Here is a 57,671-nt window from a genome sequence, read left to right on the forward strand (position 1 = left end):
TACTTTCTATGTTATCCTTAAAATTCGGAGCAATAATAGCAACTATTACCGCTTTAATTTTTGTTATAACATACCATTTCTTAAGCAAAAAAAAGTTACGGATTTTTCAATCTGTTTTTATTTTAACAGCAGCAATTGCCATTTCATTTGGTGTCAAATTCTTTTACCAAAGTATTTTACAACCACACCAGCAGGACCGAATAAGTCTATGGTTACGCTTAGAAAAAGACCCAAAAAAGCTAGAACAAATGAAACGCACCTTTGCCTATAACCTTAACGAGTCTGAAAAAGCAATTAGCTCTGGAGGTCTTACCGGAAGAGGTTTTATGGAAGGCACACGAACCACTGGTAAATTTGTACCCGAACAACATACCGATTATATTTTTAGTACAGTAGGCGAAGAATGGGGATTTCTTGGCAGTGCTATGGTTGTAATTTTATTTGTTTTACTCCTACTCCGTATTTTACATTTAGCAGAGTTACAAAAATCGCAATTTAGTAGAGTTTATGGTTACGGTGTAGCCTCTATCATATTTATACATTTCTTTATTAATATTGGTATGGTTATGGGTCTAATCCCTACCATTGGAATTCCATTACCTATGTTTAGCTATGGTGGTTCTGGACTATGGGCATTTACAATTCTTATTTTTATATTCGTAAAACTAGATTCCAACAAAATAAACGAATGGTAGTCGATAATCGGCATTTAATTATTTTACTCCGATGGTAAAAACCAGTTATTTAATAATATCTTGATTTCATGTTAAAAATAGTCAGAACTCTTATTGTATGCTTAGTTATAGCTAGCTGTTCTAGCTCAAAAAACACTTTGAGAAAATCGTTTTCTTTGGATGAAACCACATTAATCATGAACGCTGATAGTATAAAACCTATGCGCGTTTTCAAGATAAATAATACCAAAGATTCTTTACTATTAAGAATGAAAAGCGCCTATATAAAACCAAATCCTAAGAACCCGGTTTTAAGAACTTTTGTTAATCGTCTTTATGCTACCGTAAGGGACAGCTTATCTTTAGGCGTAGGTATTGCCGCACCACAAGTTGGTATTTTAAAAAATATAATTTGGGTTCAACGTTTTGATAAAGAAAATTTCCCTTTTGAGGTATATTTAAACCCACAAATTATATCATATTCCGAAAAAAAACAAACAGTAAAAGAAGGCTGTTTATCCATTCCGAATAGATCAGAAACTCTTGACAGTCGTTCGTTTTCTATAACTATAGAGTACGATACCATGAATTCGGAACATAAAACAGAAAACGTAAGTGGTTTTACATCGGTTGTTTTTCAACATGAAATAGATCATTTAAATGGCATCTTATATCTCGATCATTTAAAAAAGGACCTAAAAAATACTAAACCTTAACCTTCAATAGCAAATCCGTTTTTTTATTAAACCATCAACGAAAAAATTATTCAATATATTTGTTATTGAAAGTAATAGAAACCCAAATTTAACCTAATCCTTTTAAAATGAAAAAATACTTAATAATTTTAGTAATTACTTTAACCTGTGCCTCCTTTGTTAATGCTCAAAAAATTGATACTGAAAAAGTTTTTGGAGGTTACAAATACACCTATAATAATGAACTTATATCTATTGGTGATTTAGCATCTATAATTGAATCTAATACAGATGCCTATAAATTAATAAAAACGGGAAGAACTAATCGCAGCATATCTGGTGTATTAGGTTTTGTTGGCGGTGGCTTAATTGGATGGCCTTTAGGAAATGCTTTAGGTGGTGGTGAAGTAAACTGGACATTGGCAGGTATTGGCGCTGGACTAGTAATAGTAGCGATACCAATTTCCTCAAGTTCAAATAAAAAAATTAACCAAGCGGTAGAACTTTACAATGCTTCAATAAACACAACATCCTACACAACTTTTAAACCTGAGTTTAAAATTATATCAAATGGTAGGGGCTTTGGCTTAGCTATGAATTTTTAAAAACGCGTATTACTTTTTTAATTCCAGCTTTTCGGCAAAATAGTCGCAAAAATCTTTCATTGTAGCGCTCATCTTATCATCTTGAGTTGCTCTATAAAAAGTATCACTCATAGCTACTAAAGTTTGATGAAAGAACACCTTCATCTCATCAACAGGCATATCTTTAGTCCATAAATCTATACGCATAGCCTCCTTAGCTTTAGCATCCCAAACGGCAAGCATCATAGCCTTAGCCTCGGCATTAGACACACCGCCATCTTGGGCTGTCCAATGTAATTTTTCAGGCACCCTGTTTTCATCTAATTCAACATTTAATTCTATTTTCGAGGTAGTTGTATTTGCCATTACTTACGTGGTTTAAACTTTGAGTTATTAAAAATATCTTCGGTACTTTTTATTAACATGTCTTTTAAAGACACATTGTTTTGTTTCATATATGCCCTAACAATTTGCCAGCCTATATACTGCCCTAAACGTCCAGGGGAATCCCCATCAATTTCTTCCAAATAAAACTTAGAAAATGGCGCAGGGTTAATAAATCTTCTAGGTAGTTTGGCATCTGTACTAAATAATAATTCGCGACTTACAAAAAACCTCCAAATATAACTTTCATTAGCTATAGCCCAATCTATATCTTCTTGGGTATAACCAATACGTTGGGCCTCTGTTTTAAAGGGCAACATAACATCTTTGAAATATAAAAGTTTACCAAAGTATATCATTTCGTCCAATAAAGTTTTTCGTTTTGGGTGGTATGTATATTTTTCGGCATAGGCATTTGCAAGATCTACTACCAGATGACTTTTATTAAAATTAGCTTTTAAATAATTAGCTATACCGCCATAAAATTCATGGTTACTACCTAGGTATGTATCTAACGCGATAACAGCAATCGTATCTGTAACAATTACGGGAGTTCTATAATCTACGTCATTTGTTATTGTAATTATTCTAGGTGGATTAAATTCTGGATAGTAATATTTTAAATGATTAAAAAAGGATTCAATTTCTAATTCTGTACTCTCAAAATCAGCAAAGGCTTTATCAACTTCATTAAATAACTGCACTTGCAATGTATCTGATTTTTTTGCCAACCAAAACGAATCTGTATACTTTTCAGAAAACATAAAAGGGTAAGCCGCTTTTAAACTAGATAACTTGCCTGAATTTACCTGAGCAAATAATCTATCGAACCGTTCAATTTTAACATCGGTATCTATCTTAGCAATCTCAGTTTCAAGGGCATTTTCTTTTTTACAAGAAACAACCATCAAGATTACAGATAAAAATAAAATTATAGATCTCATAGAAAACTTAAACGCCTTAAATTTTTATAAATTGAACGTTTGGGCTATTTTTGTTTGCAAAGGTACTGTTATACCTATTAAGTTTCAAAATAACACATGTAATTATGCTTCTTTTTTACGCGTATTTCAATTTAAAAAAGAATTGTAATTAATACTTTGCCAATATTTTCTTATTCTACTTAAGAAAAAATAAGTCAAATTAATAGTAGGTTATTTTAAAATTTAATTGCTATTATTACATTTAAATTCATTTAATATGCAAACAGAAAAAGTTGAAAATCATATTGTAAATTGGTTAAAAGATTATGCCACTAAAGCTGGTGTAAATGGTTTTGTAGTTGGAGTTTCTGGTGGAATTGATTCTGCTGTAACCTCAACGTTATGTGCAAAAACTGGACTTAATGTTTTATGTGTGGAAATGCCTATACACCAAGCAGAAAGCCATGTAAGTCGTGCTAATGAGCACATTGCACATCTTAAAAACCGATTTGACAATGTTGATGCCACTCGTGCCGACTTAACGCCTGTTTTTGAAGAGTTTAAAACCGAAGTATTTATGGAAGGCAAACAAGCCACCATCGACATGGCTTTAGCCAATACACGTGCTAGATTACGAATGACGACATTGTATTACTACGCTGGTCTTTACGGATTACTCGTTGCCGGAACAGGTAACAAAGTAGAAGATTTTGGTGTTGGTTTTTACACAAAATATGGGGATGGTGGAGTCGATTTAAGCCCTATTGCCGATTTAATGAAATCTGAAGTTTACAAGTTAGGTGAATATTTAGACGTGCCAGAATCAATTATGAAAGCCTCTCCTAGCGATGGTTTATTTGGCGATGCTAGAAGTGATGAAGACCAAATAGGCGCATCTTACCCAGAGCTAGAATGGGCTATGAAAATGGATAACGATGGCAAAACAGCTAATGATTTTAATGGTCGAGAACAAGAGGTATTTAATATTTATAAACGATATAATAACAACAATAAACATAAGATGGTTCCTATTCCAATATGCGAAATTCCCCATAAATTGTTGTAATTTTTGCAGATTATTTAAAAAAGTATTACATTTACGACAGCTTATATCTCTCAACATAACTTTCTCTCAATTAGTTAATTAAAAAATAAGCTGTACAATTATGATAAAATTATTAATAGCAGACAACCACCCAATTACGAGAAAGGGACTTGAAGTCCTATTCTCTGCGTCCTCCAACATAAAAATTGTTGGCAGTGTAGATGATGGCGAAGCCATCTTAGACTTTGTAAAGAAAAATCCAGTAGACATTATTTTAACCGAAACAGATTTTCCGAAATTAAACGGATTAACAGTATTACGTTATTTAAAAAATGATTTCCCGGATATTAAAACCATTATTCTTAGTTCACAACCAGAAGAAGTTTATGCCATAAACGCCGTTAAAGCAGGCGCTGCAGGTTACATAAACAAATCTGAAAATGTGATTACTATTAATGAAGCCATTTTAAAAGTTCATGAAGGTGGCATTCATTTAAGTAACGATTTAACGCAACAACTTGCGTTTGGAACTCGAGTTAATAAAGGCGGTAATTTTTACAAAAAACTTTCTACAAGAGAATCAGAAGTATTAAAGCTTCTTACCATAGGAAGAAAGAATAAAGAAATTTCTAAGGAGTTAGATATTAACGAAAAAACAGTTAGTACTTACAAAGCTAGGTTAATGAGAAAACTTAAAGTTACTAATTTAGTTGATTTAGTAAATCAAGCTAAACTTAGTCAACAAGTATAGTAAGTATTTATTACAAAACTCTGTTTAGTTTTCTAGACAGTAACATTTTTAGACCCGAATAGTCTTTTACTTCTTCAAGTATATTTCTATTCGAGTCTATTTTGTTATGTAGTGTTTCTTGTTGAAACTCCTTTACTTTTAAATCTATTAAAAAGCATCGTAAACTCAATATGGTTTCGCTAACCAATTGGGCAACACTATTCATTTTTTGTTTTGGAAAAATATTCATCCTATTCCAGTCATCCAAAGCATAACGCTCGTCATCCATTAAAATAGTTGTAATTTCATTCGCCATATTTTGGTCTACAGAATTTACAAATGTTTTTAATTCAAAATTTTTATCTTGATTTAAACGGTCTATAATAGTATAGTAAAGCGTCTTAAAATGAGCGTTGGTAAACTGCATTTCATCTTCTTGAAGATCTAGAAATATTTTCTCGAAAACTTTAGCCTGTTGAATTATAGGTTCTAAAATCAATTCGCCCTTTTCATTTTCCTTTAATACTAAATCTTCAAAATCTTCGGTTTTATTTCCATAGAGCAATAATATTTCTATTATTTTTCGTTCTAATAGATATTGCACATCAACCTTTTCAACTGGTTGTTGTTGATGCTTAATAACCTCAAAAGCTTGGTGATCTGGAGCTCCTTTTTTATGTTCTTCTTGGGCCTCCTTTTTATCCATCTGGGCCAACGTACTAAAAAGCACCTCTTCGCTCAAATCCATAATTCTAGCACATTCCTGAATATAAATTTCTTTTTTTATACGATCTGGAATCTTAGCAATACTATTAACAATATCTCTTACGGTATCGGCTTTTTTAATAGGGTCGTTTTTTGAATCTTCAAACAAAATCGAGGCCTTAAATTGAATAAAATCTTTAGCATTTTCATTTAAATACAATGAAAGCTCCTCTAAGGTATTTTGTTTTGCAAAACTATCTGGATCTTCACCTTCTGGAAATGTACAAACCTTAACATTCATACCTTGTTCCAGAATTAAGTCTATACCTCTTAGTGAAGCTCGCATTCCTGCCGCATCACCATCAAAAAGGACAGTTATATTTTTTGTAAGCCTGTTTATTAACCTTATTTGTTCGGAAGTTAATGCAGTACCAGATGAAGACACCACATTGTGAATTCCGGTTTGATGAAATTGAATGACATCGGTATAACCCTCAACCAAATAACAATTATCTTCTTTAGCAATACTTTGTTTAGCATGGTAAATACCATAAAGCACTTTACTTTTATGGTAAATATCACTCTCAGGAGAGTTCACATATTTTGCAGCCTTTTTATCGGCAATTAAAATACGGCCACCATAACCTAAAACACGACCACTCATACTTTTAATAGGAAACATAACTCGGCCCTTAAACCTATCGAAACGCTTATCCTCCTTTACAATAGTAAGTCCCGTTTTTGCTAAATAATCTATGTTATAACCCTGCTTTAAGGCTTCGTCTGTAAAAGCTTGCCATTCGTTAAGGGAATACCCTAAATCGAATTTTTTTATGGTTTCTTCAGTAAAACCACGTTCTTTAAAATAACTTAAACCTATAGATCGCCCTTGATCGGTTTTATGTAATACTTTTTGAAAATAAGTATTTGCAAATTCACTTACTAGATAAAGACTTTCTCGTTCGTTTGCTTTTTCCTTCTGCTCATTTGATTGTTCGGTTTCTTCTAGTTCAATATTGTACTTTTTAGCTAGATACCGAATAGCTTCAGGATAAGTAAAATGCTCGTGTTCCATTAAAAAAGACACGGAAGTCCCGCCTTTACCGGTAGAGAAATCTTTCCAAATTTGCTTTACCGGCGACACCATAAAACTTGGTGAACGCTCATCGCTAAAAGGACTTAATCCTTTAAAATTACTACCCGCTTTTTTTAGCTGAACAAAATCACCAATAACCTCCTCTACTCGGGCGGTTTCAAATACTTGGTCGATGGAAGATGGTGATATCAAAAGATTGTGTTTTTAGTGCATACAAAAGTAACACAAAATAATGCATTTTTGAAGTTATGCTTCTTAAGTAATTATTAAAAAGGTCTTTTAAATACTTTTATTCTCAACGAGAATATTCTTTTAAATAGTATTATAAAAGTCAATAAGAACAAACAAAGATTTAAAATATAAAAATAATTAAAGCACCTATTATTATTAAGGTTTCAGCTCATTACTATATTGTTAAAAAACACTTCACTTAACATATTAATAATAAATAAATCATAATTTCTTCACCCGAAAAAAGCATAATTGAAATTATTTTCAACAATAATTATAAATCACCAATTTATTTTCAAACAACCTCATAATTTTTTAAATATTATATAAAATATTATTACATTTAAGAAAACGTAAAACTATGGCCAAAACCGATTTATTTTCTTCATACGACTTACTTCCTAAAACATGGGATGAAATGTATAACAATAGCTCTGTGTTTAGAACGCAATACGAAGAATTTATAAGGTACCTAGAAAATACCTCATCTGAAAAACTCACAAAGAAGGAAGACCTTTCCAAACAACTTTTTATGAGTCAAGGTGTTACCTTTACAGTCTACAATGATAATGAAGGTATAGAAAAAATATTTCCTTTTGATATTGTTCCCAGAATTATAACCTCTAGCGAATGGAAAAAAATTGAATCTGGTATAAAGCAGCGCCTTAAAGCCTTAAATTTATTTATAAAAGACATTTATAATGAGCAATTTATTATAAAGGACGGCATTATACCTGGGGAGTTAATTTACTCTTGCCCTAATTTTTTACGTGAAATGAAAGGCGTAAAAGTGCCTCACGATATTTATGTGCATATATCTGGAGTAGATTTAATTAGAAATAACGATGGAGAATTTTACGTTCTTGAAGACAATTTAAGAACACCATCGGGCGTAAGTTATATGTTAGAAAACAGAGAAATATCTAAACGCTTGTTCCCTGGAATTTTACCTAAAAGTAATGTAAGATCTGTTTCTAACTACCCTAATTTATTATATAAAAAGCTTAAAGAACTTTCTAACAAATCAGAGCCTAACATTGTATTGTTAACTCCAGGGATTTATAATTCGGCTTATTATGAGCATACTACTTTAGCTAGATTAATGGGAATTGAATTGGTTGAAGGTAGCGACTTGGTTGTAAAAGATCATTTTGTTTACATGAAAACCACTAATGGACTTAAACAAGTGGATGTTATTTATAGACGTGTTGATGATGACTTTTTAGACCCATTAGAATTTAACGAAAAAAGTGTTTTAGGAGTTGCAGGCATTATGGCTGCTTACAGAAAAGGTCATGTAAATATTGTTAATGCACCAGGAACAGGTATTGCCGATGATAAAGCGATTTACATATATGTGCCCGACATGATAAAATACTATCTAGGAGAAGAACCTATCTTGAAAAATATAGAAACCTACCAATTAGGCAGACCAGATGAGCTTGACTATGTAACAAAAAACATAAAAGAAATGGTTATTAAAAAGACTGATGGTAGCGGAGGTTACGGTATGCTTATGGGACATGAAGCTTCTAAAGATGAAATAGAAGACTATCTAGAAAACGTAAAGAAAAAACCTGAAAATTTTATTGCACAACCTATTTTACGACTATCAACAGCGCCTTGCTATATTGATGGTAAATTATCACCACGCTGCATCGATTTAAGACCATTTGCCTTAACTGGAAGAGATGGCATTGATATTTGCCCTGGCGGACTAACTAGAGTAGCCCTTAAGAAGGGATCCTTAGTAGTTAATAGCTCGCAAGGCGGGGGAAGTAAAGACACATGGGTAATAGAATAATTCTTATTAAAAAAACTAATATATGTTAAGTAGAGTAGCAAATAATCTTATTTGGTTAGACAGATACATGGAACGAGGAAACGGTATTTTAAGTTTACTAAAAGTAAACTATTACGCCAACCAGGACTCTCCAGAGTTATTTTCTTGGACTCCAATAATGGAAACATTTACAAATTATGACAATGACTTTTACACAGAAGACTCTTTGGAGTGCATTAAATTTATGGTGCTAAACACAGAAAATTCTAATTCTATTTTAAATATTGTAACCAAAGCTAGAGAAAATGCAAGAAGTGTCCAAGAGCATATATCTAGAGAACTTTGGTTATGTATAAATAACTATTACCTCTATCTTACCAAAAGCGATTTACCAAAAAAACTAGAAGAAGATCCTGTTCAGTTTTTAGAAGATTTAAGAAATTATCACCTTGTATATTATGGCACCTGCGATATTACTCAAGAGCGTGGTTCTTCATATTATTTTATGAATGTTGGCAAATATTTAGAGCGCGTAATCCTTATATCGGATTTTACATCGCTTAAACTTATGGATATTAGTAACACAACAGATAATCTAGAAAAAAGTTTCTACTGGAAAAACCTACTCCTTTCCATAGGAGGATATCAATTGTACCTAAAAACACATAAATCAACCTTTAATGAAGAACACGTTATAAGTATGGTTTTTCAGGACAAGTTATTCCCTAGATCGGTGTACTATTGCATAAACAAACTTAATAAACACATCAACCAATTAATTGAATGCAAAGAGCTAGAAAAAAACAAAATAGAATTTTTACTAGGAAAACTTGAAAGCACAATTAAATATACTACTATTGAAAACATTAATAATCAAGGATTAACTAATTTCATAAGTGATATTAAAGAAGATATTAGAAATATTTCTTTAAATATTAATGCTGTTTATTTTTCTCACAATAATTGATCCCTTTACCTTATGGCCACATTTTATATTAAACATATTACTAAATACAAGTATAGCAGCCCTGTAATTGATGGTGCTACACTTTTACGATTACACCCAATAAATGATGAATACCAAAAGGTTGAATCACATTTAATATCTGTTACTCACAACCCGTACATTGAAACCTTTATTGATTTCTTTAATAATCGCGTTGGAACTTTTATGGTTACTAAACCGCATAGAGAATTAAGTATCATATCGGATATTGAAGTTCATACAACCGAAAGAATTTTTCCTGAGGATAGCGCAGATATCGCATCACAATGGAAAGAATTAAACCGTATAAAAAACACGATCGAATTTATTGATTACACAAAATGCAAAGCTTTTAGTGGGAGTCAAGATATTAAAGATATCATTTTAGACAAAATGCTTAAAACAAAATCGCCATTTAAAGCGGTACTTGAGTTATGCGAATATGTACATGATAATTTTGAATACAAACCTGGCATAACCAATGTAAACACTCCTTTAGAAGAAGCGTGGAAACTACAAGCTGGTGTATGTCAAGATTTTACCAATGTACTCTTAAAAATGGTAAAAATGTTAGGTATACCTGCACGCTATGTAAGCGGTTATATTTGTCCTAACAATACAATGACTAGAGGAGCAGGTGCTACCCATGCCTGGGTTGAAGTTTACATACCGTTTTATGGATGGTTAGGCATAGACCCTACAAATAACGCCATAGCCAACCAAAACCACGTAAGGATTGCTGTAGGTAGGTATTATAGTGATTGTTCTCCTGTAAAAGGGGTTTATAAAGGTAATGTTGAAGCAGAATTGGAAGTAAGCGTAGAGGTTAAAACTAATAAGGATGCCATTATAGACATTCCTGTTTTTAACACTTCGACAACCAATAATAGTTACCAACGAAATTTAGAAGTCATGCAACAAGGACAGCAGCAGCAATAGATTACTTTTTTCTATCAATAACATAATTCACCATAAGTTTAAGTGAACTTTTATAATCGGAATCAGGAAAACCTTCAAGTAATTGAAGTGCGTCTACTTGAAAAGACTTCATTTTAGTTATGGCATAATCTAGACCACCATTTTCTTTTACAAAAGCGATAATTTCTTTAACGCGTTTGGCATCTTTATTATGGTTTTTAACTGAATTGATTAGCCACTTTTTGTCTTTTTTCGAGGCCTTATTTAAAACATAAATTAAAGGCAATGTCATTTTTTGCTCTTTAATATCGATTCCTGTTGGTTTTCCTATTTGCGTATCACCATAATCAAACAAATCATCTTTTATTTGAAAGGCCATACCAATTAATTCGCCAAACTTCCGCATGCGTTCTACATAATCAGACTCCGGCTTTACAGAAGCAGCACCCAAACTACAACAGGCCGCTATTAAGGTTGCCGTTTTTTGACGAATAATTTCGTAATATATAGCTTCGGTTATATCTAATTTTCTGGCTTTTTCTATTTGAAGTAATTCGCCTTCACTCATTTCTCGCACAGCTATAGAGATGATTTTAAGTAAATCAAAATCGTTATTATCAATTGACAACAACAAGCCTTTAGAAAGAAGGAAATCACCTATTAAAACAGCTATTTTATTTTTCCAAAGCGCATTTACTGAGAAAAATCCACGCCTACGATTACTATCATCAACCACATCATCATGCACTAAAGTAGCCGTATGTATTAACTCGATAACCGATGCGCCCCTATAAGTACGCTCACTAACCTCACCATTAGACACCATTTTAGCCACCAAAAACACAAACATTGGTCGCATTTGTTTTCCTTTACGGTTAACAATATAGTGTGTAATTCTATTTAACAAAGCCACCTTACTAGACATAGAAAGCTGAAACTTTTGCTCGAAAAGATCCATTTCATAGGCTATAGGCTGCTTAATCTGTTCTACTACTTTCAAATATAATTATGGTTTTAGCAAATCTAATAATAATGCTATAATCTTGAAATACCTCAATGCAACAAAAATAAATGTTATTAATTGATAACCCGGTTAAAAGTTACTTTTTAACATAGCAATTTAAACAACTGAATTTTAAGATTTATTGGCTAATTGCCCACAAGCTGCATCAATATCTTTACCTCGGCTTCGTCGTACTGTTACCGTTATGTGGTTACTTTCCAAAACCTCGACATACATATCTATAGCTTTTGATTGTGCTTGTTGAAACTCGCCATCATCAATAGGGTTATATTCGATAATATTTACTTTACTAGGTGCGAATTTGCAAAATTCAACTAAAGCATCAACATCTTTTCTTTTGTCGTTTATACCATCCCAAACCACGTACTCGTAAGTAATTCTGTTTTTGGTTTTAGCATACCAATATTGCAATGCTTCCCTTAAATCGTTAAGCGGAAAAGTAGCATTGAATGGCATAATAGACGTTCTAACCTCATCTATAGCAGAATGAAGCGATACGGCTAGTTTAAACTTAACGTCATCATCGGCCATTTTTTTAATCATTTTTGGCACACCCGATGTTGACACTACTATTCGCTTTGGTGACATCCCTAAACCTTCTGGCGAGGTTATTTTATCGATTGCTTTTATAACATTATTATAATTCATGAGCGGCTCACCCATACCCATAAACACAATATTACTTAAAGGCCGATTATGATATAAACGACTCTCGTTATCGATGGCTACCACTTGGTCGTAAATCTCGTCTGGATTAAGATTACGCATGCGTTTTAAACGTGCAGTTGCACAAAACTTACAATCTAAACTACAACCTACCTGACTTGATACACAGGCTGTTGTTCTTGTTTTTGTTGGAATTAAAACAGACTCCACTATTAAATCGTCATGCAGGCGAACAGCATTTTTTATGGTACCATCAGAGCTACGCTGCATCTGGTCCACTTTAATGTGGTTTATTACAAAATTATCTTCAAGCATTTGACGGGTTTCTTTCGAAACATTCGTCATATCTTCAAATTGGTGTGCGCCTTTTTGCCACAACCACTCGTACACCTGATTGCCTCTAAAGGCTTTATCGCCATTTTTCACAAAAAAATCTCTAAGTTGCTCTTTTGTTAATGCGCGTATGTCTTTTTTCTTGATTTCCATTTGAATGCAAAAATAAGGAAAAAACCCCTCTGCCTGTCGGCATCTCCTCTTAAAAAAAGGAAGGCGTTGTTTAAATTGATATTATGTGCTTAAATTAAAGTTCTACTTTGGATTAAGGGTTGAGGCATTTGTTAAAGCTCTTTTATGGTGTTACACTCCTGTACGTCAACAGGCAGGTATGCAACCCAAAAAAGCGAGTGCTGAAATATTTATATTCCTGAATTATTTAATTTACATTAAAAATCAACGAATAAAGCCTGACCCTTGGGTAATGCCAAAATTATTTTTAAAAGTAAAAGCCCCTTAGAAAAGAGGCTTTTTGGTATATTTTTATATGCTAAAATTAAATGATTAACATAGCATCTCCGTAGCTATAGAAGTTGTATCCTTCTTTTATTGCCTCATCGTACGCACGTTTAACGAAATCATGACCTGCAAATGCTGAAACCATCATTAACAAGGTTGATTTTGGCGTATGGAAGTTCGTTATCATAGCATTTGGTATACTAAAATCGTATGGAGGAAAAATAAATTTATTTGTCCAACCATCAAATTCGTTTAGCTCGCCATTTGTAGATACGGCACTTTCTACCGCGCGAACTGCTGTAGTACCTACGGCACATATACGGCGTTTTTCCTTTAAACCTCTATTTACGGTTTTTACCGCTTCTGCTCCAATTTTAAGCTCTTCGCTATCCATTTTATGCTTAGATAAATCTTCTACTTCAACCGGATTAAAGGTTCCTAAACCAACGTGTAATGTTACTTCGGCAAAATTAACACCTTTAATTTCTAGACGTTTTAATAGGTGTCTTGAAAAGTGAAGACCAGCTGTTGGTGCTGCTACTGCACCTTCGTTTTTAGCAAAAATGGTTTGGTAACGTGCCTCATCTTCTGGTTCTACATCTCTTTTTATGTACTTAGGAAGTGGTGTCTCGCCTAATTCGTTTAATTTAATACGGAATTCTCTATAAGACCCATCGTATAGGAAACGTAATGTACGTCCTCTTGATGTTGTATTATCTATAACCTCTGCTACTAAAGTATCGTCATCACCAAAATAAAGTTTGTTACCAATTCTTATTTTACGTGCCGGGTCAACTAAAACATCCCAAAGGCGTTGCTCTTCGTTTAATTCTCTTAATAAAAACACCTCTATTCTTGCTCCTGTTTTTTCTTTGTTACCAAAAAGTCTTGCAGGAAACACTTTAGTGTTGTTTAAAATTAAGACATCGTCTTCATCAAAATAGTCAATAACATCTTTAAACATTTTATGTTCAATAGTCTGTTCTTTTCTATTTAGTACCATTAAACGTGATTCGTCTCTGTTTTCTGCAGGATACTCAGCTAGTCGTTCTTCTGGTAATTCGAAACCGAAGTGTGATAATTTCATGTTTTAGTTTTTATTAATTTTTAGAAAGCGCAAATATACAATCTGAACATAGGGGTTGTCAAGTAAATGACTGTTTATTATTTAGATAAATTAAATCCTATGGATTCTAAATCGTTCCAAAAGCTTGGATATGATTTTGAAACCACCATAGCATCTTCTATTATTATTGGTGTTTTTAGTGCTAAAGGCGCAAATGCCATTGCCATTCTGTGATCGTTATATGTAGCAATAGCTACCATAGAATTTATAGTGTTGGATGCCGACAGATGTAATGACTTATCTGTAATGCTTACTTCGCCGCCTAATTTTTCAATTTCGGTTTTTAATGCTACTAGCCTATCTGTTTCTTTAATTTTAAGGGTATGCAGACCTATTAAATCGCATGGCATACCTAAAGCGAAACAGGTAACCGCTATAGTTTGGGCGATATCTGGTGCATTTTTTAAATCTAAAGTAAGTGGTTCTATATTTGAACTTTCTTTTTTTAGTGTTACTGAATTTCCTTTAAACACGGTTGATACTCCAAAGTGTTTATAAATTTCCACTAAAGCCGAATCGCCTTGTAAAGAATTTGATTTATACGATGATAGTGTAATTTCTGTACCCACATCGCTTAAAGCAGCAATACTAAAATAATATGACGCTGATGACCAATCGGACTCTACGGTAAGCGTTTTAGGTGCTAACTTTTTAGTGTTTGGTTTTACGGTTATAATATTCCCTGTAAATGATGACTCTACGCCTATCTCGTCTAACAGGCTTAAAGTCATGTTAATATATGGAATGGATGTGATTTCGCCTTCTAAAGTTAATTCTAATCCGTTTTCTAGCTTTGAAGCTATAAGTAGTAATGCTGAAATATACTGACTACTTACATTGGCTTTTAAGGACACTTTGTTTTTTGTAAGCTTAGATCCTTTAATTTTTATTGGCGGATAGCCTTCATTTTCTTCATAACTAATTTCGGCTCCCAATTCTTGTAAGGCTTCAACCAATATTTTTATTGGGCGTTCCTTCATCCTTTTTGATCCGGTTAAAACCGTTCCCCGTCCCTCTTGAATAGAAAAATAAGCAGTTAAAAAGCGCATTGCTGTTCCTGCATGATGAATATCTACAACTTCTGATTGTGAACTTAATGCATTGGTCATTAAATTACTATCATCAGAGTTCGAAACATTTTCAAGTTTAAACTCAGGATATAAAGCTTGAAGTAACAATAACCTGTTAGATTCACTTTTTGAACCTGTTATTTGAACAGAAGATTGTTTAGCTATTTTAGATTTTTGAAGTGTAAAGTGCATATTCTTAAAATTCAAATTTAAAAGAAGTCGCAAATTTACTCCATAATGGAGATTAATGCTAGGTAAATTAGTCTTTTTTTCTAGGATTCGCCTAAAGTTTAAGCACCTAACATTCTAAAATAGTTATTTTAATTTTTCGTTATTATGGTGTCTGTCGTGGTCGCGTTTTCCTTTCATATCCATTCTTTTATCAAAAGCACTTTGTAAATCGACTCCAGTTTGATTAGCTAAACATAACACGACAAACATAACATCGGCAAGTTCTTCCCCTAAATCCTTGTCTTTATCGCTTTCTTTTTCGCTTTGTTCGCCATAGCGTCTAGCAATAATTCGTGCCACCTCACCTACTTCTTCTGTAAGTTGCGCCATATTTGTAAGTTCATTGAAATAGCGAACGCCATGTTCCTTTATCCAATCATCTACTTCTTTTTGTGCGTTTTGTATGTTCATTATACTTTTTTTTAAGGTTTAAAGTTATTAAAATTATCAAGCATGGTGCAGCAATATATTTAAATTCACTAGAAAGAACCGCCAACCCCCTCGAAGAAATAAAATTTTCAATGCCAAGTGGAGACACTAGTATGTCTCTAAACTGAAAAAAGTACCTGTCATTATTAAAAGGAATAAAAAAACCTACACCTTTTCCGCCCGACGTCATAGCATCGAAAATACCGTGAGATAATGTGGAAAGAAAAATAACAAAAAACCAAATGAACTTATGTTTTCTGCCTAAAGTTAACATTAATAATATGGCCCAAAGTATAGCAAACAAAATGGAATGTGTAAATCCGCGATGCCCTAAAGGGTGTTGATAAACGATACCTAGTTTAAAAGTAACAACATCAAAATCTGGTAAAATGGTAGAAAATATAGCCGCTAAAAGCAACCATTTTAGGTTTTTATTATCAACTACTTTCGTTATTGTAAAACCAACTATACCATGACCGAATATGGATGCCATTATTCTTTATTTTTGGAATCTATTATAATCGTTACCGGACCATCATTTAGCAATTCAACCTTCATATCTGCACCAAACTGCCCTGTTTGAACCGATTTACCCAAATCTAATTCTAATTGGGTTACAAAATCCTGATAAAGCGGAATAGCCACATCTGGTTTTGCTGCTTTAATATAACTAGGTCGATTGCCTTTTTTGGTTGCAGCATGCAGAGTAAACTGGCTAACAACAATAACATCGCCGTTGGTATCTTTTAATGAGGTATTCATAACACCATTTTCATCACCAAATATTCTTAGGTTTATTATTTTATTGGAGAGCCATTTAATATCTTCTTGAGTATCTTCATTTACAATACCAAGCAATATTAAAAGTCCATTTTTTATTGAAGCTACTTTTTCGCCGTCAATGGTTACACTTGCTTTAGTCACTCTTTGTATAACTACTTTCATAAGCTCTTAAATCACTAAGAAAATCTTTTGATTCTTTTTTTATTTTTACTCTAATTTTTGTCACACTAAGGCTTTAAGGCGCAAAGTTTTTAATACTAAAACTGATTGTTGAGATTACCAAAATGAAGACTACTTACTGCCAACTACTTTACTGATTATCCCAAATATCAGTTCTATAATGTTCATCTTCCCCTTCTAAAATTTGCACGTAACTTCGGTAGCGCGAATGTGCAATTTCATCATTCTCCAAAGCTTCCTTTACAGCACATTTTGGTTCTTTTAAGTGCAAGCAATTATTAAATTTACAGTCTTGTTTAAGTTTAAATATTTCAGGAAAATAATCGCCTACTTCTTCCCGTTCCATATCAACCACACCAAAACCTTTAATACCTGGCGTGTCAATAATTTTTGCACCAAAACTTAAATCGAACATTTCAGCAAACGTTGTGGTATGCTGCCCTTGGCTATGTTGTGTAGAAATAGCTTTGGTTTTTATATTTAAAGTAGGTTCAATAGTATTAACTAATGTCGATTTTCCTACCCCAGAATGCCCAGAAAACATACTTGTTTTACCTACCATTAAAGATTTTACTTTATCTACATTTTTTCCTGTGGTTGCCGAAACTCCAATACACTCATACCCTATTTGGCGATATTCATGTGCTAAAAAACGAACTTCGTTTAAAGTATCCTCATCGTAAGTATCAATCTTATTAAACAACAAAACGGTTTTAATGGAATACGCTTCGGCTGTTACTAAAAACCTATCGATAAAACTTGTAAGGGTTGGCGGATTATTAATAGTAATCATTAAGAAAACCTGATCTAAATTGGCGGCAATAATATGGGTTTGCTTAGATAAATTAACAGATTTCCTAACTATATAATTAACCCGATCGTGAATATTATGAATAACACCTGTTTCCGTATTATTATCTGTTTCTAATTCAAAATCCACAACATCGCCTACCGCAATTGGGTTCGTGCTTTTAATGCCCTTAATACGGAATTTACCTTTAATTCGGCATTCATAAGTATGGCCCAATTCGGTTTTTACCGTGTACCAACTTCCTGTAGATTTATAAACGTGTCCTGTCATTCATTAGATTATACTACAAAATAACAATTTTTTAATTGATTTACATAAGCCTAAAATTGCTTTTTACTAAACAAAAAAAAATGCCTCACTAAAAGCGAGGCATTTTTTATAGAATTTATTTAACAGATTATCCGTTAATCACTTTTTCTTGATGATTAATAGATTCTTGATGAACCGCTTTAAACATTTTCAAGATAAACTCTTCACTTAAACCATGTTGCTCACCTTCTAAAACCATTTTACCTAATATCTCGTTCCAACGTTTAGATTGTAAAACAGCAACGTTTTTTTGCTTTTTAAGTGCTCCAATACTGTCTGAAGTTTTCATTCTTTTACCTAATAATTCAAGAATTTGATTATCAACAATATCAATTTGAGCTCTTAAATTTTCTAAAGAACTATTGTATTCTGCTTCGGTGTTAGACTCCTTTCTAATTTTTAAATCTTTCATAATCTGAACTAAAGAAGAAGGTGTAACTTGCTGTGCAGCATCACTCCACGCATTCTCAGGATCATAATGTGTTTCAATCATTAAACCATCAAAATTTAAATCTAAAGCCGTTTGCGACACATCAAAAATCATATCTCTTTTTCCTGTAATATGCGACGGATCGTTAATTAATGGAATATCTGGATATTTATTTTGAAACTCAATAGCTAATTGCCATTCTGGAGTATTTCTATATTTAGTTTTTTCGTAAGTAGAAAAACCTCTATGTATTGCACCAATGTTTTTAACACCAGATGCATAAATTCTTTCAATACCACCTAACCATAATGCTAAATCTGGATTTACTGGATTTTTAATTAACACCGGTTTATCCGTTCCTTTTAAAGCATCTGCAATTTCTTGCATGATAAAAGGCGACACTGTAGAACGTGCACCAATCCATAATAAATCAATATCATGCTCTAAAGCCAATTTTACGTGAGCCGCATTAGCAACCTCCGTACAAACTTTCATTCCTGTTTCAGCCTTTACTTTTTGTAACCATTTCAAACCTAAAGCACCAACACCTTCAAACATTCCAGGTCTAGTTCTTGGTTTCCAAATCCCAGCTCTAAAATAGCTTACATCTGTGTCTTTCAATTCGTGAGCAATTTTTAATACTTGCTCTTCTGTTTCTGCGCTACATGGACCTGCAATTACTAACGGATGATCTAAATTTAAATCATCTAACCAGGTTCTCATTTTTTTTGTGTTTTCCATTTTTACTTAATATTTAGCTGCTTAAGCTATTTCATTTACTATTTATTTTTTACTACTTAATTCTCTTTTTCTGGGCGTTACCACAAGGGTCGGGCTTTTCGCTACAAGTCCTCGCTCCCAAAAAGTCGCTGTGGGCTTTCCTCTGCAATCCCTAACGCGGGCACATCCTCAAACCTCACTTCAGTCTTCCAACTTTAAGTTCCTTTATACAATCCCATTCAATATATCTTTAATATGATTGGTGTTTTGCATCTCGTTAAAAATCTCGTCAAAGTTATCACTTTTCATTAACTCCTTAAAATGAGTAAGGTTGTTTATATATTCCTCTAAGGTTTCAACAACATTAGCCTTATTCTGTTTAAAAATTGGCGTCCACATTTCTGGCGAACTTTTAGCCAAACGTACCGTAGATGCAAATCCACTTCCCGCCATATCAAAAATATCGCGTTCATTACGTTCCTTATCAATAACCGTTTTACCCAGCATAAACGAACTTATGTGCGATAAATGGGATACATAAGCAATGTGCTTATCATGGTCTTTAGGGTTCATATAACGAATGCGCATACCAATATCTGTAAACAACTTTAATGCTTTTTCTTGAAGTTTAAATGTTGTTTTTTCAACTTCGCAAACAATATTTGTTTTCCCTATAAACAAACCTTCAATAGCCGCTGTAGGTCCAGAATGTTCTGTTCCTGCAATAGGATGCATGGCTAAAAAATTACGACGTTTTGGGTGATTTTCAACAACCTTACAAATCGCTTCCTTAGTAGAACCTGCATCAACAACCAAGCCTGTATCAGATATTTTATCTAAAATAATAGGCAGTAACTTTACCGTAGCATCAACTGGAATAGACACGATAACCAAATCGGCATTTCCTAGATCATCTAAAGTTGCTTTTTTATCAATTAAATTTAACTCCAACGCTTTTTCTAGCGTAGCATCTTTTCTGCTAATTCCATGAATAATCACATCCGGATTATGCTTCTTGATATCAATAGCAAGACTTCCTCCTATTAAACCAACTCCAATGACGTATATATTTTTCATACTACTTAACACGTGCTATAGCTTCTTGTAAAACTTCTGTTGATGCGCATAATGAAAACCTAATATACCCCTCGCCCTTGGTTCCAAAAATGGTGCCTGGGGTTATAAAAATATGGTTCTCCTTCAATACCAAATCGATAAATTCTTCGGCCTTTAAATACGCTGGTAATTTTGCCCAAACAAAAAGTCCTGTTGCTTCTTTATCATACGTACAATTTAGTGCATCAGCTAATTGCCAAACTAAATTTCTACGTTCTTGGTATACATTATTTAAAGTTGCAAACCACATGCTTGAACATTTTAAAGCTTCTATAGCGCCCTTTTGTATGCCATAAAACATACCAGAATCCATATTACTTTTTACCTTTAAAATATTGCTAATATGCTCGCTAGATCCTAAAACCATTCCTACACGCCATCCGGCCATATTAAAGGTTTTACTTAAAGAATTTAGCTCTAAACATACATCTTTAGCACCTTCAATACTTAAAATACTTTTAGGCTCATCGTTTAAAATAAAACTATAAGGATTGTCATTAACTATTAAAATATTATGGCGCTTGCCAAATGCTACCAACTCTTCAAAAACATGCTTAGTAGGTTTTGCACCTGTTGGCATATGCGGATAATTAACCCACATTAACTTAACCTTACTTAAATCTTGACTTTCTAGAGCTTTAAAATCTGGCATCCAGTTATTAGCTTCATCTAATTCATAAAGCACCCCTTTTGCACCAACTAATTTTGTAACCGATTGGTATGTTGGGTATCCAGGATTGGGAATTAACACCTCATCACCTTCATTTAAGTAGGCCATAGAAATATGCATAATACCCTCCTTACTTCCCATTAAAGGTAAAACCTCTGTACTTGGACTAATATTTACCGAAAACTGAGTTTTATAAAAACGCGATATAGCATCTCTAAGTTCTGGCAATCCTTGATAACTCTGATATTTATGAGCTATTGGATTTTCAAAACTTGCAGAAATAGCAGATAACACCTTTTTTGGCGGTTGTAAATCTGGACTCCCAATACCTAGGTTTATAACAGGTTTTCCGTTTGCTATAAGCAAGTTTACTTCTCTTAATTTTTTCGAAAAGTAGTATTCTTCAACCGTTTGTAACCTTTTCGCTGGTTCAATCATATCTTGGCATTTTTATATTCTCCTAATACTTTAAAATCGTCGCCCATAATATCAATTACAGATTTTGCTTTTTTAAAATCTAAATAATTTTCAAAAGTTACATCTACAAAAAATGCATACTTCCATGGCGTTTCAACAATTGGTAAGGATTGAATTTTTGTTAAATTCAACTTACAATCGCTCATTACATTTAAAATAGTAGCGAGACTTCCTCGTTTATGGTTTGCTTCAAACTTAACCGAAGCTTTATTTATTTCACTTTCTAATACTTCAGAATTCTTGCGCTTTACAATTACAAAACGAGTTTCGTTATGTTTAATCGTTTGTATGCTATGTGCTAAAATATCCAACTCAAAAACCTCAGCTGCTTTAACACTCGCAATAGCTCCAATTCCTGCTATATTTTTTTCTTGTATGCGTTGTGCCACCTCGGCAGTATCCTTATCTTCAACCAATTTGACATGCGGATATTGCTTAAAAAACTCTTTACATTGCAACAAGGCCATGGGGTGCGAATACACTTCCTTAATATCTGCAATATTTTGATGCGGCAAGGCCATTAAATTATGCTGTATGTCTAAATAATGCTCGCCAACAATATGTAAACCATACTTATCAATTAATGCATAATTAGGTATTATTGAACCTGCAATAGAATTCTCTAAAGCCATAATAGCAGCATCACATTCTTTAGTTATTAAAGCATCTACAACTCTATCAAAAGTCATGCACTCTATAACATCTACAGGCTTACTAAAAAACTCCTGCGACACAATGTGATGAAAAGACCCTATTACACCTTGTATGGCTACTTTGTTTATCAAAACTTAATTTTTAATTCTATTTAATTAAAATTGGTATGCAATGCATTAAAGGTTAAACAAAAAAAAGTCTCGATTTTCATCGAGACTCATATTTTAACTTATAATAATAAATTACACATACAACGTCTCGTTTCTCTTGCTAAAAAAGAAATAAAAATAGTTGCTAAAATATGTATAACCTGTTGTCATTGTCCTAATTGAGGGGCTAAAGTAATTAATATTTTAAGAAATCAAAATACATTAAAACCTTTTTTTATATTTTCTGAAAAGTTTTAAAGATTTTATAGTAAATATCGCTTTACGTTATATAATCATTTATTTTTGAACAAATTAATTTAATTATGTCTATTGAAGTAGAAAGTGTAACAAAAATTTACGGCAAACAAAAAGCTTTAAACAACATTTCTTTTAAAGTAGATAAACCCGAAATTGTTGGTTTTTTAGGTCCTAATGGTGCTGGTAAATCCACCATGATGAAGATTTTAACAACTTACCTTAATGCTAACGAAGGAATGGTTAAGGTAAATGGCTATGACATTTTAAATAATACCAAAGCGGTACAGCAAAGTGTTGGCTATCTTCCAGAACATAACCCATTATATTTAGAACAATATATAAAAGAGTACCTTAGTTTCAATGCTAACATTTATGGTGTAAGCAAAACACGTATTAATAAAGTTATTGAATTAACGGGGTTAACGCCCGAAGCTCACAAAAAAATTGGTCAGCTTTCTAAAGGCTATCGCCAACGCGTGGGTTTAGCCAATGCCTTACTACACGATCCGGAAGTTTTAATTTTAGATGAACCCACTACGGGATTAGATCCAAACCAATTAGTAGATATTAGAAACCTTATTAAATCGATAGGAGAAACTAAAACCGTATTTCTTTCTACACATATTATGCAAGAGGTTGAAGCCATGTGCGATCGTGTTATTATTATTAACAAAGGAGAAATAGTAGCCGATAAAAAATTAAAAGATTTAAGGGACGAAAAAGAGCAAGTTGTTATTGTGGAGTTTGACTACCGTGTAGAAGATGCTTTTCTATTAAAACTACCAAAGGTTGAAAAAGCAATAAACACTTATGGTTTTGTTTACGAAATCACTTTTAAAACAGCGGAAGATATGCGTTCGCATGTTTTTGATTTTGCGCATGATAATCAACTAAAAATCCTTCAACTTAATCAAAAAAACACAAGTTTAGAAACGCTATTTCGGGAATTAACTAACACCTAAAACTTGTTAATTCAGAAATAAGTAATATATTTCTTCTTTGCTTTTAAAACTGGTTAACCAGTTTATGATAATTATCATCTTTAAATAGCTAAGCAAGTTTTATTTTTGTCTCAAGACTAAATAATAAACAAAATGATTTTAAATACTAAAGACTCACAAGGAGTACTTCTAGTATTTTTTCATCTATAAACAAATACAATGAGCAAAGGAATTTATGTAGCAACTATCGAACCTAATAGCGGTAAATCGGTTGTTGTACTTGGATTAATGCGTATGCTACTAGGAAAAACAGCCAAGGTAGGATATTTTAGACCAATTATTGAAGACACAAAAGCCGGAGAAATGGACAATCATATAAATACTGTGATTTCCTATTTTGAAATTGACATTAATTATAAAAAAACCTTTGCTTACACTAGGAGTCAGGTTTTAGATTTATACAATAAAGGTAAATCTGGCGATGTTATTGACGAAATAATTAGAAAATATAAATACCTTGAAGAGCGCTTTGATTTTGTTTTGGTTGAAGGCACCGATTTTTCACATGAAAATTCGAGTTTAGAATTAGATATTAATCTTCTTATTTCAAAAAACTTAGGGTTACCATCCATTATTGTTTCGCAAGGTGATGGGAAATCATTATCGGAAATTGTAGATAATGTACAGTTGGCTCATGACACCTTTAAGGAAGAGGTCGAGGTGCTTTCTATAATGACTAACAAAATTAATCCAGATGATGTTATTGCTTTAAAATCGCTTTTAAAAGCGAGAATAAATAGCGGAACAAATATATCGGTTATCCCAAAAATTAAAAGTTTAGCAAGTCCTACTATTAAGGAAATAACAAAAAAACTTGAAGGCACGATTCTGTTTGGTGAGGACATGATAAATAATCAATCTGAAAACTTTAGTGTTGGCGCCATGCAACTACGTAATTACTTAACGCATTTAAAGGAAAATGCTTTAGTGATTACACCAGGTGATCGAGCAGATATTATTTTGGGTGCCCTACAAGCTAATATTTCGAAAAATTATCCGAAAATATCGGGAATCATATTAACTGGTGGATTAATTCCCGAAGAACCTATTTTAAAACTAATTGAAGGACTATCTAGTGTTGTCCCTATAATTAGCGTTAAAAAAGGAACGTTTCATGTTACCAATACTATTGGAAAAATACGTTCTAGGATTTATGCTGAAAACATTGAAAAAATTGAAACCTCTATTGCGACTTTTGAAAAACATGTTGCTACTGAAAAACTTTCGGAAGACCTAGTAACTTTTGAATCTGGAATTTTCACCCCAAGAATGTTTCAATACAATTTACTACAACGTGCATTAAAGGATAAAAAACATATTGTTTTACCAGAAGGTTACGACGAACGTATTTTACGTGCAGCAGCCCGATTAGTTGATGCTCGCGTGGTAGATTTAACCTTAATTGGAGAGGAAGACAAAATACGAGAACGCATAATTCGTTATGATATCCCATTAAAAATAGAAGACATTAACATTGTTTTTCCTCAAAACTCACCCCACTTTAAAGATTACGTAAATACGTTTTATGAACTTAGAAAACATAAAAATGTAAATTTAGATATGGCTAGAGATGCTATGTCCGATGTGTCGTATTTTGCCACTATGATGATTTATAAAGGACATGCAGATGGTATGGTTTCGGGAGCTATTCATACTACAGCACACACCTTGCGCCCAGCATTACAATTTATAAAAACCAAACCCGGTGTAAATATTGTTTCTTCCGTATTCTTTATGTGCTTAGAAGACCGTGTTTCTATCTTTGGAGATTGCGCTATCAACCCTAACCCTAATGCAGAACAACTAGCTGAAATAGCCATTTCATCTGCCAAAACAGCTAAAGATTTTGGAGTAGAACCAAAGGTGGCCATGTTATCGTATTCATCTGGTGCTTCTGGCAAAGGTGAAGATGTTGAGCGCGTTAGAAAAGCGACAGAAATAGCAAAGACTAAAGCGCCAGACTTAAAAATTGAAGGCCCTATTCAATATGACGCTGCAGTAGATATGCGTATTGGAAAAAGTAAATTACCAGACTCTGAAGTTGCAGGACAAGCAAGTGTTTTAGTTTTCCCAGATTTAAACACTGGTAACAACACCTACAAAGCCGTACAAAGAGAAACTGGAGCCCTAGCCATTGGGCCAATGCTACAAGGTTTAAACAAACCTGTAAACGATTTAAGTAGAGGCTGTACTGCAGACGATATTTATAGTACCGTAATCATAACCGCCATTCAAGCTCAAGATTTTTAATATATGCAAGTATTAGTTTTAAATTCAGGAAGTTCTTCGTTAAAATTTCAACTATTTCTAATGCCAGAAAAAACTATTTTGTGCTCTGGTTTAATTGAACGTATTGGTATGGAGGACGCCATTTTTAAATTCAAAACCGATAAAGATACCATTGAGGTGCTGCAACCCATACCAAATCATAAAGTTGGGCTAGAGTTATTGTCAAAACAATTATTAAACGCAGATACCGGAATTATTAAATCTTCGGATGATATTGACATTGTTGGGCATCGTGTTGTTCAAGGCGGGGCGCGATTTGACAAAACAACAGAGATAACAAACCACACCAAAGAAAACATTAAAGACCTTTTTAGTTTAGCACCATTGCACAATCCTGCTAACTTTGAAGGCATTGAAGTAGCCGAAACGGTTTTTCCTAATGCAAAACAAGTAGCTGTTTTCGATACTGCTTTTCATCAAACTATTCCAGAACACGCATATAGATACGCCATTCCTAACGAGTTTTTTACTAAACACAAAATTCGTTTATACGGTTTTCATGGTACGAGTCATAAATTTGTTTCAGAAAAAGCTATTGAATATTTAGGGAAGGAGCAATCAAAAATTATTACTATTCATTTAGGAAATGGCTGTAGCACCACCGCTGTAAAAGACGGAAAAAGCATAGATCATTCTATGGGACTAACACCGTTAAATGGGTTAATCATGGGAACACGAAGCGGTGATATAGACCCTTCAATGATTTTTCATTTAGCAAAAAAATTAAATTACAGCATTGATGACATTAATACCATTCTTCAAAAAGAAAGTGGTATGCTAGGTTTAACAGGCTACAGTGATTTAAGAGACATTCAAGCAGAAGCTGAAAAAGGCAATAAAGCCTGCCAATTAGGATTGCAAATGAATGCATACCGTATTAAAAAGTATATTGGTAGTTATGCGGCCATTCTAAATGGTTTAGATGCCATTGTGTTTACAGCTGGAATTGGTGAAAATTCACCAGAAATGAGAAAACGCGTTTGCGAAAACATGGATTATTTAGGTATTACGTTGGATACTGAAAAGAATCAAGTAAGATCTAACAAACTAACCGTTATAAGTACTAAAGATTCAAAAGTTAAAGTGTTGGTTATCCCAACAAATGAAGAGTTAGAAATAGCGAAACAGTCGGTGGCTTTATTCGAAAACTAAACGCCCTCTATAAACTTCTTCCACATTAACAATTGGAGGTGTATTTACCAAAATAACATCTCCAATACCTGATATTTTACCCGTAATTTCTTGTTGTGGGTTCACTATCATATCATTTGAACCTCTATTAGTCACCACCACTTTTTGGGCCACTAAATTGCGCCCCTCAAAACGAGATGTTCCGGAAGCAAAGGTTACACTCAAATTATCGGTTTCTCCTGTAATATATGCTACAGAAAGGTTATTAAATATAACATTAAAAGCATCACTATCTATTTGCAGCCTAAAATCTCCAATATTAAAAGTTCCGGGAGCTCCATAATCTTCAGATAAAATATTTATAACTGGAAAAGTTAAAACACCATCAGAACTAATATCATATTGCGTAGAGCTTCTAATTTCAGAAATATTTGGTGACGTAACATACACTTTAGTTATTCCGTAATCTCTAACATAATTGCAGGTATTATTATCGGTTAAAATTAATTGTCCATCAACAACTTCTGCAATAACATCATTAATTAAATTTTTTCCCGTTTCAATAATAACACTTTGGGTAGCACCTTCTTTAATAACCAGCTCAACATCGCGGTTTACAAGAACTTTTGTAAAACTTGCAACGGTAATCTCTTGCTGTATTATATCTCCCGTTTTTTGAAAACAATCTCCAGCATCTTCACTATCGCAAGCGATAATTACACTCAAAATTAATATGTAAAATAACTTTCTCATAAGCGCACACCTATTCCAAATTCGACACCTTCAGCTTTGGCACCATGAGATTTTAACGACATAACACCAAACCATTTTTTTGTAAAATAACGTTTTAAGCCTAGTCTAGTATAAACTCGCCCTTCAAAATCGAAAGGGTAATACACATAATAACCCAACTGTGTTATAAGTGATGTTTTATTTATAAACAATTCATGACCAGCAAAAACTCCAACACGTTTATGGTCCTCGTTACCCGTTAATCCATCTTCTGGAAAAGCAACACTTCTATAGTAAATAAACTCTTTTAAAAAGTTAGAAAAAAACACATCGGCTCCTAATTGCAACGCACTCGACTTATTAATACGTTTATCAGCGTAAGCAGACACCACATACATGGCGTATTGTCCACTTCCAAAAATATCGCTCTCATTAATTCCAGATCTAAACACTAAATTGTATTTAAAAGGCTCGGAATAAGCTTGATCTTCTTTTTTATCAAGCGTATGTTGATATTCTAAATCCTTATCCCCCAAACTATAAGTTAAACCCACATTAAACGTTATAGAATTTGTACCATTATTAGGCGACTTTACATTAGCATTGGAGTAATGAATTAATGAAAACCCTGTTTGTACACCAAATCTATCAAAAACGCGCTCCTTTTTATAGTTTAACATCACATAGGTGCTACTACCAAATTTAGACCCGAATGCTACGTTTTTAAAATTGGTTTCCCTATCGTACGAATTGGTGTTATGCGCCATACCTTGTCCAATACGAAACATTACATTCCGGTTAAAAAAGTAAAAATTATAATGGGCATAAAGCGAATAATTATTCCCTAAAACAGGATTCTTCATGTCCTGATAAACAAAAGACACACCATAATCTGGATAATTAAAACGCTGTTCCCAATCTTGAAAACCGTACGTTTTTTTATTCCAACTTAAAATAACACCATCGGGATGCCCAGTAATTAAATGAAGAATTTCGTTGTTGTGCAATGCAATATTTCCTCTAAAATAATTCACATCCATATAAGATGTGTTAGTTTTATCTTGAGCAAAACCTACAACACTAAAAAAACTTAAAACACAACAAAGAAATAATTTCATATAGGGAAATAAACTGCTAACGCATGGCAACAACTAAAATAACGCTTCGGCAATAGCTTTTACATTATCACTTTTACCCATGGAATAGTAATGTAACACAGGAACACCAGCTGCACGGAGCTCTTTAGACTGTTGAATTGCAAACTCAACTCCCACTTGTCTTACCGCTTGATTATCTTTACAACCTTCAACTGCATCAATTAAATCTTGAGGCAAATCAATTTTAAAAACCTGTGGTAAAATTTGTAAATGGCGCTTAACAGCAATAGGTTTTATACCCGGAATAATAGGCACATTAATTCCCATTTCTCTTGCCTTATCAACAAACTCAAAGTATTTATTATTATCAAAAAACATTTGTGTAACCACATAATCTGCTCCCGCATCAACCTTTGCCTTTAATCGTCTTAAGTCTGTAACTAACGATGGTGCTTCCATGTGCTTTTCAGGATAACCTGCAACACCAATACAAAAATCAGAATTATGCTCAACAACAACATCATCATGCAAATATTGCCCCTTGTTTAAAGTTGCAATTTGCGCTACCAACTCACTAGCATAGGCGTTTCCGCCTTTAACAGGCTTAAAATAAGGTTCATCTTTCATAGAATCTCCTCGAAGTGCCATAACATTATCTAAACCTAAATAATGGCAATCAACCAAAACATATTCGGTTTCCTCTTTAGTAAAACCACCACACAATAAATGCGGAATAGCATCCACTTTATACTTATGCATAATAGATGCACAAATGCCTACCGTTCCTGGTCGCATACGTGTAATACGCTTATCTAAAAGCCCATTTCCTTTGTCAATATACACATACTCTTCTCTAGACGTTGTTACATCAATAAACGGCGGCTTAAACTCCATTAACGGATCTATATTGTTATATAAATCCTGAATGTTTTTTCCTTTTTTTGGCGGTATCACTTCAAAAGAAAACAAAGTTTTACCGTTAGCGTTTTTTATATGGTCTGTTACTTTCATTCCTATTTCCTGCGAAAGCAGAAATCTATTTAATGTTAATATTCTATTTTCTTAGCCACGAATTTACAAACGAATTCTTAAAGCTACTTTTTTATTTTTTGGCGTTACCACAAGGGTCGGGCTTTCCCTTACAAGTCCTCGCACCTCCTACGTCGGGCTGTGGGCTTTCTAGTTCAATCCCTAACGTGGGCTAACCTAGCATTTTTGTTACCTCATCAAAGCTTTCTTTGTACTCCCAATAAATCCATCTACCATCGGTGTAATCCGTTAGAATATAGGTTTCGCTAACCGATTTTATTCTGGACACAGCTACAAGTTTCTTCGAAAATGTATCCGAATTCACATGTTGTAAAACTTCTTTATTCTTATTGTCATACCCATGAGATATAACATAGCTTCCTAAAGTTAATGTTATAAATTTCATAGTTATTCCTCTGCTAATGTTGGGTGCAACCACTTTCTTGCTTTCTCTTTTGTTATTCCTTTTCTTGTAGAATAATCTGTTACTTGATCGTCCGTAATTTTACCTAAACCAAAATACTTAGCCTCCGGATTACCAAAGTAATACCCCGAAACCGCTGCTGCTGGCCACATGGCCAAACTTTCAGTTAATTTAACACCTATTAATTTTTCAACTTCAAGTAATTCCCAAATGGTTTCCTTTTCCAAATGATCAGGACATGCAGGATAGCCTGGCGCTGGACGAATACCTTTATAACTTTCTTTAATTAAATCGTTATTCGTTAAATCTTCATCTGCAGCATAGCCCCAATGTTTGGTTCTAACTTGTTTATGTAAATATTCAGCAAAGGCTTCAGCAAATCTATCTGCAATAGCTTGAACCATTATGGCGTTATAATCATCTTCTTTTGCCTTATAACTTTCAGCTAATTCTTGTGCTCCAAAAATACCAACACAAAATGCGCCCATAAAATCGGTTTTACCTGTTTCTTTTGGCGCAATAAAATCTGCTAAAGCATGATTAGGAATCCCTTCACGCTTTTTTAATTGCTGGCGCAAAGTCCTAAAAATAAATGGCTCTTGGCCTTTTTTAGTTACCGAGATATCATCTTCATTTATAGAATTTGCTTCAAACAAACCAAAAACAGCTTTAGGTTTTAACGATTGTTTTGCAATAATCTCTTTAATTAATTCTTGAGCCTCCTTATACATAATGGTAGCTTGTTCGCCTACCACCTCATCGGTTAAAATATCTGGGAATTTTCCATGTAAATCCCAACTTCTAAAAAACGGACTCCAATCAATAAAAGGTTCTAATTCTTTTAGGCTTAATTGCTTTAAAATCTGAACACCTAATTCCTTAGGCTTTATGATTTCAGAGGTTTCCCAATCAATTTTATATTTTCTTTTTCTAGCCTCTTCAATACTTATGTATGATTTTTCCTTGCCTCGTTTTAGAAACTTAGTTCTAAACTCATCATAATCCGCTTTCATTTTAGCGACATAAGCATGCGATGTTTTCTTGTTAAGCAAATCGCCAACAACGGTTACCGCTCTTGAAGCATCATTTACATGCACTACCGCGTTATTATATTGCGTATCTATTTTTACTGCTGTATGCGCTTTTGAAGTTGTTGCCCCACCAATAAGTAAGGGTAATTCAAAATTTTGACGTTGCATTTCTTTAGCTAAATACACCATTTCATCTAACGATGGCGTAATTAAACCAGATAAACCAATAGCATCAACTCGTTCACTAATAGCCATTTCAATAATTTTTTCAGGTGGTACCATGACCCCTAAATCAACTATTTCGTAATTATTACATGCTAAAACGACACTCACAATATTTTTACCAATATCATGTACATCACCTTTAACAGTTGCCATTAATATTTTACCAACAGGCTCTTGTTTTTCGGTTTTTGCAGCCTCAATAAACGGATTTAAATACCCTACAGCTTTTTTCATGACACGAGCAGATTTTACAACCTGTGGTAGAAACATTTTCCCGGCTCCAAACAAATCGCCAACCACATTCATACCAATCATTAAATGCCCTTCAATAACTTCAATAGGACTTGCCGCTTCTTGTCTAGCTTGCTCAATATCTTCAATAATAAAAGCATCAATACCTTTAACTAAAGCATGTGTAATTCGTTCTTGTAAAGGATTTTCTCGCCATGATAAATCTGCACCAGCTTCCTTTTTCGATCCTTTAACGGTTTCAGCAAAATCAAGTAAACGCTCTGTAGCATCATCTCTTCTATCTAAAATTACATCTTCAATATGTTCTAACAAATCTTTTGGAATATCATCATAAACCTCTAATAACGCAGGATTTACAATACCCATATTCATTCCAGCCTGAATTGCATAGTATAAAAACACTGAATGCATGGCTTCGCGAACACCATTATTTCCTCTAAATGAAAAAGACACGTTACTTACACCACCACTTACAGAAACATTTTCTAGATTTTGACGCACCCAACGTGTAGCTTCAATAAAATCGATTGCATTTCTACGGTGCTCATCCATTCCCGTAGCAACAGGAAAAATATTTAAATCGAATATGATATCTTCCGATGGGAAACCAACTTTATTTACCAAAATATCATAAGAACGTTGTGCAATTTCTATACGTCTATCATAATTATCGGCTTGCCCAACTTCATCAAAGGCCATAACTATTACCGCCGCTCCGTAACGTTTAATTTGTTTGGCTTCCCAAATAAATTTTTCTTCGCCTTCTTTTAAAGAAATTGAATTTACCACACATTTACCTTGTACTACTTTTAGGCCTGCTTCGATAATTTCCCATTTGGAACTATCAATCATAATAGGCACGCGGCAAATATCTGGTTCGGCAGCAATTAAATTTAAAAAACGAATCATGGATTCTTTTCCATCAATTAATCCGTCGTCAAAATTAATATCAATTATCTGTGCACCACCATCTACTTGATGACGTGCAATATCCAAAGCTTCATCAAATTTTTCTTCTTTAATTAACCGAAGAAACTTTCTAGAACCGGCAACATTAGTACGCTCACCTACATTTATAAAATTGCTGTTTTCGTTTAAAACCAAAGGTTCTAAACCTGACAATTTCATGTATTTTGTTTGTTTTATTTTCATTTCTTATCTCTCTTAGAACTACAAGGTTTTTTCGATAATTACAACCGAATTGCTTTGTACGCTAAACATTTATCAACGACACTTTCAACTGACGGACTATATTGGCTGCATCAGGATAGGGAATATTTTTATTGAAAACTTCATATAATTTATCAATTACTCTTTCAGTTCCCTCTGCTTTTATCATTCGTTTTCCTAATTCTATTAATTCTTCTCGTGTCCTTTTTGGTAATGCTTCAAAACTAAAAACCCCGAAGGTCTTATATATCTTTCTATTATTTAAAATGCTCTACTACTGGAAATGGTTCGTAAAATTGATGTAATAAACTTTTCCATTCTTGATATTCATTTGACTTACGAAATCCTATTTCATGATCTTCAAGTGTTTCCCAATTCACTAATAAAATGTACTTATCGTCTTGCTCGATACATTTTTTCAATTGATGTGAGATATAGCCTTTCATTGAAGCAATTATCTTTTCTGCCTTTTGAAAATTAACTTCAAATTCAACCGAAAGTCCTTGCTTTATATTTAATGTGGCTACCTCTAAAATCATCACTTTATTTTAAATGCTTCCTACTTCTTCAGGAATGACAAATTCACGTGGTTTATACTTTGCAGCAATATTAGCTATAACACCAATATGCTCTGGTGATGTACCACAACAGCCACCTATAATATTAATTAAATTCTTTTTCAAATACTCTTCAATTTGCTCTCCCATTTCTTCGGGAGTTTCATCGTACTCCCCAAAAGCATTTGGTAATCCTGCATTGGGATGCGCAGAAACAGCAAAATCTGTTTTATTTGCAATGGCTTCTAAATGGGGTTGTAATAAATTTGCTCCTAAAGCACAGTTAAAACCAACTGATAATAACGGAATATGAGATACCGAAATTAAAAAAGCTTCGGCAGTTTGTCCAGACAAGGTTCGTCCTGAAGCATCGGTAATAGTCCCACTTAACATTGTTGGGATGTCTATACCGCGTTCGTCCTTAACTTCTTCAATAGCAAATAATGCGGCTTTTGCGTTAAGGGTATCGAAAACAGTTTCTACCAATAACAAATCTACACCTCCATCTACTAATGCTTCTATTTGTTGCTTGTATGCAATTCTTAACTCATCGAAAGTTACCGCTCTATAACCTGGATCATTTACATCTGGCGACATACTTGCTGTACGGTTAGTAGGCCCTATTGAACCTGCAACAAAACGTGGTTTATGAGGTTCTTTAGCCGTAAACTCATCGGCAACTTCTCGAGCTATTTTAGCCGATTGAAAATTTAATTCGTACACTAAATCTTCCATTTGGTAATCTGCCATAGCAATAGTAGTTCCAGAAAAAGTGTTGGTTTCTACAATATCTGCCCCCACCTCAAAATATTTCCCATGAATGGTTTTTATAGCTTCGGGCTGTGTAATAGACAACAAATCGTTATTACCTTGTAATGGCGTTGGGTAATCTTTAAAACGCTCGCCTCTAAAATCTTCTTCAGTGAATTTATACGCTTGTAGCATAGTACCCATGGCGCCATCTAAAACTAAAATTCGTTCTTTTAATGCTTGTTGTATATTCGACATTTGATATTTATTATCTGCATGTCATCAAGAAAAGTGAAGGATTACTTTTCGTTATCTTTCCAATACAATTGTATTAGTAGAATTTAGCACCTTCTTTACAAGATAAAGGGTTGCCAAGGCCTCAACGGGTCTAATCCCTCTACCTTTCTTGATAACATTAGTACGTTAATGAACTCGGTTACAAAAGTACTAACTATATTTTTGTTTTCCTTATCCTGCGCAGTCTTTTTTCGAACTTAAGGGTTTAATTAAAAAAATAAAAACTACTATTCGTTCTCTATATTTCTTTCCGAAATTAGAATACTTTCGAGTTATAAAAAACAAAAACTTTTCTGTTCATTTTGCCTTGAAGAAAAACGAACTAAAAAACCTATTCAAACAAAGTTGAAGATAAATATCTATCACCTCTATCGCAAATTATAGCTACGATTACACCTTCCTCTATTTGTTCTGCAATGGTTAGGGCACAAAACACTGAACCCCCACTACTCATACCTGCAAAAATGCCTTCTTCTTTAGCTAAATCAATGGTTGTTTGTTTAGCATCGTTTTCTGATACATCAACCACAACATCTACTTTTTTAGAATCGAAAAATTTTGGCACATATTCTGGCGACCATTTTCTAATTCCTGGTATCCTTGCTCCATCGGCTGGTTGCGCACCAACAATGGTTACATCTTTATTTTTTTCTTTCAAATATGTTGAAACCCCTGTTATAGTTCCTGTAGTTCCCATGGCAGATACAAAGTGCGTTATCTTTCCTGCTGTGGTTTCCCAGATTTCTGGACCTGTAGTTTTATAATGTGCTTTCCAGTTATCTGGATTCTCAAACTGATTTAATAAAGTATATCCTTTTTCATCACGAAGCTTAAAGGCTAAATCACGTGACCCCTCAATACCAATATCAGCAGGTGTTAAAATAACCTCGGCACCATAAGCACGCATGGTTTTAACACGTTCCTCGGTAGAGTTTTCAGGCATAATTAACACCATATTTAAACCTAAAAGCTTAGATATAAAGGCTAATGCAATTCCTGTATTCCCACTGGTTGCCTCAACTAAAGTACCGCCTTTTTTAATATCGCCTCGTTTTAATGCTTCATTAATCATATTAAAAGCTGGTCGATCTTTAACGCTTCCCCCAGGGTTATTACCTTCTAATTTTAAAAACAATCTCACTCCCTTTTTTGAAATAAGGTGTGTTGCTTCTACCAATGGCGTATTGCCGATTTGACCAATAATACTATTCTTGAATTCCATTCTTTCTAGGTCTTATTTTAATTTCTGTTTGATAAGTAACCAACGAGTTTTCTGGTACAGATTCTGTAATCCATACGTTAGCTCCAATAATACTATTTGCTCCAATTGTAATATCGCCACCTAATATAGTAGCGTTTGCATAAATACATACATTATCGTCGATTGTAGGATGACGCTTGGTAGATGCTAAACTTTTAGCAACTGAAATACCCCCTAACGTTACCCCTTGATAAATTTTAACATATTTGCCTATAATAGATGTTTCGCCAATTACAATCCCTGTGCCGTGATCGATATAAAATGAATCGCCAATGGTTGCCCCAGGGTGAATATCGACACCGGTAATACCATGGATATACTCACTCATCATTCTAGGAAGGATATGTACCCCTAACTTATACAGCGCATGACTTAACCTGTAAATTGAAATCGCATAAAAACCAGGATATGCTAAATATATTTCTGTTAAGGAATGTGATGCAGGGTCGTTATTCTCAAAAGCAATAGCATCTAAATCTAGTTTTTTTCTTATTTCTGGTAATTGGGTTTTAAAAGTATCCCAAATGTCTTTACCGTTTTCGATTTCTAATTTAGACACAATTTCAAGAAAGGTATTTTCTAAATAATCGCTGTGAACTTCTTCTTGCTCACAATCAAATAAAGAATAAAACAATCTTTTGGTGAATGTTTTTGCTGTGTCTTTAAGGCAAACGTTATAGCTTTTCATTTTAAATAATTTGCTTTAGTAAGGGCTTTAAATTTTAGTTATTAAAAGTAAAACTTATACTTGTAAATCCCTCTTATTTTAAAAACTAAATCCTGCGAAGGTTTTAAAGCCTTGCAGGATTAGATAAATATTTCAATAATATTTTTAGATACATCATCTAAAAACATTACAACTCTTAATTAATTGCCTGAACAACTGCCTTTGGCGCTTCTTTTCTAGAACCATCAAAACCATCAATACCACTAACTGTTGTATACTTTAACACCAATCTTTTTCCTGGGTTAATAATTCTATACGCCGCTTGACACATTAATGTTGCCTCATGGAATCCACATAAAATTAATTTTAACTTCTCTGGATAGGTATTAACATCTCCAATAGCAAAAATTCCAGGTATGTTTGTTTGGTAATTTAAGCTGTTATCCACTTTAATAGCATTTTTTTCAATTTCTAAGCCCCAATTACCTATTGGTCCTAACTTTGGAGATAATCCAAATAATGGAATAAAATGATCTGTTTCTATTTGTGTCTCTTCACCTTCTTTCGAAGTAACTGTAACGGCTTCAATTTTACCATCACCATGTAAATTGGTAACTTCTGCAGGTGTAATTAAATTAATTTTTCCCGCTTTAGTTAACTCTCCAACTTTTTCTACTGAATCTAAAGCTCCTCTAAACTCATTTCTTCTATGAATTAAAGTTACGCTTGAAGCTACATCGGTTAAAAAGATACTCCAATCTAAGGCAGAATCTCCACCTCCAGAAATAACTACTTTTTTACCTCTATAAAACTCAGGATCCTTAATAATGTATTCAACACCTTTATCCTCGTAACTAGCAATACTATCCAGCGCTGGTTTTCTAGGTTCGAAAGACCCTAATCCTCCTGCAATAGCAACTATTGGCGCTTGGTGCTTTGTTCCTTTATTTGTTGTTACAATAAACGAACCATCTTCTTGCTTCTCTATAGTTTCAGCACGTTCACCTAGGGTAAAACCAGGTTCGAATTGCTTACCTTGTTCTAACAAATTTCTGGTTAAATCGCCAGCTAAGATTTCTGGAAAACCAGGAATATCATAAATTGGTTTTTTAGGATAAATTTCTGAACATTGTCCACCTGGTTGCGGAAGCGCATCAATTAAGTGGCATTTAAGTTTTAATAATCCTGCTTCAAATACTGTGAATAATCCAGTTGGCCCCGCGCCTATTATTAGTATATCTGTTTTAATCATTACTAAGATTCTTTTTTTTCAATTAATCCTTTTGTGAATTCGTTTAGTGTTTCCACTTTTTCTTCAAAATCACCTTTTATTGTTTTTCTATACTCGTTTAAATTCTTTACTAAATCGTCTACATTCTCTGGAATAACATCCTCAAAAAACTGACGTAAACGTTTAGCTGTAGTTGGCGATTTTCCGTTTGTACTAATCGCTACTTTTACATTTCCCTTTGTTACGATACCACCCATATAAAAATCGCAATATGGTGGGTTATCGGCAACATTTACTAAAAGGCTTTTTTTCCTGCAATGTTTATGAACCTTTACATTAACCTTTGGAACATCGGTCGTTGCAACAACGATATGCTTTCCTTTTAAATACTTTTTCTTGTATTTTTTTTCAATTAAGGTCACATTTCCTGTTTTAGCCAAAGATACTGTACCCTCTCGAAACATAGGTGACACCATGGTTACACAAGCATCTGGACTAGACTTTAATAAGAACGTTAATTTCTCTTCAGCCACATGCCCGCCGCCTACAATAAGCACCTTTAAGCTTTTGGCTTTTAAAAAAATAGGATATAAATTATTTCTTTCCATAACCTATCTATTTTCAACCGCTTGTTTTATAGAATTTAAAACTGCTCTATGTTTTACAACTTCACCAATAACAATAATTGCTGGTGCTGCTAATTCTTTTTCTTTTACAACTTGTTGAATATTACGAATGGTTCCTATGCCTACCTTTTCATTATCACGGGTTCCATTTTGAATGATTGCAACAGGTGTATTACGCTTGTTTTCGGCATAAAACACTTTCACAATTTCACCCAACTTATGCATCCCCATTAAAATAACAATGGTTGCCGTTGACTTTGCTGCTAATTCAACATCCGTTGATAAGGCATGGTCTTTAGTTGTAGCTGTAACAACCCAAAAACTTTCTGAAATACCACGTTTTGTTAACGGGATACCTTGATAAGCAGGTACTGCCAATGACGACGAGATTCCAGGAACAACATAAGTTTCCAATCCAAAACTTCTAACATAATCAATCTCTTCTGCTCCGCGACCAAAAATAAATGGATCACCACCTTTTAACCGTACTACATGTCCTTTTTCTTTAGCCTTAGATACAATTAAATCGTTAATTTGGTCTTGCTGAAATGCATAACACCCCTTGCGTTTCCCTACAAAAATTAGCTCTACATCTTTAGAAGCATATTTAAGTAACGACTCATTAATAAGTGCATCATAAAGTATGACGTTTGCAGACTCAATAGCCTTAATTGCCTTAAGGGTTATTAAATCTTCATCGCCAGGACCAGCACCTACTACGGTTAATTTCGGGGTATTAATATTCATGAATTATTTTAAATTTATGCTTCTTGTTGTGCTGCTCTAAATGCTCTTACTGCTGCTAAAAATTTATCTGAATTAGAGATATAATTTAAAGCAAACTCTTTGGTTGGTGCATTTTTATTGATTTGGTAAATCAATTCTGAAAACGATGTTCCTAAATTAATCTCTCCTGTTTCAACAAATATTTCATCAAATTGAGAAATAATACCAGCGTGTGTATTTGTCTTTTTATTCTCAGCTAATAATAACGCTTTCGCTGAATTAACCAGCGATTGGTACGCGTAATAAATAGCACCAGAATATACCTCATTTTCAAAAGCTTCTTTTGCATTATCAATTTTTTCTTCACTTTCAAAAAATAAAGTTGCAATTAAATCGATTACTACACCAGCACATTCTCCAATTCCTATTTCCTTTACATACTTTTCTTCTTCACCCCAATCAATAAAATCTTCTTGAGTTAAGTTAGTAGCGTCTTGTAAATCGTTTAAGAAATCGTAAAAATACTTTTCTCCTTTTTCTTGATAATATTCTACAAAAGGTTTTCCGTTAGCGTTAGCTTCAAAATCATTTAATATTCTTCGTAAAGCTTCCGGACCTCTTCTACTTGGTACTTTTACTACTTTATCTGCAAAAGTCGCATTACCATCACCTTGGTTACCACCACCTAATAATACTTGTAACGCAGGCGCTACTAATTTTTCTGGAGTACGAACTGTCATTCCTTGGAAACCAATATTTGCCATATTATGTTGTCCACATGCATTCATACAACCACTAATTTTAATAACTAAATCTTGGTTTTTTAAATATTGTGGGTACTCCGCTTTAAGCATACGCTCTAACTCGACAGCAATACCTGTACTACTAGCTATACCTAAATTACAAGTATCTGTTCCAGGGCACGCTGTAATATCTACCGCTTTATTATACCCAGCTTCTACGAAACCTAATTTTTCTAGTTCTTGATAGAAAAATGGTACTAAATCTTCCTTTACAAAAGGAATAACAATATTTTGTCGTAATGTTAAGCGTACTTCGCCAGCGGCATATTTATCTACTAGGTTAGCTAATAAACGTGCTTTATCTGTATAAAAATCACCTAATAAGACTTTAACACCAATAGCCACATAACCTTCCTGTTTTTGAGGAATTAGGTTTGTAGACTTCCATAAATTGAAAGCTTCTTGATCTTTAATTTCTGTCTTAGGAGCTTCAATTGAAACTGGTTTTGAAGCTACATAAGCATCAGCATCAATAGCTACGCTTTTAAATTCGATAGCTTTTTGTTCTTCAGCTATTAATGCTTTAAAAGCTTCTAAACCGATATCTTTCAATAAGAATTTCATACGCGCTTTAGCTCTACTTTTACGTTCACCATAACGATCAAAAACTCTTAAAACACCTTCCATAATTGGAATGATTTTATCGGTTTCAATAAAGTCGTATAACACATCGGCATGACGAGGCTGAGAACCTAATCCTCCAGCAACTAAAACTTTAAAACCGCGCACGCCATTTTCTATTTTAGCAATGTATCCTATATCGTGTAAATAAGACAATCCTGTATCCTCGTCTGTTGATGAGAAAGACACTTTAAATTTACGTCCCATTTCTTGACAAATTGGGTTACGTAAAAAGAATTTATATAATGCATCGGCATAAGGCGACACATCAAAAGGTTCGTTTACATCTATACCTGCGGTTTCAGAAGCTGTTACATTTCTTACCACATTTCCACATGCTTCACGTACAGTAACCTCATCTTTTTCTAATTCTGCCCAAAGCTCTGGTGTTCTATTTAAATCCACATAATGAATTTGAATATCTTGACGTGTTGTAATATGTAAACGTCCACGAGAATACTCATCTGATACAGCTGCAATTCTTCGTAATTGGTTACTTTTTAACTTTCCGTATGGCACTTTGATACGAATCATTTGTACGCCTTCTTGACGCTGACCGTAAACACCACGTGCTAAACGAAGACTTCTAAATTTTTCTTCGTCTATTTTACCATTATGAAAAAGCTCAATTTTTTTAGCCAATTCAATGATATCCTTTTGTACAATTGGATTTTCTATTTCTGTTTCAAAACTTTGCATGCTCTACCTGACTTTTCTTAATTAGAAAAAAACTATTTGATGTTTTTACTGAATAAATCCAGCTCCAACTGTATTATTAGATTGTGGATCGATTAAAATAAAAGATCCATTTGTTCTATGATTTTTGAACTGATCGTAAAAAATTGGTTTGTTCAATTTGAATGATACCGAAGCAATATCGTTGATATTTAATCCCGTTACATTCTTTTCAAATCCAGAATAATCTGGGTTAATTTTATGATTGATTCTATCTACTTTAGCCAATACTTTATTAACACCATGTTGAACAATATATTTTCCACCAGGCGTTAATTGATCGGTATCCATCCAACAAACATTTGCTGTAAATTGTTTATCGATAGTTGGTAAATCGTTTTCTTTAACAATCATGTCTCCACGACTTACATTAATATCATTTTCTAAAGTGATGGTTACTGATGAACGTCTAGAAGCCGTTTCATACTTTTCATCATAGAAATATATATCTTTAATTTTCGATCTTGTTTTTGATGGTAACACAATAATATCATCACCAACACTTAAATCGCCACCATAAACTTTTCCTGCATATCCTCTATAATCATGAAAATCTTCAGTTTTTGGTCTGATTACATATTGCACAGGGAAACGTGGCGTACCTGCGTTAAAAATATCTGCTTTATCCAATTGCTCTAAATGCTCCAATAAAGCTTCACCTTTATACCAAGGCATCTCTTCAGATTTATTAACAACATTATCACCTTTTAAAGCACTTACAGGAATGAAAGTGATTTTTTGATCTTGATAATCTCTTTTGCTCATTAATTCTGAAAAATCGGCTTTAATTTTATTGTAAACCTCTTCAGAATAATCAACCAAATCCATTTTATTAATAGCCACTACAACATCTTTAATTCTCAATAAATTATTGATAAAGAAATGACGATTGGTTTGCTCGATAACTCCTTTACGTGCATCAATTAAAATGATAGATGCTTGTGATGTTGAAGCACCTGTAACCATGTTACGTGTATACTCTACGTGACCTGGAGTATCTGCAATAATGTAACTTTTCTTTTTAGTTGAAAAATAAATATGTGCAACATCAATTGTAATTCCTTGCTCTCTTTCAGCAACTAAACCATCAGTAGCTAATGAGAAATCTAAGTAATCGTAACCACGTTGCTTACTTGTTTTTTCAATCGCTTCTAACTTATCTGTAGTTAAAGATTTTGTATCGTAAAGAATACGTCCTATCAACGTACTTTTTCCGTCATCTACACTTCCTGCTGTTGCTATTTTTAATACTTCCATTTATATTATAATGTTGGCTAAAAGCCTAATTTGTATTCATTTTAAAAGATTTCCCCCATCGCGGAAATAACAAAATTGATATTCTAAAAATATCCTTGTTGTTTACGTTTTTCCATGGCTGCTTCAGAGCGTTTATCATCTATACGAGCACCACGCTCTGAAATTGTTGAATCTCTAATTTCTTCAACAACTTTTGAAATAGATACCGCATCTGATAATACTGCTGCTGTACAACTCATATCACCTACAGTTCTAAAACGCACCATTTTTTCTATCACTTCCTCATTATCATCTCTGTAAACTACATCATCTTCTGCAGACCAAATCATGCCATCTCTTAAAAAGACTTTACGTTTGTGGGCGAAATAAATTGATGGTATTTCGATATTTTCTTTTTCAATATAAGACCAAACATCTAATTCTGTCCAGTTTGAAATTGGAAACACACGTACGTTTTGTCCGTGATCGATATCTCCATTTAACATATCAAACAATTCTGGACGTTGGCTTTTTTCATCCCATTGTCCGAAATCATCTCGTACAGAAAAAATACGTTCTTTAGCTCTCGCTTTTTCTTCATCACGACGAGCACCGCCAATAGCAGCATCAAACTTAAATTCTTCCAAAGCATCAAGAAGCGTAGTTGTTTGTAACATATTTCTACTAGCGTAACGACCAGATTCTTCCTTTACTTTACCCTCATCAATAGAATCTTGTACATTACGAACAATCAATTCTAAACCTAATTCTTTACAAAGGCGGTCTCTAAATTCAATTGTTTCTGGGAAGTTATGCCCTGTATCAATATGCATTAAAGGAAATGGAACTTTTGCAGGATAAAATGCTTTAACAGCTAATCTCACTAAAGTAATTGAATCTTTTCCTCCAGAGAATAATAACACAGGTTTTTCAAACTGCGCCGCAACTTCTCTCATGATGTAAATTGCTTCGTTTTCTAGTGAATTGATATTTGATGTATCTTTCTTCATAATATTTTTTTTAAGCGTGTAAACCACACTCTCTATTTTCTAATGCTTTTGTTGGGTCGAAATATTTAAATTCGTTTGGTAAATTGTTTTCTTCTAAATAAGTATCTAATTTTTCATCAGACCAAAAATAGAAGGGACTCACTTTTAAAACGCCATCTTTACTTAAACTAAAAATGCCAATACTATTTCTAAATGCAGTTTGCCCCTGGCGTAGGTTTGTAAACCACACGTTAGGCTTGTGCTCTTCCATAGCGCGTTTAAAAGGCTCAAGTTTTACCTGCTCTGTAAACAAAGCGTGCTCTGGAGCATCAACACTAGGAATTCCCATTACCACATCTCTATGAGACGAGGTTTGTTTTGGCACATACAAAGACACATTCAAGTTTAAATCTTTAATAACTTGTTCTGCATGCTTGTAAGTTTGTGGGGTATTGTAACCCGTATCGCACCAAACTACAGAAATACTAGCTTCTACACTACTTACTGCATGTAAAATAGCTGCTTCGTATGGTCTGAAGTTAGTTGTAACTACAGCTTTATTATTAAGTTCGAAAGCTTTCTGAATAATTTCAGTAGGCGTCGCTTTTTCAAAGCTTTTATTTAATTCTTCTATTTGAGTTTCTGTAAACATAATCTCTTTATTTATTTTCCCCATTTAATTGAATTCCATAAACGCTCATGGAAAAAATACAGCACCATTTTTGTTAAAAAATCTACGGAAGCAATAGATGCTGCAACAGCCATTTCTCCTGTCAATATATATGAAACTATTAATGTATCTAAAGTACCTATCACTCTCCAACTTAAAGCTTTTGCAACACTTCTTATTGGCTTTTCCCCAACAGCATCCTCTTTATAGGTAGATTTTTCTTTACTTTTTAATAACATTTGCGCTATCATTTCTTATTATTTATATTAATCCTATCAGTTTAGTAGGGATTACAAATGTAAAACATTTTATAATACAAAAAACAGTTTTAACAACTTTTTAGAATAATGGAATAATTTTACGATAAAAGGAAGATTATTATTTAAAATATAAGATAATTTTGAGATATTTTCATTAATCGACACTAGACAAATCTGCTAAAGTGGTATTTCTGAACACATTAAGCGTGCTATCACGCACCTCAATCATAAGTCTATGCACACTACAAAGGGTTTCATCGGGGCAATCATCACATTTTTCGTAATAATTTAAACTCACACAAGGCACCATGGCAATTGGCCCTTCTAAAACACGCATAACATCAGTCATTTTTATTTCAGAAGGTTCGTGCCTTAAATAGTAACCGCCGTGTTTTCCTTTTTTAGACCCTAATATTCCTGACTTTCTTAAGGTTAATAATATTCCTTCTAAAAATTTCTGAGGGATTTGTTCACTTTTAGCAATTTTACCTACTTGCACAGGCATATCGTCTTCACTCCTTGCAATAAACGTAAGCGCTTTTAGTCCGTATTTGGTTTTTTTAGATAGCATGCCGCTAATATAACTGATTTATAAACTTATTATTAATTTGTGGTATGCGATTTTTCTAAAGCGTAAAATGTGGCTTGTACATAGTCATCTCCATCACCAGTATTATTCTGATTATATACTCCAGCTTTGAAATACATATATTGACCACCTACATTAAAGCCACTATTAGCCATATTAACAGTTTTAACCACATCATCTTTACCTTCTCTAATTATAGTAACCGTTAAACTATCTCCAATAACTTTAATAACATAACTAAATTTTTCGTCGAGCGCAATACCATCTAAAGGGTTAGAAGCACTACTACTTCTAGAACCTATCATGTCATACCATTGTTCACTTCCATTACCATCGGTAGGCTCATGAGCAAAATAAATAGACCCTAAAGTATTGTTTTTTAATTTTCTATAATAAATACGAACCGGTTCATCATCATTAGAATGTATTTGACCAATAATCACTCTACCAACTTGACCACTATCACCAGTAGTTGTTACATAATTCACAGCAACGGTAGCACTCATTTCACCATCGTAACCTGCCGCAGCCATTTTATCGGAAGTAGGTGAGGTACCAAAAACCCAGTTGTTTTTATTAACACCTTGAGTACTTATACTCGTGTTCGTACCTCTTAACATTTCGCGTAGCTCTACTCGTGTATAACTTGTACCTGTAGATGTTTTAAAGCCATCGACAGGACATTTAAAGACCATGCCACCATCGGCAGCCGTATAAAAATAAGTGCTGTTTGTATAGTTACTATTAATTTGACCAACCGTTATAGTGGTTGCTGTCCCATTACCTTTGTTTACCGGAATACTTAAATTCCATGTAGATAAATCAAAGTTTTCTGAGGGTGCTTTATTTGGGTCCAACACTCCTGTAACGGGTTCTTTTCCCGCCTGGGTAATAGCTAAATCTCTTGAAACATCACCACCTAATACACCAATTATACCAGTACGTTTAGCTTCCGTTAAGTTAGCCGACACAGAAATATTTACAACCCCATTATTGGTTCCGTTTGTGGGTGTAAGGGTAATCCAATCGTTGTTATTCTCAGTATACCAATATGAATTAGCAGTTACTGTAAGTGATTTTGTTTCTTCATTTGCAGTAAATTCAGAAACTGAAGATAAATTCAACTCTACAGCCTTCTCTTCTTCATTTGATTCTTCCGAACCACAACTAACTATTGATGTAAAAATTAGAAGTACAAAAATGATTTTTAATGGTTTCATAAATTTTATGCATTATATTTTAGCACTAAGCCTTTCTGCAATATTATGAGACATTCACTTATTAACATAGCAGTTTCAATAGACATATATTGCAAAAACAATACCTAAATATTTAAGTTAAAAATTATTTATCCAACGCCTGCTCCAAATCCTGAATAATATCATCAACATGTTCTAAACCAACCGAAATACGCACCATACCATCTGTAATTCCTGCAGCTTTTTTAACCTCTGGCTCAACTTTAGCATGTGTTGTACTTGCCGGGTGCGTTACAATGGTTCTTGTGTCTCCCAGATTTGCCGATAGCGAACACATTTTTACACTATCGAAAAAGGACTTACCGCCTTTTAAACCACCTTCAACCTCAAAAGCAACTATATTACCCCCCAAACGCATTTGTTTTTTGGCGATTTCATATTTAGGATGCGATTTTAAAAAAGGATATTTAACCCAAGTAACTTTAGGATGTGCTTCTAAAAATGTGGCAATTTTAATAGCATTATCACAATGCTTTTCAACTCTTAACGCTAGAGTTTCTAACGATTTAGATAACACCCAAGCATTAAAAGGACTTAACGATGGCCCAGTAAGTCTAGAAAACAAATAAATTTCTCTAATAAGCTCTTTACTACCAACTGTTATACCTCCAAGTACACGCCCTTGTCCATCCATTAATTTAGTAGCTGAATGAATTACTAAATCTGCACCAAGCTTAATTGGGTTTTGTAAATAAGGGGTAGCAAAACAATTATCGACTACCAACAGTATATTATGCTTTTTACAAATCGCACTTAAAAATTCTAAATCTAGGATATCAACACCCGGATTTGTTGGTGTTTCTGCATAAATGAATTTCGTGTTTGGCTGAATTAAATCTTCAATAACATCAACCTCATTAATATTGAAATAAGAACATTCAATATTCCATTTTGGAAAATATTTTGTAAACAAACCATGAGTCGCACCAAAAACAGAACTACAAGACAACACATGATCGCCTGCATTTAATAATGTTGCAAATGTTGAAAACACTGCAGCCATGCCACTAGCAAAAGCAAATCCAGCTTCGGCTCCTTCCATAGCGCACACCTTGTCTACAAACTCATTAACGTTCGGGTTGCTATAACGGCTATATAAATCGCGTTGCTTTTCTTCAGCAAACGACGCGCGCATTTCTTCGGAATCATCAAACACAAAGCCCGAAGTTAAATACAAGGGTACCGAATGTTCTGAAAACTGTGTCGTTTCACTCTGTGTTCTTATAGCTGAAGTTTCAAATTTCTTACTCATTTTGTTTGTATATTTTGGATTCCGTTTAATCGGAAATAAAAATTTCGTTTTATTAATTGTGTTTCGACAACCTTAAAATATCTCCAAAAACACCTCTTGCAGTAACTTCTGCTCCTGCTCCTGCGCCCTGAATAACTATTGGTTGCTCGCCGTAACTTTCTGTGAAAATTTCAAAAATAGCATCCGATCCTTTTACATGTCCTAATGTACTATCTTCTGGAACAGATACTAATTTCACTTCTAATTGACCCTTATCTTGAGATAAATCACCAGACAAATCACCTACATACCTTAAAACATGTCCTGCTTCTTGGTCGTCTTTTATCTTTTGATATTGCTCATCTAGAACATTCAACTGTGATAAAAATTCTGAAACCGAAATATCTCGATACGCTTCTGGAATTAAATTTAACACCTCAACATCTTCAAATTCGTTTTGCAAATCCAACTCTCTTGCAAGAATTAATAACTTTCTAGCTACATCATTTCCTGAAAAATCCTCACGAGGGTCTGGCTCTGTATAACCTTTATCAACAGTTTCTTGAATGATTTCACTAAACGCTTTATTTTGAACCGAATAATTATTAAATAGGTAACTTAAAGTCCCTGAAAACACACCTCGAATTCTCGTTATATTTTCCCCAGATTCATGCAATAATTTAATCGTATCAATTAAAGGTAAACCTGCACCAACTGTAGTTTCGTACAAATATTGTTTGTTGTTATTTTTTAATTCTGTTCTTAATTCTGTATAAAAATCGTGCGAAATCGTGTTTGCGATTTTATTAGACGATACCAAATCGAATCCGGCCTCAACTAACGGAATATAATTTTTATAAAATTCTGAACTTGCCGTATTATCCACTGCAATTAAATTCTCTAAATGGTGATTATTAGCATAAGTAACTATGTCTTCTATAGAACTTTCAAACGAACTTGATGCAATAGCTTTTTCCCAATTGGCTTCTGCTCCATTTTTATCAAGCAATAACTTTTTAGAATTCGCAATGGCAAAAATATTTAAGTTAATACCTTTTCGTTTTTCAATATCCCCTTTCGATTTTAAAATTTGATTAATCAAAGCACCACCAACACCACCATGACCAAAAATAGCAATGTTTATTTTTTTAGAAACTCCAAAAACTTCTCCATGAATAACATTTACTGCCTTGTGCAGTTGCGATTTTTTAACCACCAAACTCACATTTTTTCCAGTAACCGTGTTATTAAAAAGCAATGGTGTTATTTGATTTTTTATAAGGGCATTAAATGGTTTGTGGAATGAACTCAACTCAATTCCAATAATTGAAATTACAGCTACATCATCAACAACATCAATTTTATTAACATCTTGGGAATAAAAATCGCTTTCAAACTCACGTTCAAGCGCAATAACGGCTTGGGTAGCTTGATCGGCATCAATAATTAACCCAATACCACGCTCTGACGATCCTTGCGATACAATACTAACACTAATACCATATTTACTTAAAGCCCCAAATATTCTAGCATCTACACCAATTTTACCTAAAAGACCTCGGCCTTCTAAGTTTAATAGAGCCACATTATCTAAAATAGATAAGGAAGTCACTTCTTTAGTACTTGGTCTTGCCGTAATAAGTGTACCTTCATCATCCGGATTAAAGGTATTTAAAATACGAAGGTTAATGTTTTTTTCTACTAACGGAATAATGGTTTTAGCATGTAAGACCGAAGTCCCAAAATTAGCTAATTCATTAGCTTCACTAAATGACAGTTCTCTAATTTGTTTCGCGTCTGGCACTAAAACAGGATCGGCCGTATAAATACCACTAACATGCGTGTAATTTTGCAATTCCTCGGCATCTAAAAAATTAGCCAATAAAGCCGCTGTATAATTACTTCCGTTACGTCCTAAAGTGGTCGTTTCATTTTTTAAATTAGAGGCTATAAAACCAGTAACCACATTAACCACATCTTTATTTTTACTAAAGTAAGCCTGTGTGTTTTCTTTTGATATTTTCGATAAAGGTTGGGCATTACCAAAGGTTTCATCTGTTTTTATTAACACGCGAGAATCCGTAGCTTTAGCTTTAATACCCTGTTCATTTAATAAACTAGCAATAAGCTTTACTGATAATAATTCGCCTTGAGCTAAAATATTATCCTTCGTCTTTTTGCTATAATCGCGCAACAAACTAACACCTTCAAACAACTTATCAAGCACTAAAAATTCTTCCGAAAAATCTATACTTTTTAAAGGCTCAGTTTGATACGCTTTAAAAGCATTTAAATCGTCTTGATATGGTTCACCTCTTAGGGCTTTATTTAAAATAGCATCAATATCATCTGTAGCCGAACCTCTTGCCGAAACCACAACACTAATGCGTTCGCCAGCGTCTACTTTATTTTTAATAATTGAAAGCACCGTTTCTAAACCTTTTCCGTTGGCTAACGATTTTCCTCCAAATTTTAATACTTTCATAGGTTTTCTTTTAGAATGTGGCACAAAAATGCCTTCTATAATTTTTTCTAACTGCTCATATTCCATTAAAAACGCATCGTGTCCGTGTACGGAATGTATTTCGTTATACGTTACATTAGGATGCGTTAATGCTAATTGTTTATGCGTTTCTCGGTTTTCTTCAGCAGTAAAAAACAAATCAGAATCTACACCAACAATATGTATTTTGGCTTCAATATTTTCAAGTACATTAAAATTACTCGATCGCCCTTTAGTCACGTCAATAGACTTTAATAACTGATTCATTAATTTATAAGCGGAAAGTTGAAAACGTTCTTGCAACTTTTTACCGTGATGTAACAACCAACTTTCTACATTAAAAATCTCTAAATCGTCATTTTTAGAACGCTGAAAACGCTCCTTAAACGACTCTGGTGTGCGATAACACAACATAGCGTGCATTCTTGCATCGTGTACCGGATGCTTAGAATTTAATAAAAACTGCTCCTGTATTTGGCAATTAGCAATTAACCAATCGGTCGATTTCCAATCGGTAGCAACAACCACTAAATGCTCGGTAAAATTAGGTTTTAAAACAGCCATTTCCCATGCAATGCCACCACCTAATGACCCACCAATAGTTGCAAATACTTTCCCTGTTTTTAATGTCTTAAGTCCTGTTAAAAATATGTTAGCCATATCGCGAGCCACAAAATCCTTATAATTATCAATAACAAACCCATCAAAACCATTTCCAGGAATATTAAACGATAAAACCGTATAAAGCTTCGTATCAATAACCTTATCATCGCCAACCAAATCGCGCCACCAGCCATCCTCGCCAGCAACATCGCTATTTCCTGTTAATGCATGGTTTACCAAAACAATTGGCGCACTACCCAAAGGCTTCCCAAAAACCTGGTAACTTAGCTTAATATCTTGGTTAAGCACACCACTTTCGGTAGTAAAGTTTTTTATATTGATATGTTGTAATTCGTGTTTCAATGTCTGTTTTTATTTTTTGGGCGCCTGCCTATCGGCAGACAGGTTACCATAAGGGTCGGACTTTCTGCTTCAAGTCCTAAATTCTTCTACGTCGGGCTGTGGGTTTCCATCTCAATCGCTAACGCAAGTATATCGCCAATGTGTTTTATAACACCTACAAGGTTTTAAAGCCTTGTAGGCTATATAAATTATTTCAATTAAATCGTTTTAAAAGCTTCTAATAAATCAGCTTTTAAATCTTCTATATCTTCAATACCAACCGATAATCTAATTAAATCTCCAGACACACCTGCCGAGGCTTGTTGTGCCTCATCTAATTGTTGGTGCGTTGTACTTCCTGGGTGAATAATTAATGATTTTGTGTCACCTATATTAGCCAATAAAGAGAATAATTTTGTGTTATCTGCTATTTTTTTAGCTGCATCATAACCGCCTTTATGTCCAAAGGTTATAATACCACTTTGTCCTTTAGGTAAATATTTATCCGCTAATGCTTTGTATTTACTACTTTCTAAACCAGGATAGTTCACCCAAGCAATTTCGTCTTGCGCTTCTAACCATTTTGCAAGTTCTAAAGCATTCTCACTGTGTTGTTTTATTCTAACGGGTAAAGTTTCTAAACCTTGAATAATATTAAAGGCATTGGTTGGACTCATAGCACCACCAAAATCTCTTAAACCTTCAAGAATTAATTTAAATGTATATGATGCTGCACCTAAAGCGTCATGATATACTAAACCATGGTATCCTGCAGATGGCTCTGTAAACTCAGGAAACTTACCGTTTGCCCAATTAAAAGTTCCGGCATCAATTATAGCACCACCTAAAGAAGTTCCTTGTCCGCCAATGTATTTAGTTAATGAGTGAATAACAATATTAGCACCGTGCTTAATAGGATTTAATAAAGCTGGGGTTGCCACGGTGTTATCTACAATAAAAGGTACTTCGGCTGCTTTAGAGTGCGCTGCAATAGCCTCTAAATCTAGAACATCCAGTTTAGGGTTTCCTAGCGACTCTACAAAAAACGCTCTGGTGTTATCTTGAACTGCTTCCTTAAAATTATCAGGATCTGAAGCTTCTACAAATGTTGTTGTAATACCTAATCGTGGTAAGGTTACACTTAACAAGTTGTATGTTCCGCCGTATAAACTACTAGACGCTACAATGTGGTCGCCCGCTTTTAACAAAGTTAATAAACCTGTTGCAATAGCAGCCGTTCCCGATGCAAAAACAACAGCTCCAATACCGCCCTCTACAGCCGCTAAACGATCTTGCAAAATTTGGTTTGTTGGGTTGTTTAAACGTGTATAAATAAACCCTAGTTCCTTTAATGAAAACAGGTTAGCTGCATGGTCCGAATTATTAAAAACATACGAAGTCGTTTGATATATAGGAACAGCCCTTGTTCCTCCGTTTGCTGTAACATCGTGTCCTGCATGTAATGCGTTTGTTGCCAATTTAAGATCACTCATTTTTCTAGTTTTTTTTATATTATTAGTTTAATAAAGTCAAAAATCACTTGTAAAAAGTGCATTTAGTAGAAAAATGTTAAAAAGAGTTGTGAAATTACAGACTGTAATTTTTGAGTTATCTATCCAAATACCAATAAATGAATTGGCAATTTAAGTAGAATTTAGCACCTTCTTTAATAAGTTTAAAGGGTTGCTAAGGTTTCAAAGGGTCTAATCCCTCCACCTTTCTTGATAACATTTCAATACGTGTTTGAACTTTGTGAGTGCAAAGATTGAATCTGTAGCGTTAATATCCAAATTTTTAAGCGTATTTTTTGACTTTAACTAAATAAACCTCTTGATGGAAGACTCGTAACTTACTTTGAAAAAAATATCTACGAAAGCAAAATAACAACCTGTTTAAAATTCCCGACCAAGAATGGTTCGTGTAATGAAATTTTTATATTCATTAATTTAAAATAACAAGCAAGGAGTAAAACCTTATTCTTACGACTTAAGAACAAAAACCTAGCTTCTTGAATTTTTAAATTTATCGCGAATGATGTCGCCAATAGGACGGTTTTCGATTTTAGACTCTAACCACGAAATAATATCGAGGTACAAAAATGAACGGCTTTGGTAAGGGTCGTTTTCGTAAGTTTTTAGTTTTTTGTGGAGTTTGATAAATTCACCTTTTACCTCGTGCGGATAAATATCGCCCAAACCACGTAAAAATTTGATAAATTCTCTTTGTACTTCGTACAAATCTTCCATTTTAATTAGAAACTTATAGGTGCTTTTAATTAAAACGTCCAAATTATAATCTAAACCAGCCTCGTAATGCGCTACAAGATTTAAAACTCGTGAAAAGCACAATAAATCTTCGCGCAATTGCAAGGATTTATTACTTATAATTTTCTCTAAATAAAATATACATTTTTTGTTATCACCGGCACCAAAATACATACTTGCTATTTTGTAATAAAACACCATAATATGATGCTCATCTATACGATTTTTGTAGTTTTTCAAACGCTCTAAAACCTCATCAATAAGAGGCATACCAGCTTCAAAACTACCTTCTATAAAATGAAGATTAAATTTATTATTATAAATATACAGAAAGGCTAAACCCTCAATATTATCATTTGTTGGAAACCATTTTTCTTTGGTAAGCGCCTCTAATTTTAATAAAGAAAACTTGAATTTTTCGTGTTTATTCAAGAAGAATAGTGACTCTAATAAATAATTATTTCCTTTTAGAAAGAATACAGGATTTAAGGCTATCATATCTTTATTATCATAAAACAAGTCTACCCATTTTGAAGCGTATTTATAACAGGCTAAAAAATCGACGGTTAAAAAACTATACCATAAATACGATTTATAAAGCCACAGTTTTTCTCTAAAACCTAATTTATTTATGTTATATTTTGGAAGCCTATCGTTAAAGTACTTTGTTATTATTTGATAATCCTCATCGTTTTTAATGTAGCCCATTTTTAAAAACAAGCCGTATAATTGAAGGGATAAATTTGATAATTTACTAGCCAAAACGTTTTGTAAACTTAGCTCTTTAGCTTGAACGGTAAGCTCGTCTGCACGACTACTAATACTTCGTGTTATATATTGAGACTCGATTACCTTTTCTAATTCTACAATTTCATAAGCTGCATTTTTTTCTTCATTTATAATGGCTAAATTTTTTGCTTTATCTAAAATCTTTAAACTTTGTTTGTAAAGTCCTTTATGGTATAAAATAGTCGCAAAATCTAATTGTTCCCGAATTTGAATTCGAATATCTTGATGCGATGGGTTTAACCTTAAACTAATTAAAATCTGTTTATATAAATGTGCCTTTAAATTAGATAGCTGTTGTTTTTTAACGATACCTTTTTTAAGAATAGTTGCTTCATCATACACATTGATTTTATCAAGTATATTAAAGAGTTTCAAAAATTTCGACTCCTCGTTAACACCTAATCTCCCAACATAAAGCTTGAATTGCCTTTTTTCGGATTTAGATAACGATTTAATCAATACAAATAAATTATCTTTTTGCTCTTTCGTTATAGTCATAAAAACAGTGTTAAATGTTTGATTTTCATGCATTTAACCCAATTTAAGCATGGTTAAACATCGTAATATTTATATATGAAGCTCTGTATTTAGAAAACCAAAATATAAATTCGTGTAACAATACGAAAATATATTTTAATAAATGTCTGATAATAAAGTCCAAATTTTTGATACTACACTAAGAGACGGCGAGCAAGTCCCAGGTTGTAAACTAAACACTGACCAAAAACTAGTTATTGCAGAACAGCTTGATTTATTAGGAGTAGACGTTATTGAAGCTGGTTTTCCAGTATCTAGTCCTGGAGATTTTAAATCGGTTGAAGAAATTTCAAAAATAGTAAAACATGCTACCGTTTGTGGTTTAACCCGATCTGTAGAGAATGATATAAAAGTTGCTGGCGAAGCATTAAAATATGCTAAACGACCAAGAATACATACGGGAATAGGAACCTCAGATTCTCATATTAAATTCAAATTTAAATCGAACCAAGATGCTATAATCGAGCGCGCTGTTAAAGCCGTAAGTTACGCTAAAACGTTTGTTGAAGATGTAGAATTTTATGCTGAAGATGCAGGTAGAACAGATAATGAGTATTTGGCACGTGTTTGCGAAGCGGTTATTAAAGCTGGAGCAACAGTTTTAAATATTCCTGATACTACAGGATATTGTTTACCAAGCGAATATGGTGCAAAAATTAAATACCTTAAAGAAAACGTAAGAGGTATAGACAAGGCTATTTTATCCTGTCATTGCCACAACGATTTAGGATTGGCTACAGCAAATTCTATTGAAGGTGTAATTAACGGTGCTCGCCAAATTGAATGTACCATTAATGGTATTGGTGAGCGGGCAGGAAACACAGCTTTAGAGGAAGTGGTAATGATTTTAAAACAACACCCTTACCTAAATCTAGACACAGGAATTAATACAGAAATGCTTTACGGTATTAGCCAATTAGTTTCTGACAATATGGGTATTTACACACAACCTAACAAAGCTATTGTTGGTGCAAATGCTTTTGCACATAGTTCTGGAATTCACCAAGATGGTGTGATTAAAAACCGTGAGACTTACGAAATCATGGATCCAAAAGATGTTGGAGTAACCGAATCTGCCATTGTATTAACGGCACGAAGTGGTAGAGCTGCATTAGCCTATAGAGCAAAAAATATTGGATACGAATTAACAAAACTTCAGTTGGATGAAATTTATACGAATTTCTTAGATTTCGCCGATAAGAAAAAAGAGGTGGACGACAACGACATTCATAAAATTATTGAAAACAGTAAAGTATATAAAGAAATTATTTCGGCATAAATAAAAATAAATTCTCGCCTAAGCTTATCTTGAGTAAAGATGAAACGCGAGAATGACTAAAAACTAAGTTGATGAAATTAAATATTGCCGTTTTACCAGGTGATGGTATAGGTCCAGAAGTAACAGCCCAAGCCGTAAAGGTCTTGAAAGTTATTGCTATGGAATTTAACCACATATTTACATTTCAAAATGCATTAGTTGGCGCATGTGCAATAGATAAAACAGGTAACCCTTTACCTGAAGAAACTATTACCATTTGTAAAAATGCAGATGCCGTTTTATTTGGAGCTATTGGAAACACCAAGTATGATGACGATCCTGATGCTAAAATTCGTCCAGAACAAGGCTTATTAGGTATTCGTAAAGAATTAGGTTTACACACCAATATACGCCCTATAATTGCTTACGACGATTTATTAAGTAAGTCATCTTTAAAAACAAAACAAATAAAGGATACCAATATTCTTATTTATCGCGAATTGACAAGTGGTATTTATTTTGGAGATCGATACTTAAGTGACGACGGAAATATAGCAACCGATATTTGCAAATACGAACGTTTTGAAATTGAACGCGTTACACATTCTGCATTTAAAGCTGCGCAATCTAGAAAACGCAAATTAACTTTAGTTGACAAAGCTAATGTTTTAGAGACCTCACGTCTTTGGCGCAGAATAGTAAAAGAAATAGCTCCACAATATCCCGATGTTCGTGTTAACTACACCTACGTTGATAATGCTGCCATGGAACTTATTATTAAACCTAGACAGTTTGATGTTATTTTAACAGAAAATATGTTTGGAGATATCCTATCGGAAGAAGCTAGTGTAATTGTTGGCTCTATAGGTTTGTTAGCATCGGCGTCCATTGGTGATAAATACGCCATGTTCGAACCTATTCATGGTGCATACACTAAAGCTGCCAATAAGGGTATTGCGAACCCTATTGCCTCCATTTTATCAGCTGCCATGTTATTAGATCATTTTGGTTTAGACGAAGAAGCAGCTTTGGTGCGAGAAGGCGTTGATAAATCATTAAAATTACACATTACAACACCAGATTTAAATAACAAATACGACAATATTAGCACCACCAAAGTGGGTGATTTTATAGAGGATTTCATTCAAAATCCAGACGAAACAAATCTAAACTTTACTAATATTCATTTAGGACAATCCACCATCATTTAATTTTTTGAGTTAGTCACCAAAAAGTAAATTAAACTAAACATTTGGCAGGAAAATCCTAAAACCTAAAAAGCGCATCTAACCAATGCGCTTTTTTTATATCGTAATTTGTTTGGACTTAACTTTTTTTTGTATCCATACTGCAATTGGTCCTTTAAACCCCATTTATACCCTTCTAAAATATTTAATCGTTCCTCTTGGATAACCGTGTTGCCACAATACTAATAATTAGTATCTGAGATGCATGAAACAACATTAAAGGCAATAAAACAATACCTATTGTAGCCATATTTCCAAAAATAATTTTAGAAAATACTGTACCATGAACTAAAGATTTCTTAGTACCGCAGAATTGTGCCGTAATCTGGTCTTCTTTATTAAAATTAAGCTTTCTAGTTAAAAACCCTATCACCACAAAAACTAACAAAAACAGTGCTAATACAGCAATAAAAAGTAAGAGTAAATCTAATAACGATACCGAACTAAATATGTTTTTGGTAAAGGATTCAGCAAAACTCTTGTAAATAATAAGAAGTATAATAGATTTATCAAAAATGGTAAGTTTAGCACTATGTTTTTGCACAAAAGCGCCAAAAAATCGCTGCAATAAAAATCCCAAAACCACAGGTA

52 protein-coding genes and 2 riboswitches (1 of these 54 running past the window's edge) are annotated in these 57,671 nt (G+C 33.6%); of the genes, 13 read left to right on the forward strand and 39 right to left on the reverse strand.

The window, feature by feature from the left end; all coding sequences use genetic code 11:
* The 3 genes from rodA to ABJM36_RS13565 form a co-directional block, all read left to right on the forward strand.
* Positions 1-695 (forward strand): rod shape-determining protein RodA (gene rodA, locus ABJM36_RS13555; RefSeq protein WP_348452036.1); only part of this gene is annotated, 695 nt, incomplete at its 5' end.
* Positions 696-832: 137 nt separating this feature from the next.
* Positions 833-1,390, forward strand: coding sequence for a peptide deformylase (def, locus tag ABJM36_RS13560; protein WP_348452037.1), 558 nt, complete (start codon positions 833-835; stop codon positions 1,388-1,390).
* 107 nt (positions 1,391-1,497) lie between these two features.
* Positions 1,498-1,974, forward strand: a complete 477-nt coding sequence (locus tag ABJM36_RS13565; RefSeq protein ID WP_348452038.1) for a hypothetical protein — start codon at positions 1,498-1,500, stop codon at positions 1,972-1,974.
* A 9-nt stretch (positions 1,975-1,983) separates the two neighbouring features.
* Here ABJM36_RS13565 and gldC read toward each other — a convergent pair whose 3' ends face one another.
* The gene (gldC, locus tag ABJM36_RS13570; protein ID WP_348452039.1) at positions 1,984-2,319 is read right to left on the reverse strand and encodes a gliding motility protein GldC; all 336 of its coding nucleotides are present in this window, start codon (positions 2,317-2,319) and stop codon (positions 1,984-1,986) included.
* Positions 2,319-3,281, reverse strand: a complete 963-nt coding sequence (gene gldB, locus ABJM36_RS13575) for a gliding motility lipoprotein GldB (protein WP_348452040.1) — start codon at positions 3,279-3,281, stop codon at positions 2,319-2,321. The genes gldC and gldB overlap by 1 nt, the downstream gene beginning before the upstream one ends.
* A 256-nt stretch (positions 3,282-3,537) precedes the next feature.
* On the opposite strand from gldB, the gene nadE reads away from it, so the two are divergent.
* Both nadE and ABJM36_RS13585 read left to right on the forward strand, forming a co-directional pair.
* Positions 3,538-4,326, forward strand: a complete 789-nt coding sequence (gene nadE / locus ABJM36_RS13580; RefSeq protein ID WP_348452041.1) for an NAD(+) synthase — start codon at positions 3,538-3,540, stop codon at positions 4,324-4,326.
* 100 nt (positions 4,327-4,426) lie between these two features.
* Positions 4,427-5,056 (forward strand): response regulator transcription factor, encoded by a 630-nt coding sequence (locus ABJM36_RS13585; RefSeq protein WP_348452042.1) that lies wholly within the window; start codon positions 4,427-4,429, stop codon positions 5,054-5,056.
* Between the two features lie 10 nt (positions 5,057-5,066).
* On the opposite strand, the gene dnaG is transcribed toward ABJM36_RS13585, so the two are convergent.
* Positions 5,067-7,028: a DNA primase gene (gene dnaG, locus ABJM36_RS13590; RefSeq protein ID WP_348452043.1), complete on the reverse strand. Its 1,962-nt coding sequence runs from the start codon at positions 7,026-7,028 to the stop codon at positions 5,067-5,069.
* A gap of 400 nt (positions 7,029-7,428) precedes the next feature.
* Here dnaG and ABJM36_RS13595 point away from each other — a divergent pair, with 400 nt between their 5' ends.
* From ABJM36_RS13595 to ABJM36_RS13605, 3 genes are read left to right on the forward strand one after another with little or no spacing between them, the layout of a single operon-like run.
* Positions 7,429-8,871, forward strand: a complete 1,443-nt coding sequence (locus ABJM36_RS13595; protein ID WP_348452044.1) for a circularly permuted type 2 ATP-grasp protein — start codon at positions 7,429-7,431, stop codon at positions 8,869-8,871.
* Between the two features lie 22 nt (positions 8,872-8,893).
* Positions 8,894-9,817 (forward strand): alpha-E domain-containing protein, encoded by a 924-nt coding sequence (locus tag ABJM36_RS13600; RefSeq protein WP_348452045.1) that lies wholly within the window; start codon positions 8,894-8,896, stop codon positions 9,815-9,817.
* A gap of 12 nt (positions 9,818-9,829) precedes the next feature.
* Complete coding sequence (locus ABJM36_RS13605) at positions 9,830-10,774, forward strand: transglutaminase family protein (RefSeq protein ID WP_348452046.1); 945 nt, start codon at positions 9,830-9,832, stop codon at positions 10,772-10,774.
* Between the two features lies 1 nt (position 10,775).
* Here the strand turns inward: ABJM36_RS13605 and ABJM36_RS13610 are convergent, their stop codons facing one another.
* The 12 genes from ABJM36_RS13610 to ABJM36_RS13665 all read right to left on the reverse strand — a co-directional run bounded on the left by ABJM36_RS13610 (position 10,776) and on the right by ABJM36_RS13665 (position 22,372).
* Entirely contained in the window at positions 10,776-11,753 is a 978-nt protein-coding gene (locus ABJM36_RS13610; RefSeq protein WP_348452047.1) for a polyprenyl synthetase family protein, read from the reverse strand.
* Positions 11,754-11,888: 135 nt separating this feature from the next.
* Entirely contained in the window at positions 11,889-12,929 is a 1,041-nt protein-coding gene (gene rlmN / locus ABJM36_RS13615) for a 23S rRNA (adenine(2503)-C(2))-methyltransferase RlmN (RefSeq protein WP_348452048.1), read from the reverse strand.
* 343 nt (positions 12,930-13,272) lie between these two features.
* Positions 13,273-14,322, reverse strand: a complete 1,050-nt coding sequence (queA, locus tag ABJM36_RS13620; protein WP_348452049.1) for a tRNA preQ1(34) S-adenosylmethionine ribosyltransferase-isomerase QueA — start codon at positions 14,320-14,322, stop codon at positions 13,273-13,275.
* A gap of 77 nt (positions 14,323-14,399) precedes the next feature.
* Complete coding sequence (locus tag ABJM36_RS13625) at positions 14,400-15,623, reverse strand: 3-phosphoshikimate 1-carboxyvinyltransferase (RefSeq protein ID WP_348452050.1); 1,224 nt, start codon at positions 15,621-15,623, stop codon at positions 14,400-14,402.
* Positions 15,624-15,746: 123 nt separating this feature from the next.
* The gene (locus tag ABJM36_RS13630; RefSeq protein WP_348452051.1) at positions 15,747-16,073 is read right to left on the reverse strand and encodes a nucleotide pyrophosphohydrolase; all 327 of its coding nucleotides are present in this window, start codon (positions 16,071-16,073) and stop codon (positions 15,747-15,749) included.
* Positions 16,039-16,584 (reverse strand): metal-dependent hydrolase, encoded by a 546-nt coding sequence (locus ABJM36_RS13635; RefSeq protein ID WP_348452052.1) that lies wholly within the window; start codon positions 16,582-16,584, stop codon positions 16,039-16,041. Before ABJM36_RS13635 ends, ABJM36_RS13630 begins: the two co-directional genes overlap by 35 nt.
* On the reverse strand, positions 16,584-17,036 hold the full coding sequence (dtd, locus tag ABJM36_RS13640; RefSeq protein ID WP_348452053.1) for a D-aminoacyl-tRNA deacylase: 453 nt from the start codon (positions 17,034-17,036) through the stop codon (positions 16,584-16,586). The genes ABJM36_RS13635 and dtd overlap by 1 nt, the downstream gene beginning before the upstream one ends.
* Before the next feature lie 148 nt (positions 17,037-17,184).
* Positions 17,185-18,135, reverse strand: coding sequence for a ribosome small subunit-dependent GTPase A (rsgA, locus tag ABJM36_RS13645; protein WP_348452054.1), 951 nt, complete (start codon positions 18,133-18,135; stop codon positions 17,185-17,187).
* A 127-nt stretch (positions 18,136-18,262) separates the two neighbouring features.
* On the reverse strand, positions 18,263-19,345 hold the full coding sequence (locus tag ABJM36_RS13650) for a bifunctional 3-deoxy-7-phosphoheptulonate synthase/chorismate mutase type II (protein WP_348452055.1): 1,083 nt from the start codon (positions 19,343-19,345) through the stop codon (positions 18,263-18,265).
* A 204-nt stretch (positions 19,346-19,549) separates the two neighbouring features.
* Positions 19,550-20,401 (reverse strand): prephenate dehydrogenase, encoded by an 852-nt coding sequence (locus tag ABJM36_RS13655; RefSeq protein WP_348452056.1) that lies wholly within the window; start codon positions 20,399-20,401, stop codon positions 19,550-19,552.
* A gap of 1 nt (position 20,402) precedes the next feature.
* A complete protein-coding gene (locus ABJM36_RS13660) occupies positions 20,403-21,548 on the reverse strand; it encodes an aminotransferase class I/II-fold pyridoxal phosphate-dependent enzyme (RefSeq protein WP_348452057.1) in 1,146 nt (381 codons plus the stop codon).
* Positions 21,545-22,372: a prephenate dehydratase gene (locus ABJM36_RS13665; RefSeq protein WP_348452058.1), complete on the reverse strand. Its 828-nt coding sequence runs from the start codon at positions 22,370-22,372 to the stop codon at positions 21,545-21,547. Before ABJM36_RS13665 ends, ABJM36_RS13660 begins: the two co-directional genes overlap by 4 nt.
* A gap of 341 nt (positions 22,373-22,713) precedes the next feature.
* Here ABJM36_RS13665 and gldA point away from each other — a divergent pair, with 341 nt between their 5' ends.
* The 3 genes from gldA (at position 22,714) to ABJM36_RS13680 (ending at position 27,090) form a co-directional block, all read left to right on the forward strand.
* Entirely contained in the window at positions 22,714-23,610 is an 897-nt protein-coding gene (gene gldA / locus ABJM36_RS13670; RefSeq protein ID WP_348452059.1) for a gliding motility-associated ABC transporter ATP-binding subunit GldA, read from the forward strand.
* 198 nt (positions 23,611-23,808) lie between these two features.
* Positions 23,809-25,899 carry a phosphate acetyltransferase gene (gene pta / locus ABJM36_RS13675; RefSeq protein WP_348452060.1) on the forward strand — a complete coding sequence of 697 codons (2,091 nt, stop codon included), beginning with the start codon at positions 23,809-23,811 and terminating at the stop codon, positions 25,897-25,899.
* Positions 25,900-25,902: 3 nt separating this feature from the next.
* Positions 25,903-27,090 (forward strand): acetate kinase, encoded by a 1,188-nt coding sequence (locus ABJM36_RS13680; RefSeq protein ID WP_348452061.1) that lies wholly within the window; start codon positions 25,903-25,905, stop codon positions 27,088-27,090.
* Here ABJM36_RS13680 and ABJM36_RS13685 read toward each other — a convergent pair.
* The 23 genes from ABJM36_RS13685 to ABJM36_RS13795 form a co-directional block, all read right to left on the reverse strand.
* On the reverse strand, positions 27,076-27,795 hold the full coding sequence (locus ABJM36_RS13685; RefSeq protein ID WP_348452062.1) for a head GIN domain-containing protein: 720 nt from the start codon (positions 27,793-27,795) through the stop codon (positions 27,076-27,078). The two genes, ABJM36_RS13680 and ABJM36_RS13685, sit on opposite strands and share 15 nt — an antisense overlap.
* 23 nt (positions 27,796-27,818) lie before the next feature.
* Complete coding sequence (locus tag ABJM36_RS13690) at positions 27,819-28,919, reverse strand: acyloxyacyl hydrolase (protein ID WP_348452063.1); 1,101 nt, start codon at positions 28,917-28,919, stop codon at positions 27,819-27,821.
* Between the two features lie 33 nt (positions 28,920-28,952).
* Positions 28,953-29,909 carry a methylenetetrahydrofolate reductase [NAD(P)H] gene (gene metF, locus ABJM36_RS13695; RefSeq protein ID WP_348452064.1) on the reverse strand — a complete coding sequence of 319 codons (957 nt, stop codon included), beginning with the start codon at positions 29,907-29,909 and terminating at the stop codon, positions 28,953-28,955.
* A gap of 190 nt (positions 29,910-30,099) precedes the next feature.
* Positions 30,100-30,333, reverse strand: coding sequence for a hypothetical protein (locus ABJM36_RS13700; RefSeq protein WP_348452065.1), 234 nt, complete (start codon positions 30,331-30,333; stop codon positions 30,100-30,102).
* 2 nt (positions 30,334-30,335) lie between these two features.
* Positions 30,336-33,011, reverse strand: coding sequence for a methionine synthase (metH, locus tag ABJM36_RS13705; RefSeq protein ID WP_348452066.1), 2,676 nt, complete (start codon positions 33,009-33,011; stop codon positions 30,336-30,338).
* Between the two features lie 275 nt (positions 33,012-33,286).
* The gene (locus ABJM36_RS13710; protein ID WP_348452067.1) at positions 33,287-33,568 is read right to left on the reverse strand and encodes an antibiotic biosynthesis monooxygenase; all 282 of its coding nucleotides are present in this window, start codon (positions 33,566-33,568) and stop codon (positions 33,287-33,289) included.
* A gap of 9 nt (positions 33,569-33,577) precedes the next feature.
* Positions 33,578-34,594, reverse strand: coding sequence for a homocysteine S-methyltransferase family protein (locus ABJM36_RS13715; protein WP_348452068.1), 1,017 nt, complete (start codon positions 34,592-34,594; stop codon positions 33,578-33,580).
* Between the two features lie 48 nt (positions 34,595-34,642).
* Positions 34,643-34,752: riboswitch (SAM riboswitch) on the reverse strand.
* Between the two features lie 212 nt (positions 34,753-34,964).
* Entirely contained in the window at positions 34,965-35,855 is an 891-nt protein-coding gene (cysM, locus tag ABJM36_RS13720) for a cysteine synthase CysM (protein WP_348452069.1), read from the reverse strand.
* Positions 35,839-36,582: a serine O-acetyltransferase EpsC gene (gene epsC, locus ABJM36_RS13725; protein WP_348452070.1), complete on the reverse strand. Its 744-nt coding sequence runs from the start codon at positions 36,580-36,582 to the stop codon at positions 35,839-35,841. The genes cysM and epsC overlap by 17 nt, the downstream gene beginning before the upstream one ends.
* Positions 36,583-36,757: 175 nt before the next feature.
* Positions 36,758-37,813, reverse strand: coding sequence for an NAD(P)/FAD-dependent oxidoreductase (locus ABJM36_RS13730; RefSeq protein WP_348452071.1), 1,056 nt, complete (start codon positions 37,811-37,813; stop codon positions 36,758-36,760).
* A 2-nt stretch (positions 37,814-37,815) separates the two neighbouring features.
* The gene (locus ABJM36_RS13735; RefSeq protein WP_348452072.1) at positions 37,816-38,400 is read right to left on the reverse strand and encodes a bifunctional precorrin-2 dehydrogenase/sirohydrochlorin ferrochelatase; all 585 of its coding nucleotides are present in this window, start codon (positions 38,398-38,400) and stop codon (positions 37,816-37,818) included.
* 3 nt (positions 38,401-38,403) lie between these two features.
* Positions 38,404-39,165, reverse strand: a complete 762-nt coding sequence (gene cobA / locus ABJM36_RS13740; RefSeq protein ID WP_348452073.1) for a uroporphyrinogen-III C-methyltransferase — start codon at positions 39,163-39,165, stop codon at positions 38,404-38,406.
* 14 nt (positions 39,166-39,179) lie between these two features.
* Positions 39,180-41,267 carry a HEPN domain-containing protein gene (locus ABJM36_RS13745; RefSeq protein WP_348452074.1) on the reverse strand — a complete coding sequence of 696 codons (2,088 nt, stop codon included), beginning with the start codon at positions 41,265-41,267 and terminating at the stop codon, positions 39,180-39,182.
* A gap of 45 nt (positions 41,268-41,312) precedes the next feature.
* A complete protein-coding gene (locus ABJM36_RS13750; RefSeq protein ID WP_348452075.1) occupies positions 41,313-42,560 on the reverse strand; it encodes a GTP-binding protein in 1,248 nt (415 codons plus the stop codon).
* 83 nt (positions 42,561-42,643) lie between these two features.
* Positions 42,644-43,549: a sulfate adenylyltransferase subunit CysD gene (gene cysD, locus ABJM36_RS13755; protein WP_348452076.1), complete on the reverse strand. Its 906-nt coding sequence runs from the start codon at positions 43,547-43,549 to the stop codon at positions 42,644-42,646.
* A 10-nt stretch (positions 43,550-43,559) separates the two neighbouring features.
* On the reverse strand, positions 43,560-44,204 hold the full coding sequence (locus ABJM36_RS13760) for a phosphoadenosine phosphosulfate reductase family protein (protein WP_348452077.1): 645 nt from the start codon (positions 44,202-44,204) through the stop codon (positions 43,560-43,562).
* Positions 44,192-44,449: a DUF2061 domain-containing protein gene (locus ABJM36_RS13765; protein WP_144115754.1), complete on the reverse strand. Its 258-nt coding sequence runs from the start codon at positions 44,447-44,449 to the stop codon at positions 44,192-44,194. Before ABJM36_RS13765 ends, ABJM36_RS13760 begins: the two co-directional genes overlap by 13 nt.
* A gap of 163 nt (positions 44,450-44,612) precedes the next feature.
* Positions 44,613-45,029 carry an Rrf2 family transcriptional regulator gene (locus ABJM36_RS13770; RefSeq protein WP_348452078.1) on the reverse strand — a complete coding sequence of 139 codons (417 nt, stop codon included), beginning with the start codon at positions 45,027-45,029 and terminating at the stop codon, positions 44,613-44,615.
* A gap of 32 nt (positions 45,030-45,061) precedes the next feature.
* On the reverse strand, positions 45,062-46,267 hold the full coding sequence (locus ABJM36_RS13775) for a polysaccharide lyase family 7 protein (RefSeq protein WP_348452079.1): 1,206 nt from the start codon (positions 46,265-46,267) through the stop codon (positions 45,062-45,064).
* A 124-nt stretch (positions 46,268-46,391) separates the two neighbouring features.
* Positions 46,392-47,558 (reverse strand): aminotransferase class I/II-fold pyridoxal phosphate-dependent enzyme, encoded by a 1,167-nt coding sequence (locus ABJM36_RS13780; RefSeq protein ID WP_348452080.1) that lies wholly within the window; start codon positions 47,556-47,558, stop codon positions 46,392-46,394.
* A gap of 52 nt (positions 47,559-47,610) precedes the next feature.
* On the reverse strand, positions 47,611-51,006 hold the full coding sequence (gene thrA, locus ABJM36_RS13785; protein ID WP_348452081.1) for a bifunctional aspartate kinase/homoserine dehydrogenase I: 3,396 nt from the start codon (positions 51,004-51,006) through the stop codon (positions 47,611-47,613).
* A 197-nt stretch (positions 51,007-51,203) separates the two neighbouring features.
* The gene (locus ABJM36_RS13790) at positions 51,204-52,478 is read right to left on the reverse strand and encodes an O-acetylhomoserine aminocarboxypropyltransferase/cysteine synthase family protein (protein WP_348452082.1); all 1,275 of its coding nucleotides are present in this window, start codon (positions 52,476-52,478) and stop codon (positions 51,204-51,206) included.
* A gap of 112 nt (positions 52,479-52,590) precedes the next feature.
* Positions 52,591-52,716, reverse strand: a riboswitch (SAM riboswitch).
* Between the two features lie 269 nt (positions 52,717-52,985).
* On the reverse strand, positions 52,986-54,536 hold the full coding sequence (locus ABJM36_RS13795) for a hypothetical protein (protein WP_348452083.1): 1,551 nt from the start codon (positions 54,534-54,536) through the stop codon (positions 52,986-52,988).
* Between the two features lie 142 nt (positions 54,537-54,678).
* Between ABJM36_RS13795 and ABJM36_RS13800 the strand changes: the two genes are divergently transcribed.
* Together ABJM36_RS13800 and leuB are read left to right on the forward strand one after the other, a co-directional pair.
* Positions 54,679-55,854 carry a 2-isopropylmalate synthase gene (locus ABJM36_RS13800; RefSeq protein WP_348452084.1) on the forward strand — a complete coding sequence of 392 codons (1,176 nt, stop codon included), beginning with the start codon at positions 54,679-54,681 and terminating at the stop codon, positions 55,852-55,854.
* A 71-nt stretch (positions 55,855-55,925) separates the two neighbouring features.
* The gene (gene leuB, locus ABJM36_RS13805; protein WP_348452085.1) at positions 55,926-57,044 is read left to right on the forward strand and encodes a 3-isopropylmalate dehydrogenase; all 1,119 of its coding nucleotides are present in this window, start codon (positions 55,926-55,928) and stop codon (positions 57,042-57,044) included.
* A gap of 181 nt (positions 57,045-57,225) precedes the next feature.
* Here leuB and ABJM36_RS13810 read toward each other — a convergent pair whose 3' ends face one another.
* On the reverse strand, positions 57,226-57,671 hold the 3' end of the coding sequence (locus ABJM36_RS13810; protein ID WP_348452086.1) for a bile acid:sodium symporter family protein. 523 nt of this gene lie beyond the right edge of the window; the window shows 446 of its 969 coding nt (coding positions 524-969); its start codon lies off the right edge, out of view; it ends in the stop codon at positions 57,226-57,228.

It is taken from the genome of Algibacter sp. (assembly GCF_039977455.1).
Classification (GTDB): domain Bacteria; phylum Bacteroidota; class Bacteroidia; order Flavobacteriales; family Flavobacteriaceae; genus Algibacter_B.

Excerpts from the sequence above, each read along its gene's own strand:
- ABJM36_RS13750 (WP_348452075.1), bottom strand. The coding sequence starts at position 42,560 with ATGGAAGTATTAAAAATAGCAACAGCAGGAAGTGTAGATGACGGAAAA.
- rsgA (WP_348452054.1), bottom strand. The coding sequence starts at position 18,135 with ATGACAGGACACGTTTATAAATCTACAGGAAGTTGGTACACGGTAAAA.
- metH (WP_348452066.1), bottom strand. The coding sequence starts at position 33,011 with ATGAAAATAAAACAAACAAAATACATGAAATTGTCAGGTTTAGAACCT.
- ABJM36_RS13595 (WP_348452044.1), top strand. The coding sequence starts at position 7,429 with ATGGCCAAAACCGATTTATTTTCTTCATACGACTTACTTCCTAAAACA.
- ABJM36_RS13605 (WP_348452046.1), top strand. The coding sequence starts at position 9,830 with ATGGCCACATTTTATATTAAACATATTACTAAATACAAGTATAGCAGC.
- ABJM36_RS13635 (WP_348452052.1), bottom strand. The coding sequence starts at position 16,584 with ATGGCATCCATATTCGGTCATGGTATAGTTGGTTTTACAATAACGAAA.
- pta (WP_348452060.1), top strand. The coding sequence starts at position 23,809 with ATGAGCAAAGGAATTTATGTAGCAACTATCGAACCTAATAGCGGTAAA.
- ABJM36_RS13775 (WP_348452079.1), bottom strand. The coding sequence starts at position 46,267 with ATGAAACCATTAAAAATCATTTTTGTACTTCTAATTTTTACATCAATA.
- ABJM36_RS13760 (WP_348452077.1), bottom strand. The coding sequence starts at position 44,204 with ATGGGGAAAATAAATAAAGAGATTATGTTTACAGAAACTCAAATAGAA.
- ABJM36_RS13735 (WP_348452072.1), bottom strand. The coding sequence starts at position 38,400 with ATGGAAAGAAATAATTTATATCCTATTTTTTTAAAAGCCAAAAGCTTA.
- ABJM36_RS13780 (WP_348452080.1), bottom strand. The coding sequence starts at position 47,558 with ATGAGTAAGAAATTTGAAACTTCAGCTATAAGAACACAGAGTGAAACG.
- metF (WP_348452064.1), bottom strand. The coding sequence starts at position 29,909 with ATGAAAGTAACAGACCATATAAAAAACGCTAACGGTAAAACTTTGTTT.
- ABJM36_RS13600 (WP_348452045.1), top strand. The coding sequence starts at position 8,894 with ATGTTAAGTAGAGTAGCAAATAATCTTATTTGGTTAGACAGATACATG.
- epsC (WP_348452070.1), bottom strand. The coding sequence starts at position 36,582 with ATGAAAAGCTATAACGTTTGCCTTAAAGACACAGCAAAAACATTCACC.
- ABJM36_RS13650 (WP_348452055.1), bottom strand. The coding sequence starts at position 19,345 with ATGGAAAACACAAAAAAAATGAGAACCTGGTTAGATGATTTAAATTTA.
- cysD (WP_348452076.1), bottom strand. The coding sequence starts at position 43,549 with ATGAAGAAAGATACATCAAATATCAATTCACTAGAAAACGAAGCAATT.
- ABJM36_RS13770 (WP_348452078.1), bottom strand. The coding sequence starts at position 45,029 with ATGCTATCTAAAAAAACCAAATACGGACTAAAAGCGCTTACGTTTATT.
- gldA (WP_348452059.1), top strand. The coding sequence starts at position 22,714 with ATGTCTATTGAAGTAGAAAGTGTAACAAAAATTTACGGCAAACAAAAA.
- ABJM36_RS13800 (WP_348452084.1), top strand. The coding sequence starts at position 54,679 with ATGTCTGATAATAAAGTCCAAATTTTTGATACTACACTAAGAGACGGC.
- ABJM36_RS13625 (WP_348452050.1), bottom strand. The coding sequence starts at position 15,623 with ATGCACTTTACACTTCAAAAATCTAAAATAGCTAAACAATCTTCTGTT.
- ABJM36_RS13700 (WP_348452065.1), bottom strand. The coding sequence starts at position 30,333 with ATGAAATTTATAACATTAACTTTAGGAAGCTATGTTATATCTCATGGG.
- ABJM36_RS13745 (WP_348452074.1), bottom strand. The coding sequence starts at position 41,267 with ATGCAAAGTTTTGAAACAGAAATAGAAAATCCAATTGTACAAAAGGAT.
- ABJM36_RS13795 (WP_348452083.1), bottom strand. The coding sequence starts at position 54,536 with ATGACTATAACGAAAGAGCAAAAAGATAATTTATTTGTATTGATTAAA.
- nadE (WP_348452041.1), top strand. The coding sequence starts at position 3,538 with ATGCAAACAGAAAAAGTTGAAAATCATATTGTAAATTGGTTAAAAGAT.
- gldC (WP_348452039.1), bottom strand. The coding sequence starts at position 2,319 with ATGGCAAATACAACTACCTCGAAAATAGAATTAAATGTTGAATTAGAT.
- ABJM36_RS13715 (WP_348452068.1), bottom strand. The coding sequence starts at position 34,594 with ATGTCGAATATACAACAAGCATTAAAAGAACGAATTTTAGTTTTAGAT.
- ABJM36_RS13660 (WP_348452057.1), bottom strand. The coding sequence starts at position 21,548 with ATGATTGAACCAGCGAAAAGGTTACAAACGGTTGAAGAATACTACTTT.
- ABJM36_RS13765 (WP_144115754.1), bottom strand. The coding sequence starts at position 44,449 with ATGATAGCGCAAATGTTATTAAAAAGTAAAGAAAAATCTACCTATAAA.
- queA (WP_348452049.1), bottom strand. The coding sequence starts at position 14,322 with ATGAAATTATCACACTTCGGTTTCGAATTACCAGAAGAACGACTAGCT.
- dtd (WP_348452053.1), bottom strand. The coding sequence starts at position 17,036 with ATGAAAGTAGTTATACAAAGAGTGACTAAAGCAAGTGTAACCATTGAC.
- ABJM36_RS13630 (WP_348452051.1), bottom strand. The coding sequence starts at position 16,073 with ATGAACATACAAAACGCACAAAAAGAAGTAGATGATTGGATAAAGGAA.
- ABJM36_RS13730 (WP_348452071.1), bottom strand. The coding sequence starts at position 37,813 with ATGATTAAAACAGATATACTAATAATAGGCGCGGGGCCAACTGGATTA.
- cysM (WP_348452069.1), bottom strand. The coding sequence starts at position 35,855 with ATGGAATTCAAGAATAGTATTATTGGTCAAATCGGCAATACGCCATTG.
- ABJM36_RS13790 (WP_348452082.1), bottom strand. The coding sequence starts at position 52,478 with ATGAGTGATCTTAAATTGGCAACAAACGCATTACATGCAGGACACGAT.
- ABJM36_RS13680 (WP_348452061.1), top strand. The coding sequence starts at position 25,903 with ATGCAAGTATTAGTTTTAAATTCAGGAAGTTCTTCGTTAAAATTTCAA.
- ABJM36_RS13690 (WP_348452063.1), bottom strand. The coding sequence starts at position 28,919 with ATGAAATTATTTCTTTGTTGTGTTTTAAGTTTTTTTAGTGTTGTAGGT.
- cobA (WP_348452073.1), bottom strand. The coding sequence starts at position 39,165 with ATGAATATTAATACCCCGAAATTAACCGTAGTAGGTGCTGGTCCTGGC.
- leuB (WP_348452085.1), top strand. The coding sequence starts at position 55,926 with ATGAAATTAAATATTGCCGTTTTACCAGGTGATGGTATAGGTCCAGAA.
- ABJM36_RS13565 (WP_348452038.1), top strand. The coding sequence starts at position 1,498 with ATGAAAAAATACTTAATAATTTTAGTAATTACTTTAACCTGTGCCTCC.
- gldB (WP_348452040.1), bottom strand. The coding sequence starts at position 3,281 with ATGAGATCTATAATTTTATTTTTATCTGTAATCTTGATGGTTGTTTCT.
- ABJM36_RS13585 (WP_348452042.1), top strand. The coding sequence starts at position 4,427 with ATGATAAAATTATTAATAGCAGACAACCACCCAATTACGAGAAAGGGA.
- ABJM36_RS13710 (WP_348452067.1), bottom strand. The coding sequence starts at position 33,568 with ATGATTTTAGAGGTAGCCACATTAAATATAAAGCAAGGACTTTCGGTT.
- ABJM36_RS13655 (WP_348452056.1), bottom strand. The coding sequence starts at position 20,401 with ATGAAAAATATATACGTCATTGGAGTTGGTTTAATAGGAGGAAGTCTT.
- rlmN (WP_348452048.1), bottom strand. The coding sequence starts at position 12,929 with ATGGAAATCAAGAAAAAAGACATACGCGCATTAACAAAAGAGCAACTT.